We start from the raw sequence: 45,146 nt of genomic DNA on the forward strand, positions 1-45,146 counted from the left end.
TACATACTTTCGATTTTATCCTTCACCTGCAGGACTTTATCTGCGTAATTCGGATCGGTCGCGTAACCCGCACTGTGGATACCGCGAATAAACAACTCTGAATTCCCGCGTTTCTGCAATGCTGTCTCGTAACGTGGGTTGTCATTCAAAAATCGTACAAAGTCATTAAAGCTGTCTTCGTAACTTGAGTAGGAGCGAAACTCTGCCGTCTCTTTCACTGGCGTGTTATCGTGGAACTCTAAAGTTTGAGTCGTCACTTTGTCACCCTGCCAGCTTCGATCTGCTTTGATATTAAATAAGTTGTTGCTGCTGCCACGCGCGTTCTTCACGACCTTTTGTCCCCACCCCGTTTCCAAAGCGGCTTGCGCAAGTAGCAGAGATGGCTCGACTCCTAGGGCTTTCGCAGCTTTCTCCGCGTATGGCTTCATCGAGTTAACAAAGGATTCTGGTGAATCGAATCGAGTGGGTTCATTGCTTGGTCGAGATAGTTGACCAGATTCAATCAAGCGCTGTTCAATCTCGCGCGCTTTTTTCGGGTCAACACGACGATATTCCGCAGCATTGTTTGCCGCATCACGCATAGCCGTTTCTTTTTTGTCGTTCCCTTGCCCAGCCGTTAATTGCTTAACAATCATATCGGCCAGTCCCATTGAACCAGACGAACTCAATTCACTCGCCATCTGTTCATCCAACATTTGTCGGTAGAACTTCTCGTTTTGGCTGTTCATCATGTTGGACTCAAAGCCCTCATTGGCTTCACGCATGGATTTCAACATCATCGAGGTGAAGATCGATTCGAACTGACGAGCAGCCGCATGCAATGCTTCTTGCTCGCCATCTTTTCCCTCTTTCACTGCTTTTTGACGCAGAGTATCCAGAGAACTGATGTCATGGATAAAACCAATGTCGTTAGGATTGTTCATTATACCTACCTCCTAACCATTAAATGATGATCAACTGGCCTTCAATGGCACCAGCTTGTTTCAATGCTTGTAGAATTGCCATCAAGTCCGAAGGCGCAGCTCCGACTTGGTTCACGGCACGGACCAAATCATCCAACGTTAAGCCTGGTTCGAACTTAAACATTTTGCCTTGTTCTTCGCTGACTTCGATATCCGAGTCTGGTACGACAACGGTTTGCCCACCAGAAAAGCCGTTAGGTTGGCTAACATTCAGGTTTTCTTTGATCGCAACCGTCATGCCGCCATGCGTTACTGCTGCAGGTTTAAGACGTACATGCTTACCAACTACGATGGTGCCCGTTCGTGAGTTAACGATGATTTTGGCTGCACCATCTGCTGGGTCGAACTCTAGGTTTTCGATTGCCGATAAGAACGCAACACGCTGGCTGACGTCACGAGGAGCACGCACGCGCACTGATGTCGCGTCAACAGCGCTCGCCATTTGTGGGCCAAGGAAGTTGTTTACAGCATCCGCCATACGTTGAGCCGTTGTGAAGTCTGACTCAAGCAAGTTGAACGTGATGTAATCACCACGACCAAATGGGTTTGGAATTTCTCGCTCTACTGTCGCACCACTAGAGATAAGACCAACGGTTGGATTGTTACCTACGATTTTAGAACCGTCAGCGCCTTCAGCACTGAAGCCGCTCACCACTAAGTTACCTTGAGCAACCGCGTAAACTTGACCGTCGAGACCTTTGAGGAACGTTTGTAGTAGCGTACCACCACGCAAACTTTTAGCACTTCCGATGGAAGAGACTGTCACGTCCACTTGCTGACCCGGTTTAGAGAAAGGCGGCAATTCTGCCGTAACCATGACTGCGGCAACGTTTTTAATTTTTGGCTTTGTGCCCGGCGGCATCTGAATGCCGAAGTTTTGCAGCATGGCGGCGAAACTTTGCTCTGTAAACGGGTTCGCTTCACCCGTACCAGGTAAGCCTGAAACCAAACCATAACCCACGAGTTGGTTGCTTCGTACACCTGCCACTTGCGCGACGTCTTTGATACGTGCGGCTTGGGCTACGGTAGAAAACAGAGCAACGCTCATCAGTACTAAAAGGAGTTTTTTCATGCTTACTTATCTCTTGCAGTCAAATTGCCGTCAGCAGGGCGTGTTATAGCGCTACATTAAAGAATCGTGCCAAGAAGCCTGGCTCTTGCATATCTTGTTGCAAACCAGTGCCAGAGTACTGAATTCTTGCGTTAGAAACTCGATTTGATGCAATGGTGTTGTCGAAATTAATATCATCCGGACGAATAGTGCCACTTAAACGTATGTACTCATCACCCGTATTTAGCGTCATCCACTTCTCACCGCGGATCACGAGGTTGCCGTTTGCCAGTACTTCGATCACCTCAACAGTGATGTAACCACTGATGCTGTTGCTCTGCTTTGCAGAAGAGTCACCTGCAAATGAGTTGGAGTTGTTTAGGTCATAAGAGAAATTATATTTTCCGCCAATTTGCAGCTCTTCTCCGCCCACTTGAAGCGGGTCCATTTGCGCTTCATTGGTTTTCGATAAATCGGCATTTGCGCTTTTCGTCGCACTGGTTGTCTCATCCAGTGTTACGGTAATAATATCGCCAATACCACGTGGTTTAGAATCGTCGTAGAGATCGGTAATGTGCTCGGCGCTAAACAACGAACCTGTTGCAGCAGCGTAATGCTCAGGCTTGTTTTTCGGATGAATTGGAGCCCACGCAGGGTCGCCAGCAACCGGATCACTTCTACCACGTAAAGTATCTACAATACCGCTGCTCTCTTCTTTCGATTTATCGCCTTCTACTGCGTCGACCACAGTGGTTGCTTGTGTCACTTCATCCGTTTCAATCGGTTCCAACATGGCACAGCCCGACATCGTAGCAATCAAAGCGAGTAGGCAAATACGTTTCATCGTGAGCTCCTCAAATCTTGCTCTTAATCGTTACAATTGCTGGTTAACGAAGCTCATCATCTTATCGACTGACGAGATCACTTTTGAGTTCATTTCGTAAACGCGCTGGGCTTCGATCATGTTGACCAACTCTTCTGTTACATTCACGTTGGACGCTTCCAGCATGGATTGACGAATTTCCCCCAAACCGTCCAAACCAGGAACACCCTCTTGTGGATCGCCACTGGCACCCGTTGGTAAGTAAAGGTTCTGACCAATTGGCTCTAGGCCACCCGGGTTAACAAAGTCTGTAATGGTTAGCTGACCAACGACTTGGTTGTCTTGCTGACCTCGGACGCGAACCGACACTTCACCATCCGTACCGACAGTAATAGAAATCGCATCTTCTGGAATCACAATTTCAGGCTCTACAGGGTAGCCAGAACCCGACGTGACTAACGTGCCTTCACCATTTAGCGTGAACTGACCGTTACGGGTATAACCGATGTTGCCGTCCGGCAATGTCACTTGGAAAAAACCGTCGCCTTCCACCATCATGTCCAGTGCGTTGGTCGTTGTCTGTGCATTGCCGTGCGTGTGCACTTTTTGCGTCGCAACCACTTTAGAACCCGCACCTAACATCAAGCCACTTGGCAGTTCCGTGTTCTGAGATGACTGGCCGCCAGGCTGGTTGATGTTCTGATAGAACAAATCTTCGAATACTGCACGGCTCTTTTTGTAGCCGACAGTAGAAGCGTTCGCCAAGTTGTTCGAAATCGTGGCAATGTTGGTTTGTTGGGCGTCTAGACCTGTTTTACTTACCCATAGTGCTGGATGCATAGTGAACCTCTAACTCTGTTAACTCATACGAAGCAGTGAATCTGAAGATTTATCCATTTCTTCAGCTGTGCTCATCATCTTGACTTGCATTTCAAACTGACGTTGTAAGTCAATCAATGCGGTCATTTCACCTACGGCATTCACGTTACTGCCTTCTATCGCTCCCGTCTGGAGACTAACAGTCGCGTCTGCTTCGTAAGGTTGGTTTGGAGTTTTATGGCGAAATAAGCCATTGGTGTCTTTAAACAAGCTTTGATCATTAGGCTTAACGAGCTTAATGCGATCAACCGCTTGGAATTCTTCTGCCGGGGCACCTTGAGGAAGTACAGAGATGGTGCCATCCCGACCGATTTCAATTTTGGAGAGAGGGATAGGCAAAGTAATCGGCGCGTCGTTTTCACCCAGCACCAAATGACCACTTGCGTTGGTAAGCATGCCATTTTGATCGACTTTTAGGTTGCCGTTACGGGTCAACCCTTCTTTCCCTGTATGATCGAGTACCGATATCCAACCGCTGCCTTCAATCGTCACATCCAGATCACGCCCTGTTGTAATCACGCTACCTTGAGCAAAGTTATGCCCTGGACGCTCTGTCATGCTGAATACACGTGAAGGATGGCCTTCACCATAAGCCTGCATTGAGCGAGCCTGTGCTAAATCAGCCCGAAATCCGGTCGTGCTTACGTTAGCCAAGTTATTAGCGCGCAATTGTAGTGCCTGCATATTTTGCTTGGCGCCACTCATTGCGAGAAACAGTGCGCGATCCATAAATTACTCCAAAAAATCTCTCTGTACACGGAGTAGAAAGCAATAGTTATGCCAAAACAAAAATAGACTTATTAATCAATACTTTGAATTAAAAATCAACAATGAAAAGAGGTCAATAGAGGCAGAAAACTGTAACGAGAGGCAAGGTTTTGATCCATACGGCGGCAACAGCGGCAAATCGTAGATCAAAGCATGCTTAGCCTGAGTGAGGTGTATTCAGGCTAAGCATCAGATGAATGTCATGATGAAAATGAACAAAGCGGTAATTACTAAGAAGCAATCACACGCCATTGCTTACTCAAGCAGAGTATCGAATGACCCAGCTAGTGCTCTAGCGGATCTGTAAGATATTCTGTTGTAGTTGGTTGTGTACTTCTAGCGAACGTGAGTTTGCTTGGAAGTTACGCTGAGCAGAGATCAGGTCCACCAACTCCTGCGTCATATCAATGTTTGACTGTTCCAGCATACCGTTATTGATGGTGCCGAAAGAGCCTTTATTTGATTCACCCCAGATCTTGTCACCAGAGAACTGCGTTGAATCCCATTGAGTGCCGCCTTTCTTATCCAGACCTTGCTCGTTTGGAACACGTACGAGAGCAACACGACCCAATGTAACGTTTTCACCGTTTGAGTAAGTTCCCAATACGCTGCCGTTTTCATCGAAGTCAACTTTGGTTAGGAAGCCCGTCGTTGCACCGTCTTCGTCAAACTTAGTCAGTTCGAACGGAGCCGCAAACTGTGTTGCTGAGCCTAAGCCGAAGTTAAGCGTCTGCGCAGGATCGGCACCATTCATATCGACTGGTGTCGTGTTCGTCGCCGGATCGCCCAGAGCCACAGAAGTGATTGGCTGACCATTGTTCAAGCTCGCCAACGTACCATCGTTGTTGAACTTCATGGTATGCCCCACATGACCTGTTGGCGTTTGCGCATCACCAGCCGCAACATTTAAAGGCTTTTCACCTTCTTTATCTGTCACGGTGTAGTAAGTGTTCCATGTATTTGGCTGAGTCTGATCTTTCAAGTAATACGTCGTTAGCTTGTAAGACTGACCCATCGAGTCATAAATTGTCGAAGAGGTTGAACGGTTGTATGTATCTGGGTCTGAAAAATCAAACTGCGTTGGATCTTTCAAATCGCCGTTCGCTGGCAAGTTCACACCCACTTCAATGTTTGCTGTTTGTTTTGGCTTACCAAATTCAGCAGGAATATTGATGGGTTGTGGCTCGTATGAAGAAACCTCACCAGAGCTTGGGTCCACTTGGTAACCTAATAAGAACTCATCGTTCGCGGTCACCATGTAGTTTTCTTTATTTAAGTGAAATGCACCATTACGTGTCAGTTCATTCTGTTGTGGAGTTAGACGCTCTTTCGCTACAGCGAAAAAACCTGTCCCCGAAACACGCAAATCCATTGGGTTGTTGGTGTAAATGCTAGAGCCTTCATGGAACTGCTGTGCCACTTGGCTTGCTTGCGCACCACCACCCGGTGTGGTTTTTGCGTTAGTAAATAAAGAGTTAGAGTAGACATCAGCAAACTCAGCACGGGACTCTTTAAAGCCGTAAGTGTTGGCGTTCGCAATGTTGTTACTGGTGGTGTTCAAATCCAGTTGGGCGGCGGACAAACCGCTTAAAGATACATATGACATTCCAAAATCTCCTAATCTAGCGAGCTATGACTACGCTTTGCCGACTTCCAATACTTCTGCAAGTCGAACTGGCGATTCAAAACCAGCCAGATTGAGTAATACGTTTCCGTCACCTTTGCCAAGCAATACGCTGTTTACGTTGGCGTATGTCGATACTGGGAACTCTTGCGACTCCCCTTCAACTAAGCCAGACGCTTTCACTTTGTATTTGCCAGCTGGCAGTGGATTTCCGCTTTCATCTTTACCGTCCCAAAGCACACGCGTGTCGCCGGCTGGTTTCGCCCCTACCTCAAAGGTACGAACCAGTTGGCCAGCTTCATCCTCTACACGAACAAACAGATTATCGATAGATTGTGAAAGCTTAACCATTGCCGCCATTGGTGCGTCGTCCTGCTTCACACCTGCTGCTCCTGGGACCAATACGTCACGCCCTACCAAAGAGGAAGCTTGTAACGCTTGATTTGATGTCATTGACGAATTCAAACTCTCAAACTGAGTGTTCATCTTGCCAATGCCATCAACGGTCGCAAATGAAGCCATTTGCGCAATCATCTGGTCATTACTTACCGGCTTAAAAGGGTCTTGCTGAGACAGTTGCTTCGTGAGCAATGATAAGAAGTCTTCCTGTTTTAGGTCCTGCTTACCCGTGCTCTCTTCCGCTTTCTTGTTACTCTCTTGTAGACTTTTAAGCTGGTCGATATAGGACAAGCCGCTTTGACCAACGTTGTTAATTCCGGCCATACGCTACCCCCTTATCCTTATTGACCCATCTGCAGCGTACGCAGCAGCATTTGTTTACTAGAATCAGCGACCTGTACATTAGTTTGGTATGCACGAGAAGCTGAAATCATGTTTGCCATTTCTTCCATTACATTGACGTTAGGCTTGTAAATGTAGCCTTCTTCGTTTGCAAGGGGATGGTCTGGGTTGTACTCCGCACTCAGCGGTTTATCACTTTCTACAATACCCATCACTTTCACTGGCACCGTATCACCGCCACGCATGGCGTTACTTAACTCTGCACCAAACACTGCATGACGCGCTTTGTAAGTGTCTTTCGCAGAGCTGCTGACACTGTCGGCGTTCGCCAAGTTGCTTGAGGTAGTATTCAGACGAACGGATTCAGCGCTCATTGCGGAACCTGTCACATTGAAAACGTTAAATAAGCTCATCTAAATTATTCCCCTTTGATTGCTTTGGTTAAGTTCTTGAATTTGCTGCCTAGAAAGTCGAGTGATGCTTGGTGTCTGATTTGGTTTTGCATAAACAAGTTACGCTCTAAATCCAAGTCTACCGTGTTGCCATCTCCCGTATCTGGTTGCGTAGGAAGACGATATAACTTGTCCCCAACCAACGTTGTAGTGGCAGGAATATGCCGACCATCTGTGCGACTAAGACCAATGCTTGCCCCAGATGTTGCCGCTTGCAATTCCTTCGCAAAGTCTAAACCTCTTGCTTTGTAACCAGGCGTGTTTGCTTGTGCGATGTTGGTGGAAATCACCTCTGCATTGCGCTCACGTACGCCCACCGTGTGCTGGTGGATGCCTAGTGCATTGTCAAAAGATATAGCCATGTTTGCCTCTACAATTAAGAACTGACCGTGATTGATAACCAAAAAGCAATTAGCATGCCAAAACCTAAAGCATTACACCAACCTAGTGGTTACCGTGAATTGAAATAGCAATAAGTGAGCCAAAGTAACTGGAATGTCATGTCGTATCACTTTGTTCACTTAATAAAGATACACCGTGTTGAGGGCACAAGGCAAAAACGCGCTTCAACTAATTGAGTGATACATGAAGCGCTCGGCGCAGAAAGGTAACAAACAAAAAAGCCTGACACGAAGTCAGGCTTTTCTATCAATGAAGAGATACCGCTATTTAAGCTTGTAAATGATGCCCGGATTACAGCGCACCATTTCAAATTTATCAGTCAGACCAGTTAGCGACTCTGATGCCCCTAACAGCAAGTAGCCACCAGGGTTTAAACTGCTCGCCATTTGGTTAAGCACTTTAGATTTCATTTCTGGAGAAAAGTAAATCAATACGTTACGACAGAAAATGATGTCGAACTTACCCATCAGTGCGTAACTGTCCATCAAGTTTTGTGGACGAAAGTTCACCAAACGCTTGACGTTATCTTTGACTTTCATGCGACCACCGTCCGCATTTTCAAAGAAGGTGCGACGACGTTCTGGTGAAAGCCCGCGACCCAAAGCCAAGTTGTCGTACACCCCTGCACGACACATCTCGAGCATACTTGCCGAAATATCTGTGGCTGTAATGGACACGTTTGGTAACAAGCCCGGCTTGCGCTGTTGCGTTTCCAGGATCGTCATTGCAATAGAATACGGTTCTTGGCCCGATGAACTGGCAGCAGACCAGATCTTAATTGGGCGCTTGCTTGCCGCTACTTCTGGCAATAATTTGTCAGCTAAAACCGTGAACGGATAAGTATCTCGAAACCACAAGGTTTCGTTAGTCGTCATCGCATCCACAGCGGCGACTCGTAATTCTCGATTACGCCCTGTAACAACATCACGTAGCAAATCTGATAACGATGCGAGCTTAAACTTCGTCACTAAAGGACTCAGTCGGCTACGCACGAGGTATTGCTTGCTATCACCTAACACGATGCCACATTGCGATTCTAGAAAACGGCTAAAGTCACGATACTCTTGATCACTGATTGTAATAGCAGTCATTAATGTCTCTTTTATTGTGTTAATGCAGATTTAACCGCGTTACCCAACTCATCTGGGTTAAATTTCGCAATGAAGGTGTTGGCACCTACACGCTCAACCATAGCTTGGTTGAATACACCACTTAATGAAGAATGGAGGATAACATAAAGGTCTTTCAAATCGGCATGTCTGCGAATTTCAGCCGTTAAGGTATAGCCGTCCATTTCTGGCATTTCAATATCGGAAATAACCAACGAAATTTGATCGTAGATATTGCCTTCTTGAGCCATTTCAATCAACTTATTGTACGCTTCTTTGCCGTCTTTGACAGATACGACCTCAAAACCGATGGATGTAATCGCACGCTCTACCTGTTTACGCGCGACCGTCGAGTCATCAGCAATCAGTATGCGGCGTACAATAGGCTTTTCTTGTTCTGCTTGTGCGATTTCTTCGCCAATAGCGGAATCCATCGTTTCATCAACTGGCGCAATTTCTGCCAGGATTTTTTCAACGTCAAGGATTTCAACCAGCTCATTATCAATATTTGTCACGGCAGTCAAGTAGTGCGCTTTACCTGCACCGTCTGGCGGTGGCAAAATCGCTTCCCAATGCATATTGATAATACGCTCAACCGATGATACCAAAAATGCTTGGATCGTACGGTTAAATTCTGCAATAACAACAAAACATTTATCTAAATCAGTGGTTGGGCGGCCACCAATTGCCAGGCTCAAATCAATAACGGACACGGTATGGCCGCGGATATGAGCGATACCTTTAACCAGAGGGTGTAGATTTGGCATTGAAGTCAGCTTAGGGCACTGTAGTACTTCTTTCACTTTGAATACGTTAATGCCGTAGCGCTGTCGGCCCATCAGTCGAAAGGTCAATAATTCCAATCGGTTCTGACCGACGAGTTGCGTACGCTGATTCACCGAGTCAAGAATCCCCGTCATATGCTCATCTCCATCTCAAACTTTTTGTTTTTAAATGATACTCTACCACTGGCAAGCACGATACCAGGGAGACAGTATGGCGTATTTCACTTTCACTTCGACACCATTGACTATGACAATATGTAGAGCGCTAATTACAAAGTACGCTAAGTCTATCGGCATTTTGCTCAGTATGTTTAGCTTTTTTGTTCATTCAGCTTCAGATAATCAGATCGAGCAAATAAAAACAGCAGCAGAACAACATATTCTTGCTACGGTTGATCAGCCTGATGGTGGCGAGCTATCTGTTAATGCGGCAGAGATCGACTCGAGAATAAAAGCAACGGATTGCCCTGTTCCATTAGATACATCTGCCTCTTCCACCAGCAGCACGAGAAGTAACATCAATGTGTTAGTGGAATGCCAACCGGATGACTGGAAAGTCTATGTCCCTGTGAGGATCTCGGTATCAGTACCAATGATCGTCGCGACACGAACATTAGGGAGAGGAGAAATCGTCAGCGCATCGGATGTTACCACTTCCATGATCGAGCTACAGCGCTTTCGTAAAGATGGATTTTCTAGCTACGATCAAGTGGTTGGGGCAAAGCTAAAGCGTAATGTTCGTTTAGGCGATGTCGTAGAGAGAAATGATGTTTGTGTGGTATGCCGAAATGAAAAGGTCATTATCAAAGCGGTGAATTCTGGCATGACGATCACAACGCAAGGCACAGCATTGCAGGATGGTTCAGCTGGCGATCAAGTAAGAGTGAAAAATGATAAGTCACAACGTATAATAGAAGGCATAGTGACTGACATTGCGGAAATCACTGTTAATTTTTAATACCCACTGGTAGCGTGTTTAAACTGATCAATAAAAATGCAAAAAATGACTAAAGTTATTTTTGCGCTGGTCGATAGTCTGGATACCAGTATTACGATACAAGGCAAAGGTTAAACATGGCAGGTATAGATAATATACGTTCAGGGCAAATGATGACGACAACAAGTCGTGCTCCTACACGTAACGATTCCAATGCTACCAGCACGACAGAATCAAAAAAGGCGCCAGCGCAACAAGACGCAGTATCACTCAGCCAGCAAAGTAAAGCCGTCAGTAAACTCCAGAAGGATATGGCAGCTTCTCCGGCATATGACAGCGCCAAAGTTGCAGCAATCAAAGAAGCTATCACAAACGGTTCATACAAAGTCGATCCTGAAAAATTGGCTGACAACATGATTAAGTTTGAAAACGAATTGCAAGGCAAAAGCTAACTGGCTTAGGCCGAAGGTAAGTGTTTTATGGCAGCATTAGTCGATCTCGTTAATTTCCAGCTAGAAAATGCTAAGGCACTTTCCGCTGTTTTACGCCAAGAAACACAAGCAATCACGGCGCGTGTCTCTACCGAGATTGAGAACATTGCCAAACAGAAGATGACGCTCATTGATCAGCTCAGAACAACTGATCAGCGAATCGCCTCTCACCCGCACGTCAATCAACTTACTGAAGATGAGCACCTAAGTCAGGTTGTTGCTCAGATCCAATCGATCGTCCTCGACTGTCAACAAGTTAACCAAGTAAATGGCGAATCGCTTAGTCGCGCACAGCTGAGCTTCAATAAACTCAACAACATGCTTCAGCGAACTCATGGCAAAGTTGGCATGACCTACAATGCGGGCGGAAAAACCCACACCATCTCGACGCTTGGCACCAATATAAAAGCTTAAACGTCACTCTTACCCTCAATTCCCGCGCTCACGTAGATATAAAAAAGCGACTCATTGTTACCAATCAGCCGCTCAAAAAGATTATCTGTCTAGTGAAATGGTTTAAAACAAGGTTTGCTGACGCTTCTCAGGCACCTGCTGAACTTCTCCATAATCACGTAGCTTATCCATCTTACGGATATCCAGGCGCAGCTCAGTCACATAACTGTCTTCAACAAGATAACTACGCACAACTTCTGCACCACGAATTACACCATCGACGGCACCAGTGGTGCTTTCAATACCCAAACGCTGGTCTTGCAGCTCTGCACGTCCACTAACACGCATGCCATAAACTTGCTCTGCTAGCTCACGATAAGCATCAATTTTTGATGCGCGCATTGCTCGTACACGCTTTTCTTCAACTGTGCGGCCTGTTTGCTCACTGACGCTGGCATAACCCACCGCCACTAAGATTTCATCTTGACGCATCTGTTGTAATGGCTGACACCCAACCAATATCAGTGTGGCAACAATAAATAATAACTTCTTCATGCTTCTATCCTATGGACGGAGAATCACAGTGTACGGCTGACGAATAGTAGGGTCAGAACGAATCAACACACCATCTTGTGTGCGGATGCTATTTAACGTATCTAAGTCACGCCCAATACGGTCAGCCGGAAGGAAACCTTGCGCTGTCGCTACAACTACACGGCTTTGCATGCCAACCACGCGTGCATTGACAAGCACTCCGCCCTCTTGGCGCAGCATTGTTCCGGTCAGTACATACTGAATTTGCTGCTCTTGAGCTAAATCTTGCCAATCACGACTTAAAGCAAAATCGCCCTGCTGCGTCACTTGAATAGAGCCCGTAGTTTTGAAATCAACCACTTTAAACCCTCGGCGCTGAAACTGATGGATAAAACCTTCAGAGACCGAGTTACCTAACCAGTTTGTTGCATCCATATTTTGTAGATCAACAAACGAGGTAATCGCAATCGGTGTCCGCGCTGATACTGCCACATTAGAAACCATCAGGTCTTCTGTCATGCTCTCAATGAAAAAGTCCATCGTATGACGCGGACTATCCATCAGCATGAACTGGCTTCCCGAGTACGGTTCTTTACCATTGTAAATCGGTGAGTACGCGCACGATGTCAGAAGCGTCATCATCGATGCGGCGACAAGCCACTTTTTCATGGTTTGATTCTCCAGATAATCTTAGGTGATACCGTTCTTTATTAATTCCTTTCCAAGAAAGTGAATATTGGAACAGTCTTTGCTTTTCTTTGTTTGCCTAACGAAGAAAAACCCACCAAACTTCACTGAATTTGTTAAAGCAATATTTATACCCGAACGGTTGTAACCAATGAAAAAAATATTAAACAGTCTGTTTTCAATCACTTTAGTGATGCTTGTGCCTTTTAAGGTAATGGCATCTTGGTATGAAGTCACAGGCGTTGCCACCATCGTTTCTTCAGAAGAGACGGCAAGGCTCCATGCGTTGGAAGACGCGCTGTTCAAAGCCGTCAATTTTTCGGGCGCAGATATTGGCAGTATTAGCAACTTGATGCCGCTGTTAGAAGAAAGCCGCAACGAATACCAGTTTACCAATCATGAAGTCCGTTACATTTTGGTCGAATCTGAACGCAAACGTCGCGGTAAAGTCGAGGTAAAAATCCGCGTTGATATTTATCCATCGGCAACGGGTTGCCACACCGATCAATACAAAAAGACAATGCTGGTCGGCAATATTGAGGTCGCATCACCACAACAAGCAGTGATGGGACAAATTTATCAAGTTGGTGACGATTTTAGCCACGTAGTGAACCGTCAACTTGATCAAACCTCACGCAGCTTTGTGTCTGTTGGTACAACGGACTACTCAATAAGCAGCAACTATCCTGCTCGCACTCAAATGATCGCGCAAGACAATGGCGCACAATACATCATTGGAGGGGTCATCACCGATCTCACTGCAACGGTCGAATCTCAACTATTGCAAGATGACATCATCAATCGTCAGTTTGCGTTAGAAATGAAAGTATTTGATGGTAAAACTGGCCATGAAATCTTCAACAAAGCCTACCGTGAGGTCGCGCGTTGGCCATTTGCTAAGACGAGTCAAGTGGACACTCGTAGTGCACGTTTTTGGGCATCGACCTATGGCGAGATGATGCTTCGCGTTAGTCGCAATATTATGTTGGATCTGGAGTCGGAGCTATCTTGCAAAATTACACTGCCAGAGGTTGTGGCAGTCTTCGGTAATACCGTAACGATGGATCTCGGCCGTATGCACGGCGTAAAAGAGGGAGACAAATTGCAGCTTTGGCACACCGCGTCGTTTATCGACCAAAATGGATTGCCAAGAAACAAAGTCTCGCAAAGCGAAATTACATTAACGGTATCACGCATATACGAACACGAAGCGGAACTGACGATTGATCAGCCAAATTTAGCATCTAGCGTTCAAATTGGCGACGTAATGAACAAGATCCTATAAAAGCAAACATTAAGTCTTGAGATATGCTCACTTTTGAATATCATAGGCAGCGCATCTTATTTGATTATACCAATGACCGTAGCGAATCGTTCAACGTGATGCTGATACAGATCTGGTAGATTGCTAGATTTGAACTCAGTAAAACAGTGCAATGAACTGCAACTATTGGTATTACGCCCCCATGGCACAGCTGGATAGCGCAGTCCCCTCCTAAGGGACAGGTCGTAGGTTCGAATCCTACTGGGGGCGCCATATCATAGCCTTAGCTCCCACTTGAGCTAAGGCTTTTTTGTATCTTCAATTTCAAGCCTCGCACTGCTCCCCCTAGTACACCGTGTTAGATAATCTTCCCAGTAATCAATATGATCGGATCGGGTGTTTCGGTTACGGGATAAACCCTTCTACTGATCTGACTTCTTCCCCTTGAAATCATTTCAACAAGCCCTATTTACAGTTTTGTATTTTATTACTTTAATTATCTATGAGTTTTGCTTACCCTTTTAGCTATTAATAAAATTATTAGTTAGCACTATGTCTAAGAGCAATTTAATAACTAACACTGGACACCGCTTTATTTCTAAAGGCAAGACAGCCTTTAAGATACATATCCATACCCCCGAGGATACGGTACTACACCGCTCGGTAGGATTTGTTCGTATTGGAGAAAAGAAAGGCTTACAAAAAGCCATTAAGCTGAGAAACGAGTTAGGCCGGCAAATGTGGGGCAAATTCTGGCGACGTCTTTTGAAAGACCCTTACCTAATGACTAGGCTTCCACATAGCGTTGAGCCTAAAATCGTTCACAAGCCTAACCCTACTCTTGAAAACCCTGACAACCGAGATACGTGTTACATCGCCAAGTGGCGAGAGTTCAATGATGACGGCGAGTATAAATATAAAACGGTGGTTCGCTCTATTAGTAAGTACGGCAAACTTGCCGCCTACATGCAAACCAAAAAAGCGTTGTTAGAAGCACATAAAGATAACTTGGAGATCCTGACATTTATGGGGCGTTTAAACAGCATTGATCTTAAGTAATACCTGGCCACTTTGAACATTTCAGTCAGTTTTTTTGAAGAGAAATAAAAAGCCCCAAAGAGCGAACTCTTTGGGGCTTTCAGCTTCAGTCTTCTATACTACGGTCGAATAGGAGCTTATTGCTGAACTTGGTATTCAAATTCTGGAACAACGACTTCTACGCGACGGTTTTGTTGACGACCTTCACGAGTGTCGTTTGAAGCGATTGGGTTGTTTTCACCTTCGCCACGAGCTTGGATACGTGATGAATCAATACCTTTTTCAACGAGTGCGTTAGCAACAGACTCAGCACGTTTTTCAGAAACTTTTAGGTTGTAAGCTGCTGGACCAGACGTATCTGTGTAACCTACAACTTCAACGTTCGCTTGTGGGTGCTCGTTTAGGAAAGCAACTAGGTTATCAAGTTTTGCAGCGCTCTCTGGTTTTAGAGTTGTGCTGTTTAGATCGAAGCTACCTGTACCAATTGTTTGAGTTTCGAATGTTTTCGTAACTACAACTGGCTCTTCTACCACTTCTTCTACAACCACTTCTTCAACAACAACTGGCTCTTCTACGATTACTGGCTCATCGTTGCCGCCGAATTTGAAAGAAACACCTAGTGTTGCAGTGTTACCTGTCGCACGAGTTACATCGTTGCTGATGTCAGTTAGTGTTTGGTATTCCGCACGAGCTGTTACGTTTTGGCTTAGGTTGAATTCAAGACCAGCCGCGCCTAGGTAAGAGTAATCATCTTTGCCATCAAACATTACGTAAGCGCCACCCACTTTACCGTAAAGTGCGATGTCTTCAGTGATTGGTAGGCTAAATTTAGGAGCAAGAGTGATCGCTTCTACGTGGCCACCGAAAGAAGTTTGGTTAAAATCACCGATGTTGTCGAAACCCGCTTCTACTGCGAAGTATTTATTCATTTCGTAACCAACAAAAGCGCCAAGAGTAGAATCGTCTTTGTCACAAGCCTGGCCCGCTACACACGCGTCTTCCATCCATGACTTACCCATCTTACCACCAACGTATACTTCTGCTTGTGCTGCTGAAGCCATAAGTAGAGACGCTGAAATTACCGCTGCTAATTTTTTCATTATTGATTCCTCTAAAGAAGTTCTTTTGTTAGATGCCGAAATGCGCCGTCTGACTGACGTTGTATTTCAATTCTTTTTATTCATTCCTTGAGTGAGATACTTAGTCAGCTTCTTTTTATGCACATGCATTTTTTTTATGGAAGCAACTTACGTATATTTCCTGTTCAGTGATACATATCGCCATCTCGGTATCGCTGACGGGATGAACTATAACGCTAAGAAATCGCGAGAAAAATCCCAATTCTGTCAATTTATTGTCATCAAAAATCTCGACAACATGTGATCTTAAGCAAAAAAATCCCCACGCAATCACGACGCAAACGTTTGCTTTATTTTTTGAAACAACATAGCTAAAGCAAAGGTTTTTCTTAAAAATGAGACAAACAAAATGGAACTTTAAGGAACATGGATAAAAATTAATCAGATATTTGATATATAATCGCTCGTTTTTTATTCATGCCAACGATATTTGGATTAAAAAATCTTATCCATATTGAGGTAAATTACAGGTGAAACCATCTCTTCATTCACCAATATGAGAGAAAGTTTCTCGTTATCTAAATTGAAGATACAAAAAAGCCGCGGTTGCTCACCGCGGCTTTGTGACTATTTATTCAAAAGAACGTTCAGTTCAAAGCAATTATGCGTTTGCTTCACGCTCAGCAATGAACTCAAGCGCCATCTTAATGCGAGCAATACAACGCTCTTTTCCAACCAGCTCCATTACTGCATCGACAGAAGGAGACTGACCGCCTCCTGTTACAGCAACACGTAATGGCATACCGATTTTGCCCATGCCGATTTCCAACTCTTCACATACTGCTGCGATAACGCCATCTTTGATGTTCGCTGTCGTCCACTCAGTTAGTGCTTCCACTTTCGCTAATGCAAGTTCTAGAGGCTCTTTAGCCACGCCACGTAGGTGTTTCTTCGCTGCGCCCGCTTCAAACTCAGAGAAATCTTCATAGAAGTAACGGATTTGCTCAGCTAGCTCAACTAGTGTGTTGCAACGCTCACCCACTAGCTTGATCACGTCAGTGATAGCAGGACCATTCGTTACGTCTAGTTTTTGTTGATCTAGATGCCATTGTAGATGCTCAGCAACGTACGCAGGATCTGAGTTCTTGATGTAGTGGTTGTTCAACCATTGCAGTTTGTCAGTGTTAAAAGCAGACGCTGACTTAGATACTGCGTTTAGGCTAAATAGATTGATCATCTCTTCTTGAGAGAAGATTTCTTGGTCCCCATGAGACCAACCAAGGCGCACTAGGTAGTTGTTTAGTGCCGCAGGCAGGTAGCCCATATCGCGGTATTGCATGACTGATACAGCGCCGTGACGTTTAGACAGTTTCGCGCCGTCATCACCCAGGATCATTGCACAGTGTGCAAATGTAGGTACTGGCGCACCTAGTGCTTCGTAGATGTTGATTTGACGAGGCGTGTTGTTGATGTGGTCTTCGCCACGAACAACGTGAGTGATACCCATGTCCCAGTCATCCACTACTACACAGAAGTTGTAAGTAGGTGAACCGTCTGTACGACGAATGATTAGGTCATCCATTTGATCGTTGCGGATTTCAATGCGACCACGGATTTGATCATCAAATACTACGCTGCCTTCTTTCGGGTTACGGAAACGGATAACACATGGATCGCCATCTTTTGCCGCTTCGTTTGCTGCTTTGATTTTTGGATGGTTAGCATCGTAGCGAGGCATTTCTTTATTTGCTTCTTGCTCTGCACGGATTTCATCTAGCAGCTCTTTAGACGCGTAACATTTGTAAGCTTTGTCTTCAGCAAGAAGCTTATCAACCATTTCGTTGTAACGGTCAAAACGTTGAGTTTGGTAGTAAGGACCTTCATCCCACTCCAAGCCTAGCCATTCCATGCCTTCAAGAATTGCATCAACCGCTTCCTGAGAGTTACGCTCAAGGTCTGTATCTTCGATACGTAGAACGAATTCACCACCTTGGTTTTTAGCGTATAGCCAAGAGTAAAGTGCAGTACGCGCACCACCAACGTGTAGATAGCCAGTTGGGCTAGGAGCAAAACGAGTTTTAACCGTCATTTGAGTTCCTTAGGGGTAATGAGCAACGAGAGATCTCTCGTTGTAATGTCAAGGATAAAAGTGGCGACATTTTACCACCGTAAGTCAATTCTACAATCGGTTTGACAACAGAAATAAAAACAGGGCAGAACCAAAAAGGCACAGCCCTACTATTTACTGTTAAAGCACAAGACAAAATTACTTCAGGTTACGCATTGCCCATTGCATAAATTCTTGCTGCTCTTCACGGCTCAATTCATTAAACGATGCTTTGATTGTTTTGGTTTCCGCTGGAGAAGACGCAATGCTTGCCTTAGTCGATTCTTTATTCATTGCGTTATTATAGTCGGCAACTTCTCGTTCATAATCACGAAAACCTTGCAAACCACCTTTACGAAGTTGAACCATAGAGAATGCCACTTCTTTTCCGTTTTTGTCTTTCAATACCACTTTAGGATCGAGTTCGAAGGCTCTCGCCTCTTCAATAGTACGGAATGTTTGATAAGTCAGAGAAAGCTCGGTGTCTTTTTCTGCATCAAACTCTAATACCAGCGGCTGCGAATCGAATTTACGGCGCTTTCCATCTTCAAATACGATTTGTCCAACCGTTACCGCCAATTGGTTTTCCCCATCCTTTAACTCGATGCTGTTGTTCTTGGATATCCACTCAGGGTAGACGAACTCGCCGTTGAGAACGCGAGGAACTAATTCAGATTGCAGAGTGAGTTGAGCAGCAAAAGCTGGCGCCGAAAGCATTGCGCAAAGTCCGAGAAGTGTCGTTGTTTTTTTCATCATGGTTTCTCACTTTATACCAATTTAGATAAGCCTCTAAAATTTACAGGCCAGTCATTTCAAAGGCTTATTTGAATAAGTATCAAGATAAAAAGGGCGTTTCCGCCCTTTTAGCTGCTTCTTTAGTTAGAAGTAGTATTCAACACCTACAGAGAACTCGTCGTAGTCAGCAGACTTCCAACGTGCTTCTGTTGGTTTATCTAATTGAGACGCACCGTCGCCAAAGTCTAGAGTACGAGCACGTACGTACAGCACTGCCGATGGGTCTACGAAATACATAACTTGTGCTGATAACACATCATCCGCTGTATCGTTAATTTTCTTACCATCACGCTCTAGATCAAAGTTAGCGGCGTAAGCCAGTTTGTATTGCCAATCACCCGTGGTGTACATGATAGCGGCAGACATTGCATCTTGCTTTTCACTCACACCATTGCTTGCGTCCGCCTCCATGTATTTGTATTGCGCGAAGAAAGAGATTCCGTTATCAAACCAGCCTTGTGCCCCTACCAAGTACGTGTTGTTTTCCCACGTTTGGCTTTCCATCTTGATATTACGGTTACCTTCATATGCCGCATCTAACTGGATAGGACCAATTTTGTAGTGTGCAGCGATACCACCCCAGTAGTCATCCCCTTCACCTAGACCTGCTTTATCACCTGCACCAGCTGCGATATCTAGGGAGAATTTGTCAGCAAACATTGGAGAGTCCCAGCGGATAGTGTTTGATTGACGGTCTTGGTACTTGGCGCCACCAATAGCACCACCCCAGTCGTATACATCGCCCAGGCCAGGGTTAGATGCTGGCCAGTCAACCAATTCGTACATAGGTGTCAAAACGCGACCCAGGCGAATTTGCCCCCAAGATGCACTTTCAAAACCGACGAATGTGTCACGTTCACCAAGACCTGCGCCCTCGCCACCAAAGCTAGGGTCTACATAACCGCCTTCGATTTGCCAAATAAAAGTAGGGTCGAAGTTAGCAAATTGTTTCTTACCACGGAAACCGATACGAGATTCGTTGTTTAGCTGCATGCCACCCAAGTCATCGTCCGTTGCTTTGCTGCCAGAATCGTAATCGCGGTACGCGGCCTGCATCGCGATGATCCCGTAAACTTCATAAGAAAATGAATCTTTGGTTAGAAACTCTTTTGCTGCGTCACTGTTTGCACCATCAGCAAATGCAACACCACTGAACATCATGCCGGTAATTGCCGTGGCAAGTAGGCTTTTCTTTAGGTAAGACATTATAAACCCCTATATTTTTAGTTTTTTCCATTTTCAAATTCACTAACTAGGACATGGCAGGAACTTGAAACAGTGTTTGGACGGGGCAAATATGACAAACTTTTTTCGCACTAAAAAACTTTCCCTACAGCAATCTGAGCGACTTCAAAATGAGAAGATCAAAAATAAAATAAATCAATAAAAAACAATTAGTTAACATCAAATATAAAAAATAAAAAACGTTAAAAGTACGTTTTGACACTGAACTGACATTGAGAGCATCTAAAAAACGTGAGCGACTTCATTCATCTTTTAGGTGTTTTAACGGAACTTTATATTCAAAGAGAAAAAACCTTGAGATCACTCGCAAGTAAAATGACCGTGCACTTGTGGGATTCGAGAGATTTTGACGAAATTGTTGTGAGTAGCAAATGGGTATTGACCTTACCCTTGCAGGAAGGTTTAAGCTCATAGCATCACTACTATTGAGGTGCAGATTATGTATCAGTTAGTTATACCTTTATCAGGGCTCAACTGCATGGGCTGTGCGAGAAAAGTTGAGAATGCTTTACATGCGAATCACGATGTGGAGATCCTCAATTTGTCCCCGACGCAAGTAGAGGTCAAAACCGAGTCTTCTCTTAAAGAGCTCGTCTCGTCGATTGAATCTCTTGGTTACCAAGCAGGAAATCACTACGAACTAAACCTTTCAGGCTTAAGCTGTGGCGGTTGCGTCAAAAAACTTTCATCTTTATTAGAATCTAATCAAGACGTTATTTCTTTTGAGGCTTCAACAACGCACTTAGAGATTCGTACCCTCCTCTCCGAGCAACAAGTGATCGACTTAATAGCAACACTCGGCTATACCGCCAACCTTGATTCTGTTGAAGTAGAGAACGAAAGCTTACCAGAGACCGAGCCGGTAGAAAAGCAAAGCAATATTAAAGATACGCAGGTGCCACCAGCGAGTATTCAATTGCAAATGCTGATTCAAGGCATGACGTGTGCGAGTTGCGTATCTTCAGTAGAGAAAGCACTTACTAACGTAGAAGGCGTTGAGAAAGCACAGGTCAACCTTGCAGAACAAAGCGCACTAGTATTCGCAAGCCAAGACTCTGATGACCTCCTTAACGCAATTGTTGAATCGGTAAAACAAGCCGGTTACCAAGCAGAGATCCTACAAGACGCCGCAACCCAGCAAGAAAAGCAAGCACAGCAACAACGTCAGCAACAAAAACGCTTTAAACTGGATGCTATTGCTGGCCTTGTCGTCGGTGCCCCTTTAATGATTTGGGGCGTAGCTGGCGGCAATATGATGATTCGCAACACCAACGACCAATTAGCTTGGGGCGCGATCGGTATCGTATGTTTACTCCTTCTTGCCACAGCAGGGAAACACTTCTTCAGTAACGCTTGGTTAGCAGCTACTCACAAGCGCGCCACCATGGACACGTTAGTCGCGCTCGGTACTGGCGCAGCGTGGTTCTATTCGATGCTTGTGGTGATTTTCCCAGACTGGTTCCCTCTTGCTTCACGCCACGTGTACTTTGAAGCGAGTGCAATGATCATCGGCTTAATTTCTCTTGGGCACTATATAGAAGCAAAAGCCAAAGCAAACACAACACGTTCCTTACAAGCGTTGATTAACCTGCAACCTCAGCAAGCTACGGTAATTACGGAACAAGGCGACCAACAAATCGCGGTTGAGCAAATCACGTTAGGCATGAAACTGCGTATCAAACCAGGCGAGAAAGTGCCTGTTGATGGTGTTGTGATTCAAGGTGAATCATACATTGATGAGTCGATGCTCACTGGTGAACCAGTACCAGTATTAAAAGCGCAAGAGGCTCAAGTGTCTGCCGGGACATTAAACACCGATGGTGGATTAGTCATTGAGGCAACGGGCATTGGCGCAAATACCATGCTGGCTCGTATCATCCGCATGGTGCGCACAGCGCAAAGCAGTAAGCCAGCCATCGCGAAACTGGCAGACCAGATTTCATCGGTGTTTGTCCCTGTCGTTGTTGGTATAGCAATACTGGCCGCGCTCGTTTGGTTTGCCGTTGGCCCAGAGCCAAAAGCGAGTTATATGCTGGTGGTCACCACAACCGTCCTGATCATCGCCTGCCCTTGCGCCCTAGGCTTAGCAACCCCACTTTCTGTCACGGTGGGAGTGGGTAAAGCCGCAGAGCTCGGCATTCTGATCAAAGACGCCGACGCCCTGCAATTGGCAAGCAAAGTCGACACGGTTGTGTTCGACAAAACTGGCACACTTACCCAAGGTAAACCTAGCGTTCAGCAAGTGTTTACTCACGCCACCAGCCAAGAAGATCTATTGGCTTTAGCGTATGCGGCAGAGCGTCAGTCTGAGCACCCACTGGCAAAAGCGGTATGTGATTACGCCAAACGACACGACGCAAAAGACGTCTCATTAGACAAGTTTGAGAACGTTCGCGGACGCGGCATTTTGGCGACGTATCAAGATAAACCGCTGCTCATTGGTTCGCTTCAATTTATGCAAGCAGAGAACGTCGAGACCAGCGCACTAAAACCTGCCATCGATGAATGCGCAAAAAATGCGTGGACTCCGGTAGCTGTGGCATTGAACGGCGAACTGATCGGTCTGATCGCCATTGCCGACCCGATCAAATCAGATGCGAAGCAAGCGCTCTCTGCATTAAAATCGCAAGGCATCAAAACGGTAATGCTGACGGGCGATAACCAACACGTTGCCAATGCTATCGGCCAAGAACTTGGTATTGATGAAGTGATTGCCCAAGTAATGCCAGATGAGAAAGCTCAGCACATTGAGCAACTTCAATCTCAAGGACATGTCGTGGCAATGGTGGGGGATGGCATTAACGACGCCCCTGCTCTCGCGTTATCCAACCTAGGTATTGCCATGGGTAGCGGCAGTGATGTCGCCATTGAAAGTTCGCAAATGACCATCCTGAACACGTCACCAATGGCGGTAGTACATGCGATTGAACTCTCTCGCGCTACACTTAAAAACATGAAGCAAAACCTATTTGGTGCCTTTGTTTACAACTCGTTGGGTATTCCAGTTGCCGCTGGCGTGCTTTACCCAGCGTTTGGATTTTTGCTCAGTCCTGTTGTCGCAGGAGCGGCAATGGCACTGTCTTCAATTACTGTCGTTAGTAATGCAAATCGACTACGACTGTTTTCAGTAAAATAACCACTTCTTTTTGAGGGTATTATGAAGTTGAAACTATTGACCTTTGCAATGCTTGCGACCGTGTCCGCCAACGTATTGGCAGCCGATGTCATTAACCATAAATCGCCATACTGTGGCTGTTGTGGAGAATGGACAAAACACATGGAAGAGAACGGCTTTACGGTCGAAGAAAAATTGCACGATGACATGAACGCCATCAAACGCGATCTAGGCATCAAGAATGAACAGCTTTACTCTTGCCACACGGCAGAGATCAACGGCTATCTGTTTGAAGGTCACATTCCAGCCGAAGACATTAAAGCGTTTTTGAAAAATCCACCACGTAACGCAAAAGGCTTATCAGTACCGGGCATGCCAATGGGCTCCCCTGGTATGGAATATGGCGACAAAAAAGACAGCTACACCGTTTACGCCTTTAACGAAAAAGGCCAAGTGTTCGAATATAGCCACCACGAAGGCAACGACCAATAAAAACAAAGCCCAGCGAGATAAACCGCTGGGCTTTTTCTTAATGGACAGTTAAGACAAATATAAAATTAGAAGCCGTAAGAGGCACCAAATACAAAAGCGTTATTCACTAGGCTGTCACCACTCGCGTTTTCTGCACCGTGTGCTTGACTACGGAACTCAAAGTAAGGTTGAACACCTTTACGAGTCCACGTTGCACGAAGCTCGTGGTCCATGGTTTCCGCTTCAATCATGTAGACGTTGTTGTAGCTTAGCGTCACATCCTCATTCATCACGTAACCGATGCGGTTGTCCATGCGGTAATCTGTATCCGCATCTGCGTCTGTCGCATCAATGTGCGCACGAGTACGGTTACTTAAGGAGATGCCGTTATCGAAGTTGTAACCGATCTTAACCAATGGACGGTACTGTACATTCTCGCCAGCAGAGAACAGGTGTTGGTAACCCGCGGCAACCCATAAATGATCGGTAATATTAAATGACTGCTCACCACCCACAGTGATTGCTGGTGTTGTGTTACCTGCGCCACCGTTTTCTGTTTCCAGTTTACCCAACTGAATACCATCAAATTCGGTGTAAACCGTAAAGCCGCCGAATTGGTTATCAAAAGTATGACCAGCTTCCAGTGTAGACGTAACGTCCGAACCATGAATTCGACCATCATCGTGGAATTGAACATTACCTGTTACGTAAGAAGAACCAGCAAAAGCGCTAGAAGCGAAAGCGAGAGAAAGAGCACTCAGTGCAAAAATGTTTTTCATAATTACTGCCTTTATTTATTCACGTTATGCGATAGTTTTAGAGGGCATCTCTTCCCTTTTATCGCAAACTTTGGAATGTGCCTCCTTGGCGTTCGCAATATTGTTTCAATTAATTCGCGATGAAAAATAAAACATTTTAAAAAGTGATCTTGTTCAAACCGAAGCTCAACAACCCTGATAAAAACATGGGAAATACAGGCACTTATCGTATTTTTATAAAATTATTCAAAAAATAGAAGTGTGATCGTAAACAGATAATTTATTGATATTTAGCAGATTAAGTCGATCCAGTTCACAATAACCTTGACCATTACAACCAAAAACTTATTTATCAATGAAAAATAATTAGACATCGATCACGCTTAATTTCCTCAAAAAATAAAGAAAGCCCCAACATGAGGTTGAGGCTTTGCCAAAAAATTAACTTACAAGAATTGAGTTATTTCACGCTGGTCACTCGACTTGCTTTCTCACCGGTTGCTGACACAGAACGGATAAACACTTCACCTTTCACATTTGGACGAGCATTATCTGCGTAAGTTAGCCAGTTCTTGCCGTCTAGAGAGTATTGAAGCTTCACCCCTGGGAACTGAACGTTCATTGCTAGCTTGCCATCTTCTACTTTCGCACCTGGTACAGGCAGGCGGTAGTCGATACCTGATTTTTCTAGCTTAGCCAGTTCACGTTGGCCAAGTACGTTCGCAAAGCGGTTGTAGTCTTGGTTTAGCGCAGCTTTGTCTACTAGGTTAGAGTTTTGCGAGTATTCAACACCCACTTTGTAGTCGTTTTCCCAATCAGCACGGTGCCATGCACGCTCAGCGGCTGCTAGTACGCGAGGGAATACCATGTACTCGTATTGCTCGTCGTTACGTACTGTCTCAGACCACAGCTGTGCTGATAGACCATAGAAAGGTTTCGCTTCGATTTCACCTTTACCAGTGAAGCCGTTACCATCGCGGTCTACAGAGGTTTCTGCGTTCTGAGGCATGTTCTCTGGTGCAAAACCAAACATCTTACGAGTATCTGTTGCACGCGTCGCCCAGTAGTAACCACGCTCTTTCGGGTCAACTTCGTACGGCATGTCCATGTATACGTAGTCTGGGTTAGAAACGATAACGTCGTAACCTTTCTTAGACCATTCGTACACTGATGATGTGCCACCCCAGTAAAGAACGTCCCAGAAGTTAACACGTGTGTTTTCTGTTGCGAACGCTTTCTCACCTTCACTGTGCTTAAGGCCATCTTGCCAAGCTTGGAAGTTTGGAATGCCTTTCTCTGCCACCATCTTCGACACTTCTTCTGCAAAGTGGCTTGGTAGATGAGCAAAATCGCTTACCGTACCGTCTGCAATTAGCGTCTGACATTGTGGTGACTGTGCGAATGGCTTGTCTTGCTTAGACAAATCAATGTTACCCTTCCAGCTTACTTTGTCTTCTGCGTTGATGTCTTGCAGACCAGCGCCTAGCTTGATGTTCTTCGCTTCGTCACCACCAAAGTGCCATGTTGTTAGCGGCGTGCCCGCTTCTTGGTGCATTGCTGCTACTTCTGAAATCACTTTATCAACAAAGCGAGTTGAAGATTCCATACATGGGTTGATGAAGCTTTGCTTGTTGTAGAACTGAACCGTCGTTACGTTCGATGTATCTTGAGGGTCCATCAGGCGGTACTCGTTCGCTTCGGCTTCTTTGCCTTCTTCCATCAGACGGTCGTAACGTGCTTCCATTGATATCACTGCTGCACGTGCGTGCGCTGGCATATCGATTTCAGGAATCACTTCGATGTTACGCGCTTTCGCGTACTTCAAGATGTCCACGTAGTCTGCTTTGCTGAAGAAGCCAGAGCCAAAGTTGTCTGTCGTTGCGCCTGAGCCAAGCTGAGGCAGTAAACAGCTTTTCTCTTCCAAATCGAAACAACGGTTAGCACCCACTTCAGTCAGCTCAGGCAGACCCGGGATTTCTAAACGCCAGCCTTCATCATCCGTTAGGTGAAGGTGTAGTTTGTTCATCTTGTACGCGGCCATTTGGTCAAGCGTTGCAAGAATTGCGTCTTTAGAGTGGAAGTTACGAGCCACGTCCACCATCACACCACGGTAATCAAAACGCGGCGCATCTTTAATAGACAGTTGTGGTAGAGAATCAGCATTTTGGCTATCTACCAGGCCAAAGATAGATTGTACTGCGTAGAAAGCACCTGCTTGGTCAAACGCTTTAATCGCAATACCGTCGCCTTTGATGCTCATTTCGTAAGCACCAGATTTTGCCAATTCACCGGTGAAGTCTGCAGGAACAACAGTGATGCTTACAGGAAGATCACCACGAACATCCACACCTACCACTTCTGCACGACCTTGAATTGCTGCGTATTGAGCCGCATCGAATGCGTCTTTAGGCAGCGCAATACCCGCCGCGATATCTACCGTACCTTTACCTGCTTCAACAGACATTGGCGTTGGTAGTAACGTGGTTGATACGTCTTGTTTTGCTAGATCTTCGTTCTTCTCGAAACGAGACACAGCGCTCGCAAATACGTTGTTGTCATCTGGCGTACGTTTTAGGTTGTTACCCTCAAGGCCAGTCACGAAAGATGCAACGTCTTCTGTGTTAAGAGAAGCGATCATCTTAGGCTCTGCATTTGGTGCAGCAACGAAAGCGCCTGGCATGAAGTCAGTTTCAAATAGCTGCCAGTATTCAGCAACAAGAGGAAGCACAACCTCTTCACCCGCAGCAAAACCATCAAACTTATCTGTTGGTTCTAGTTTGTGTAGATCACCCGTTACGCGAGAGATTTTAAACTGTTCGTTTTCAACATCCAGAATCAGACGAATGCTATGGAAGTAAATAGCCCAATCTTTTGAGTCAACCGCTTCACCTTGGTTAACCAGCGTCATGTTTACCTTGTTACAAGACGCCCACTCAGCCCCTAAGTCCTGACAAGCAAGACCTTCGTTTGCACCGTGGTTAGTCAACACTTGGTATTGAATATCAAGATTATTAGCCAACGAATTTACAACTTGTTGTTCAGAGCTTTGCAGCGCAGAGCAACCTGCTAATGTAGTGATAACAGAAACAGCAATCAGACTAGGTTTAAACATCTTACTTCCCCAAAAAAGTCAGTGGTTCAAAACGACAATGATAAAAATCTCGGCCCCTCAAATGCGAGGTGCCTAACCGTTACATTCAACATACAACCTGTTATTTCTAAGCGTAAAATAAATAGAAATAGGAAGTGATCCAGTTCAAAAAATGACACTCAGAAAAAATAATAAAAACCTAATTTTCATGGAGTTACAATACACGTCAAAATCGAACAACTTGTTTTGACGAGTTTGCTGCGATCTAGGTCACTTATATTCATGAGTTACGACTGATTTTGTAAGATTTGGATCACGCCTAATTATTTTGTGAGCCATTAGTAAGCGAATTACCTATTTACCTTTCGTGAAGTGACTCTCATTTATTCGTCGTCAAAACTCGTCAATATTTTTAGAAATGACGATTTTGTCGAATACCCCACTGGAGAAATTGCACTTAACCTCACGCTATTTTGCGTATAAAGTTTAAAGGTATCTTATCTGAGGACCATTCTATGTTTCGTCTCTTGACGCTCATATCATCTCTACTTGTTACTTTGACTCCTTTTTCATCTTATGCAGAGCCACAGCATTGGTTAGCAAAAAAAGGGGAAACCGAACTTATGATTATTGGCTCGGTACATGTGGGGGATAAAACGATGTACCCACTCCCTAGAACGGTCATCCAGCATTTAAGCCAAAGCGCAGGGTTGATTATTGAAGCAGACGTCAGGAATTCTGAAGGCTTGGTTTACCCACAAACAACCATTCTTTCTAAAGATGTTTTAGACAGAGCTCAACGTCGCCACTTAATTGAAATTGCCCAAGATTTAGGTTTGCCAGAAACTCAACTCCTAAATTCCCCACCTTGGATGGCCGCATTCACCATCCAACTCGCTTTAGTCAACAAACTGGGGTATGTCTCTGATAAAGGGGTCGACATGCACTTAATAGGACTCGCTGATAAAAAGCAAATCCCGGTCATTCCACTGGAGTCCGTGCAATTCCAAATCGATTTAATCGCAGGTCAATCAGAAGGCGGTAAAGAGATACTTCTCTCATCAATTGAAGAATATGATGGCGGAGAAGAGTTAGTTCAATGCTTGATAGAGAGTTGGAAGAGTGGTGATGGTAGCATGTTGGTCGAAGCCTCTTTGACCGATCATACAACAGAAGAGTTTAACCAAGCCTTTTTATACGAGCGTAATCGAGATTGGGCTAAAAAACTCGACACTGGCAGTGTTTTACCTCAACAATCGGGTCGCTACACCGTTGTTGTTGGTGGCTTGCATTTAGTAGGTAAAGATAACCTGATTGAACTACTTAAAAATCGGGGATTTAACATCAAACCACTGGGTAAGACGCGCCAAGCAAATTGTGATATCTAGTGATTGTTTGAAAAATGCCATTTAAATATAATTATTTAAATACAACCATTTAAAATTCATTCAAACTTTCTTATAAAACGCCGTTAAGCTAAGTGGATACAAAACAACTCATATGAAATTTAAATATTTATTCCTATACACGATTGGAATTATGCTCACTTCTTCGTTGTCTTATGCTAAACCGCCATGCAACGTAGAATCTTTTCAAGCTATTGATATAACTCCGGAAGTAAAAGGCGGTGTTTTAGATAAAGAGAGTGGTCAATTTCTTATTACCGAAAAACCAATGATGCGTTGCGCGAACATCACGTTTTCAACAGCCCACACTCGAAATCGCGTTGCACATATGATGAACCAAGGCTTTGAAGCGGTTTACTATGATGGAAATACAAGCAAATCTCACTCAGTAACGTTTGATGAAGACGATTTAAAAGCGGGTTACGTCAAGATTGGGCCAAATCACCCAAAGACCGCTTATGTCTGTTTCACTACTTCTGAAACTCCTATCAATACTATCTCGTGTGACATCAAGTAATAAATTTACTCGCTCTAAAAAATGAAAAGGCCCTACATTTCTGTAGAGCCTTCCTCTCAATACGTATCGGTGAAGAGCCATGTTCTAACTTCAAGCGAACCCCATTTGGTTCGATACTATTGAAGTCTAAAATTACTAGCACTAAAAACGACGAAAGCCTGCTCATTGAGCAGGATTTCTAAAAGTGGTCGGTGAAGTAGGGATTCGACGCGACTGGGCTTCCAGAGGACTGGCATTCCAGACCCCGATCCTCTGGTTCCAAATAAATATCACCAAATACGAAAAAGGCTCTACATTTCTGTAGAGCCTTTTTCTCAATATGTGTCGATGAAGAGCCATATTCTAACTTCAGGCGAACCCCATTTGGTTCGCTACTATCAAAGTCAAATTTGCTGCCGCTAAAACGACGAAAGCCTGCTCATTGAGCAGGATTTCTGAAAGTGGTCGGTGAAGAGGGATTCGAACCCCCGACCCTCTGGTCCCAAACCAGATGCGCTACCAAGCTGCGCTATTCACCGAGATGTTTAACTGAGGAATTGTCCCCGTCAACGAATGCGTATATTACGGATTCTGAACTGTGGCGCAAGTGCTTTTTACAAAAAAACCTTAGGTCTTAATTCGTTTGATGAATAACTGAACACTAGCACGTAAAATGTGACTGATAACTCACAACAAAATACAGTTTATTAACCTTAGCAACATAATTGATCCAGATCAGTGTGCAACAAGACACCGCCATTTAGTTTATTCCTGTCGGGAACATCTTGGAGGAAACGTATGGACTTTTGGCTTGATCTCCTATTTGGTAATGCAGTGGGTCTATCGTCAATGATAGTAATTTTTGGGGCAATTGGTCTGATGTTATTTTACGGCGGTTTCTTCATATACAAGATCATGAACGACAAATCTCCTCACTAGATCTCGCTTAGCTCTAGAAACGCTTTGCACCGGAGTCGGTTACTTGCCTACTCCGGTTTTTTATTTGATCTCAATGCACCACTCATTGATATAATCCTATTATTCTTCCCTGTTCTTAATGAGATTACTGCTATGTCTCACGACGACGATTTTGATCTATTTCAACAGATGATGGGCGATGTAAAGCCAATCACTCAAGACACCACCGAACACAAAAAAGTACACCAAGTAACAGAAGCACAGCTCGCAAAACGCGAAGCAGCAATCTGGTTAACGGAAGATGACCCAGAATACCTATCACTTGATCACGCTGAAATGCTCAAGCCAGAGGACTTTGTTGAGTTCAAACGTGATGGTGTACAGGACGGGGTTTACCGCAAACTTCGCCTTGGTAAGTATCCAATCCAAGCTCGCTTGGATTTGCACCGTAAAACATTGAAAGAAGCACGTGATGAAGTCGTGACGTTTTTAAAGCAATGCCTATCAATGGACATTAGAACCGTCGTTATCGTCCATGGTCGAGGAGAACGCTCAAATCCACCTGCAATGATGAAAAGCTTTGTTAGCAGTTGGCTACGACAAATAAAGGAAGTCCAATGCGTCCATAGTGCGCAACGCTTTCACGGTGGAACTGGAGCCGTTTACGTCCTACTTAGAAAAAGTGCGGAAAAGAAATTAGAAACCCGCGAACGTCACCAAAAACGGTTAGGCTAAATTTCACCCTAATGCTAGAATGCCCGCCCTTATTCTTCCTTCCCCTTAGAGGAAGGGAGCTTCATTCGCCGTTGTGAAACGTTAGGAGACAAAAATGTCACAAGACAACGCTAAACGATTAAATAAATTCATCAGTGAAACGGGGTTTTGCTCACGCCGTGAAGCAGACAGACTGATTGAGCAAGGCCGTGTCACCATTAATGGCAACAAACCTGAAATGGGGACAAAAGTGCTACCTGGTGATGATGTTTGTGTGGATGGTAAGCCAGTGGCAGCAAAAGAGAAGCCGATTTATATCGCTCTCAATAAACCAACAGGCATCACCTGTACAACTGAGAGAGACGTCCCTGGAAACATCGTTGATTTCATCGGCCACCAAAAACGTATCTTTCCGATCGGCCGCTTAGACAAACCCTCTGATGGTCTGATCTTTTTGACCAACGATGGCGACATCGTGAACAAAATCCTTCGCGCAGGCAACAGCCACGAAAAAGAGTACGTCGTACGCGTGGACAAGCCAATTACAGGCGAGTTTCTCAAACAGATGTCGAGTGGCGTTAAGATTCTCGACACAGTCACCCTACCTTGTAAGGTAACGAAAGAAACTAAATTCTCTTTCCGTATTGTGCTCACTCAAGGACTTAACCGTCAGATCCGTCGCATGTGTGAAGCGCTGGGCTATGAAGTATTCAAGCTGCGTCGCGTACGCATCATGAATATCTCTCTTGATGGTATTCCCAATGGGAAATGGCGTTATCTAAGTGACGAAGAAGTGGCAGAGATCCTAGCAATGTGTGAAGGCTCGGTAGGTACAGAAGAAGCATCAAAAACAGACTCTAGAGGTCGCAACATTCGTAAAGCGACCGACGCGAAGCTGTTTGATAGCCGTGAAGAAAACCAAGATTCTACTGCTCGTCGTAACCAGAAGACACGAACTTTCCGTGGTAACAATGCTGATGAATTCCGTCATGCACCAAACTCGAAAAAAGGTCAACAAAAGCGTCGTCAGTGTGATGATGAAGGCGGACGTCCAGCTAAAGAACATTACAAAGCGAAACCACAAGGTGAACGCAGCAGACCGCAAGGCGAGCATGGTAAATCACACCGTAAACCAGATGCATCAAGCAATACGCATTCAGTAAACAAGCCTCAATCACCGAGTAAGCCCAAGCAGCATTACATGAACCCAAATGCCGCGAAACCAAGTAAACCAGCTAAACGCACTGGTGGTACATTGAGTCTGAAGAAGTAACGCTTCACTGACAGGCAAGATCAAAAAAGGACGCTCATGAGCGTCCTTTTTATTTGTCATGAGTTTACAAACAAAGAGGTGCAAACTGACCGCGAGTTAAGCTCAGCAAATCTCTCGGGGCTAACTCAATTTCTAAACCACGTTTACCAGCACTCACACAGATTGTGTCTTGCTCTGCTGCGCTTTCGTGCAAAAAAGTAGGTAAGGCTTTCTTCTGCCCTAGTGGGCTAATTCCACCAACGACATAACCTGTGGTCTTTTGGGCGATTTCCGGATCAGCCATATCGGCCTTTTTGCCCTTCGCTGCTTTCGCCGCCAGTTTTAGGTTCAGCTTTTGATCAACAGGGATAATCGCAACCGCAAGGTTCTTTGGCTCCCCGTTCAAGCAGAACAGCAAGGTTTTAAATACTGTTTTCGGATCCTGCCCCAGTACTTCAGCAGCCTCCAAGCCATAACTATCGGCTCTAGGGTCATGCTCAAACTGATGAATCGTGTGTGGAATTTTTTTCTTTTTCGCAAGATTAATGGCCGGAGTCATCAAGATTCTCCTCATAAAAACAAAAAGCGCAGATTGAATTGGATCTGCGCTTTTAGTTAATGATATCAGCGAGTTTGAGTCAATCGCTTTTTATCTGTTGGGTTACTGATCAATCGCCGTATCAACTAAATACGTGATTTCACCTGAAGGGGCATACTCATTAACATCAATAGGGCTATGTGTTTCTAAATAATCCTTCAAAACCTCAGCATCGGTAAAACCTGTATTTACATACCCTGGATGATCGTCGATTTTAGGGTAACCATCTCCACCAGCAGCATTATAGCTTGGTACGGTAAAGCGGTAATTACCATCTAAGCGAAGTTGCTTATTACCAATGAACACATTGGTTACCTCACCATTATTGATACTCATCGCAATGCCGGCAAACTGCGCGTAAGCTCCAGAGTCGACAGGTTTAGTTGCAACGACATTTAGGTAATCCAATACTTCTTTGCCCGTCATATCAACGTAAGAGACCATATTGCCAAATGGCTGAACAGTCAGCACATCTTTGTAGGTAATCTCACCTGCTGCAATCGAATCGCGAACGCCGCCAGAATTCATTACGGCGAAATCTGCTTTCGCACGTTCCATGTGAGCCGTTGCAATTAATCGACCTAAGTTTGTTTGCTGGTAACGAACCACATTGCGGTCACCCTCAAGCTTACCGTTAGATTCTGCAATCTTCACGTTTAGTTTGCCCTGACCTTTTTCTTGATAAGGACGAAGAAACTCAAGCATCATTTCGTCTTGTTTAATCTCATCTTGGATCAAGACTCGTTGCGACTGACCATCAACTTTAACTTTCTTTTTCAAGTTTACAGGGATTAGATCGTAGCTCACCATCGAGAGTTCGCCATTACGAAACTCGTAATCGGCGCGTCCCACATATTTCCCCCACTCATGTGCCTGAACAATAAAGGTACCATTTTGTTTATCGGGCTGACATTCATCACCTGGTTTAAAGTTCTTTTTGATAACGTTTGGACCTTCCATGCACACAGGTTCTTGTGAGTGTCCTCCAACGATCATGTCGAGATCGCCGTCATTCAAATAACGAGCTAACGCCACATCGCCAGGAGCATTGATGCCTCTATTACCATTTTCATAGTGTCCCATATGCGTGACAGCAAAAATCAGATCTGGATACTCTGTTTCTTTCAGTTCTGCAATCAGCTTCTTGGCTTCTTCTTTTGGGTCACGGAAGTCAATTTGTTCAATGAATTCAGGGTTGCCAAGTTTCGCTGTGTCTTCGGTTGTAAGGCCAATGACCGCAATTTTAATGCCCTGCTTTTTAAACATCGCATATGGTTGGAATAAACGCTTGCCAGTATTTTTATCGTAAATATTGGCAGACAACATCGGAAAGTTTGCCCACTCTTGCTGCTTGAATAGCACGTCCAATGGATTATCAAACTCATGATTACCTAGAGCCATCGCATCGTAACCAATTTTGCTCATGCCTTTAAAATCCGGCTCGGCATCTTGTAAATCAGACTCAGGTACTCCTGTGTTGATGTCACCACCAGAAAGCAGTAACACGCTGCCCCCCTCAGCCTGTATTTCTTCGCGCAAATCATCGATTAACGTTTTACGCGCCGCCATGCCATATTCACCGTATCGATTTTGCCAAAAGCGACCATGATGATCGTTAGTGTGCAACACGGTCAATTTATAGGTTGTATCGGCATTCCATTCTGGTGCAGGTTGCGTAGCACACCCAGCTAACGAGGCCAAGATAGCGGCACTCAAAACAGTTTTGATCATCAGACGCTGATTCATTTATTTACCTTTTTCTTATTGGGATTACTGAAGCACATTTTAAGCATTCGATCTATTTGAAAACCACGTGCACCCTAACACATTGATTTAATAATTATGATGCATTGTTTAGCAATAACAAATTCATCAGTAACAAGTTTGAGAATTCACGGCTTTTCAGATAAAAAAATAGCCAACACTCGGTTGGCTATAGTATTTGTTACCACCAGTCATCTGGCGTTTACTTGATATCTATATCTGCAAAGCTCTTGATCAGATCATCAAGCGATTTCATTTGTGCTAAGAATGGCTCTAACTTGTCTAGAGGCAGTGCAGATGGGCCATCACAACGCGCTTGGTCTGGGTTTGGGTGCGCTTCGATAAATAGACCTGCGATGCCTGTCGCTAGACCCGCTTTTGCAAGCTCAACCGTCTGCTCACGACGGCCGCCAGATGCTGCGCCTGATGGGTCACGCATTTGTAGTGAGTGCGTTACGTCAAAGATGATTGGGCTACCTTTCGAAGCATTTTTCATCACACCAAAACCAAGCATGTCTACAACTAGGTTATCGTAACCGTGGCAAGAACCGCGCTCACATAGGATGATCTTGTCGTTACCGCACTCTGCGAACTTCTCAACGATGTTTCCCACTTGACCAGGGCTCATAAATTGAGGTTTCTTCACGTTGATAACCGCACCTGTTTTGGCCATAGCTTCAACAAGGTCAGTTTGGCGAGCTAGGAATGCAGGAAGCTGAATAACGTCTACCACGTCAGCGACAGGTTGAGCTTGCGCTTCAGTGTGAACGTCCGTGATGATCTTTACACCAAAAGTGTCTTTCAGCTCCTGAAAGATTTTCATACCTTCTTCCAGACCTGGACCGCGGTATGAATGAACAGAACTGCGGTTTGCTTTGTCAAACGACGCCTTAAATACGTAAGGAATACCAAGTTTTTCCGTTACTTTTACGTAGTGCTCACAGATCTGCATCGCAAGATCACGAGACTCAAGAACGTTCATACCTGCAAATAGGGTGAATGGCTTGTCGTTAGCAACCTGAATGTCGCCGATATTAACGATTTTCTGTTCCATTTTGATTCTCTTTTTCTGTCCACGATACGCCACAGTTCGGCACATCGATAAAATTAGTGAAGTGTGACGTGCGTTTCACTCATCACATTAACTTGTGATTTTAGTAGCTCGGAAGCCGGATCGTCAGGGCATTGGTCAATAAAGTACTGAAAATCTGATACCGCTACTTGAGGGCACTCTAGCTGTTGGAAAATAAAACCACGGTCACGAATTTCGTATGGGTCATCTGGCACAAACGTTAGAGCAAGATTTGTACAACGTAATGCCAGCGTATAATGCTCTTCACGCAACATCGCACTTTTAATCAATGCCAACCAGCGACCAATAATTGTTGGGTTGTCAGCTTCCTCAAAATGTTCAGCCTTTAGCTGAGCTAGCGGTCCTTCCTGGCCAATAAGCCAAGCTTGAAGAATCCTTTCACCTACATACTCACCATTAAATGGGTTGATGTAGTCTGGCTTCTTATGCATCCAGTCGACTTTTAACAGGAACTGAGTAGGGAAAGTAACTCCCTTCAACGGGAACCCCAGCTTTTTGCCTAGGTATAACAAAATCGAACCTAAGCTCACAGGAATACCTTTTCTGCGCTCCAACACTTTATCGATGAAGCTGTTGTCCGAAATAAAGTATTCCTGCTCGTCGCCTTTGAATCCCCACTCGTGGAAAAACAGTCGTAGGAATGCATCAAATCGTTGCTCTTCATCGGTTTCATGAACAAGCGTGGCTTCTGCATCTTTGTAAAGACGCTCTAACTCTTGTTTCGCCCAATGTACTTTGGTTTCTGGGTTAATCGCTTTGTTTAGCTCAAGCGCACCTTCCACCAACGGTATATTGTCAAAATCTTCGTCAAAAAACTCTAACATGACGTCTATCCAAATAACGTAGGGCTCTTAGACACAGCAATGTTTGCAGCCATGACCAACCAACCTAATGCGCCGAAAAAGCCAAATATCTTCAGTAGGTTGTTTTTCGCAAGTTTCAATGAGAAGAATCCAAGCGCAATGTACGCCAGTACGCAGGTGATTTTGTTTGTTAACCACGGTGCGGCATCGGTAAACGGGATGAAACCAGTAATGAAAATAAGCGCGATACCTGACACTAGCAATGCAGTATCAACGATGTGGGGAAACACTTTCAAAAAGCGATTATTTCGCTTCGGTGAGTTCATCATCATTAACACGAATCGGATCGATAGTAGCGTTGCGCTGAGAGCGATCGTCACTAAGTGTATGTGTTTTAGAGCTACGTACATTTTTCTTCTCTTTTTAGTTAGTGTTTGCTGACTTCCATGATTAACTGGCCAGACAACCAAGTGTTACTCGATCGTTACCGCCATAATCTTTTTCCGTAGCGACCTGTTGGTAACCAAAGCCACGCATTATCTCACGCACCGCCTCACCTTGATCATAACCATGCTCAAATGCCAGCCAACCGCCCACTTCAAGATACTGACGAGCAAGATCCGAGATATGACGAATATCAGCTAAGCCATTCTCTTTAGCAACTAATGCAGATTTTGGCTCAAAGCGCACATCACCTTGGGATAAATGTGGATCTTTTTCATCAATATATGGCGGGTTGGAGACAATTAAAGCAAACTTCGTACCTTCTGTAATAGGCTCAAACCAACTGCCTTGAGCAAAGGTCACATTTTTGATGTTTAGCTGCTCAGCATTGTACTCTGCAAGTGCTTTCGCTTCTTGTTTGAGATCTACGCCCATTACTTGACGTTTTGGCATTTCAGATGCGAGTGCGATAGCAATTGCCCCCGTCCCCGTTCCAAGATCTAAAATAGGCCCAGTCTGCTCGTAGGTCTTATCGAGTGCAACTTCGACCAAACGTTCTGTATCCGGTCTTGGGATCAAGGTAGAGGGAGAAACTTTGAACGGTAAAGACCAAAACTCTCGCTCACCAATAATATAAGCGACGGGTTCACCAGTTAAACGTCGTTCAAGTAGAGCGTCGAATTTTGCTTGTTGCTCTGCTTCTAATGCTTTTTCTGGCCAGGTCAGTAGATAAGTTCGTGGTTTGCCAAGGACATGGCAAAGGAGTACAGCTGCATCGAGAGAAGGCGACTCTTTGCCGCCTTCTGCCAGTTTCGCCGTCGCACTTTTCAGTGCTTGCTCAATCGATTGAACTTGGCTCATCGATTAGCCGTTCTCTGCGAGCGCCGCAAGTTGGTCTGCTTGGTGCTCTTGAATCACAGGATCAATCAAGCTCTGCAGGTCACCTTCCATCACTTCGTTCAAACGATAGATGGTTAGGTTGATACGGTGATCAGACACACGACCTTGTGGGTAGTTGTATGTACGAATACGGTCACTACGGTCACCAGAACCTAGAAGGTTACGACGTGTATCAGACACTTCTGCGGCACGACGCTCTTCTTCCGCTTGAACGATACGAGCAGCAAGAACAGCCATTGCTTTCGCTTTGTTCTTGTGCTGTGAACGCTCATCCTGACACTCTACTACCGTACCCGTTGGTAAGTGGGTAATACGAATTGCAGAATCCGTGGTGTTAACGTGCTGACCACCCGCGCCAGATGCACGGAACGTATCGATTTTCAGGTCTGCTGCTTTGATTTCAGGCAGATCCGCTTCAGGGATTTCCGCCATTACTGCTACTGTACAAGCAGAAGTATGCACACGGCCTTGAGATTCAGTTGCAGGAACACGCTGTACACGGTGACCGCCTGACTCAAATTTCAACACGCCGTATGCACCGTCGCCGCTCACTTTTGCGATCATCTCTTTGTAACCACCGTGCTCAGCCTCGTTTGAAGACATGACTTCGATGCGCCAGCCACGCTTTTCTGCGTACTTGCTGTACATACGGAATAGATCACCCGCGAAAATGCCCGCTTCATCGCCACCCGCACCTGCACGAATTTCTAGGAAACAGTTACGATCATCGTTCGGATCTTTTGGCAGAAGAAGAATCTGTAACTCATCAGTAAGACGCTCAATCGTCGCTTTCGCTTCTTTGATTTCTTCTTGCGCCATTTCACGCATCTCTTCGTCGTCTTCGTTTGCCATCTCTTCAGCGGCGACAAGATCTTCTTGTGCTTGTTGATAAGCTTGGAAGCACTTGGTTACTTCTTCTAGCTGAGAGTACTCTCTTGATAGAGCACGGAATTTGTCCTGATTTCCAATTACATCAGGATCACCAAGAAGATGTTGAACTTCTTCGTAACGTTCTACTAGCGTTTCTAGCTTAGTCAGAATAGAGGCTTTCATAGTGTCGTTTTCTTAATAAAAAGCGTGAGTTATAGATCATCCAAGCCAAGTGTTTGGCGGATAATCGTTAATTTTGCTGGTTCGCCTTGCTCTGCTGCACTTTGCAATGCGCGAGTTGGAGCGTGAATCAGTTTGTTGGTGAGTTTATTACTCAGCTCGCGCAGCACTTTCTCCGGATCTGCGCCTGCCGCTAAAGATTGCAAACTTTTGCTCAGTAACTCTTCACGAATTTCGTTGGCTGATTTGCGATAGTCGCGAATACTATCGACGGCTTGCAGTGAACGCAACCATGTCATAAACGCAGCGCTTTCTTCACTAACAATCGCTTCAGCTTGAATCGCTTCGACTTTACGCTGCTCAATGTTGCTGTCGATGATAGATTGCAAGTCATCAACAGAATACAGATATGCGTCGTTCAGTTCACCGACTTCCGACTCTACATCTCGCGGCACCGCAATATCGACTAACAAGATAGGTTGATGTCGGCGCTGCTTTAGAGCCGTTTCGACCATACCTTTGCCAATAATAGGCAATGGGCTCGCCGTTGAGCTAATCACAATATCCGCTTTCGCCAAATGTTCAGGAATTTCGTTCAAACTGATCACTTCTGCGCCAAATTGGTCCGCTAAGCCTTGCGCGCGCTCTTTAGTGCGGTTCGCGACAATCATTTTTGTGCAACCGTTGGACGCTAAATGCTTCGCGACCAATTCAATCGTCTCACCCGCACCAACTAAAAGCACGGTTGAATCTGATAACGACTCAAAAATATGTTTTGCCAGTGTACATGCCGCATAAGCCACGGACACGGCATTACCACCAATATCTGTCTCTGTTCTCACCCGTTTGGCGACTGAGAACGTCTTTTGAAACAGTTTATCAATCGAGGCATCGACAGCTTGATGATCTCGCGAGTCAGAAAATGCTTGCTTTACCTGCCCCAAAATTTGAGGCTCACCCAACACCAGAGAGTCAAGACCGCACGATACGCGCATCAAATGCTTTATTGCAGCTTGTTCTTCATGAACATACAAACTCGGCATTAAATCTTCGCGGCTCACTTGATGAAATTGAGCAAGCCACTCGATCAACTTGTTTCGCGCTCCTTGCTTAACATCGCAGTACAACTCAGTTCGGTTACAGGTTGAAACAATCACACTGCCGTTAACTGCTTCGTGCTCTCTAAGTTGCTCGAGTGCAGGGCCGAGTTTATCCGGACCAAACGCCACCTTCTCTCGCAAGTCGACAGACGCTGTATTGTGATTAATTCCAATAGCAAGCAAGGACATCTAACGTGGTATCTCTGGGATAGGTTATAAAATAGGTCCAGAATTTTACTGTAAGCACGCATTTATTGAAAGGGTAAGCCGGATTTGTTTTCCTAAGTGCGACTTTTCAATGCTATAGTTGTGAGCGATTCCCGATGAAACTGATTAATAAGCCATCAAACATGACGTTACGCTCCTTTATTCTTTTTTTCTTGTCGAGCTTACTGCTCGCTGGTTGTTCGTCCGTTCCTGAAAGTGTTACCAGCGTTGAATGGCAAGCTCATGAGCAGCGACTCGAAACCATCCAAGATTTTCAAGCAACGGGGAAACTTGGTTATATTGGCCCAGACCAAAGACAAAATTTAAACTTCTACTGGAAACATTCTTCAGCACTAAGCCAGTTGCGTTTAACAACGATTCTCGGACAAACGGCATTAAAGCTCACCATCACCCCACAAGGCGCCACAGTAGAAACTTACGACGATCAGGTCCTTTCTTCTCGCAGTGCTAACCAGCTGATTTACCGTCTTACAGGGTTGATGATGCCCGTCGATCACATGCCTGACTGGCTATTAGGTCTACCGACCGATGCCGACAAATTCCAACTGTCTCCAACCAATACACTGCAAGCGTTAAACAAACAAATTGGTTTAAATGATTGGAGTATTGCATATCAAAGATATGGCGACGTTCAATGGCATGAACAGTCTCTCCCTCTGCCAAATAAGCTGAAACTCACCACAGCTGATGTCAAAATAAATCTAGTGATCACAAAATGGAACATCACCCAATGATTGAACTTTCAACACGCTGGCCATCACCAGCGAAATTGAATCTCTTTCTATATATCAACGGCCGTACAGAAAATGGCTACCACGAGTTACAAACCTTATTCCAATTCGTCGATCACGGCGATGAGCTCACTATTCAAGCGAACTATTCTGGTGATATTACGATTTCTCCAGAGATAGAAGGTGTGCCTCTTCAAGACAATTTAATTTGGAAAGCAGCAACCGCGCTTCAAGCTTACTCAAACTGCCCTTTTGGCGCGCATATTGAGCTACAGAAAGTGCTGCCTATGGGTGGAGGCATTGGCGGAGGCTCATCGAACGCAGCTACAGCATTAGTGGCACTGAATTACTTATGGCAACTGAATCTAACTGACGACGAACTGGCTGAAATAGGTTTAAAACTAGGCGCAGACGTGCCCGTATTTGTGCGCGGATTTGCAGCTTTTGCTGAAGGTGTTGGTGAAAAACTCTCTCCTGCTTATCCCGAAGAAAAATGGTATTTAGTCGTCAGACCGAATGTATCTATTGCAACCGTCGACGTTTTTTGTCATCCAGATCTAACGCGAAACACCCCAAAACGAGATCTAGAAACACTTTTAAATACGCCAAGCGTAAACGATTGCGAAAAAATTGTACGAATGCTCTACCCAGAGGTTGATAAGCAACTTTCTTGGCTGCTACAATACGCGCCGTCAAGATTGACGGGGACAGGATCTTGCGTTTTTGCTGAATTTTCGAGCAAATCTGAAGCAGAAACTATCCTTGCACAACTCTCTGATAAAGTCTCGGCATTTGTCGCTCAAGGGCGCAATATTTCGCCATTAAAAGAGACTTTGGCTGAATACCAATCAGCCTCACACCGACCTATTTAAACTGGACGCAAACCCGAGGTTTCCACCGTGCCTGATATGAAGCTATTTGCTGGTAACGCAACACCTGAACTAGCCCAACGTATTGCTGATCGTCTTTACATCTCTCTTGGTGATGCATCTGTTTCTCGCTTTTCTGATGGCGAAGTTGCAGTTCAAATCAATGAGAATGTTCGTGGTAGCGATGTTTTCATCATTCAATCCACTTGTGCACCGACTAACGACAACCTAATGGAATTGGTTGTTATGATTGATGCAATGCGCCGTGCTTCAGCAGGCCGTATCACTGCAGTTATCCCTTACTTCGGCTACGCTCGCCAAGACCGTCGTGTACGTTCTGCGCGTGTGCCAATTACTGCAAAAGTTGTTGCTGATTTCCTATCTAACGTTGGTGTTGACCGCGTTCTAACTATCGACCTACACGCAGAGCAAATTCAAGGCTTCTTCGATGTACCTGTAGACAACATCTTCGGCACGCCAGTGCTACTTGAAGATATGCAGGCTCGCGGTCTAGATAACCCTGTAGTGGTATCTCCTGACCTAGGTGGCGTTGTTCGTGCTCGTGCAACAGCAAAAGCACTAGGCGACATCGACATCGCAATCGTAGATAAGCGTCGTCCACGTGCAAACGTTTCTGAAGTAATGAACCTAATCGGTGATGTTGAAGGTCGTGACTGTGTGATCGTTGATGACATGATCGACACAGGTGGCACACTATGTAAAGCAGCTGAAGCACTAAAAGAGCGCGGTGCTAAGCGTGTATTCGCTTACGCTACTCACGCAGTATTCTCAGGCAACGCTGCGGATAACATCAAGAACTCAGTTCTTGACCAAGTTATAGTAACTGACTCTATCTCTCTGTCTAAAGAGATGGCTGCAACAGGTAAAGTGACAACACTAAGCCTATCTCGCATGCTGGCTGAAGCGATTCGTCGTATCAGCAATGAAGAGTCAATCTCTGCAATGTTCAACTAATACGAACATTTCAGTTACACTGATTTAAAAAGCACCCCTCTTTGGGGTGTTTTTTTATTTGTACTGATAACTAGAAAATCCCTTGGTCGCCCACCGCGAGTTTTCTGTGCTATCATACTGCGCTTTTTGAGATTCCAGAGAGATCCTAACCTTGAGTCAACAAATCAAACTTCTTGTTGGTCTTGCTAACCCAGGACCAGAATACGCCAGAACTCGTCACAATGCGGGCGCTTGGGTTGTAGAAGAATTAGCACGCGTTCACAACGTTACACTGAAGAACGAACCAAAGTTTTTTGGTCTAACAGGACGCATTATGGTCAATGGCCAGGATCTCCGTTTGCTTATCCCAACCACCTTCATGAATCTATCAGGTAAATCGATCGCAGCGCTTGCGAAATTTTATCAAATTAAACCTGAAGAGATCATGGTCGCTCATGACGAGCTAGACTTACCGCCAGGTGTCGCTAAGTTTAAAAAAGGTGGGGGGCACGGTGGACACAACGGTCTGCGTGACACCATTAGCAAACTGGGCAATAACAAAGATTTTTATCGTCTTCGTATTGGCATTGGTCATCCGGGACACAAAGATAAAGTGGCGGGTTTTGTATTAGGTAAAGCGCCAGCTAAAGAGCAAGAGCTTTTAGATGCAGCAGCTGATGAGGCTGTTCGTTGTCTAGATATCCTGATTAAGGATGGCCTATCTAAAGCACAAAATCGCCTCCACACGTTCAAAGCTGAATAAGGTTACTATCATGGGTTTTAAATGTGGCATCGTTGGTCTACCTAACGTAGGTAAATCAACTCTGTTCAACGCACTAACTAAAGCGGGTATCGAAGCAGCAAACTTCCCGTTCTGTACCATTGAACCAAACACTGGTGTGGTTCCTGTGCCAGATCTACGTCTAGACGCACTAGCTAAGATCGTTAACCCACAGAGAGTTCTTCCAACGACGATGGAGTTCGTGGACATCGCTGGTCTTGTTGCTGGTGCATCACGTGGTGAAGGTTTAGGTAACAAATTCCTAGCTAACATCCGTGAAACAGACGCGATTGGCCACGTTGTACGTTGTTTTGAAAACGAAAACATTGTTCATGTTTCAGGTAAAGTTTCACCTATCGAAGATATCGAAGTGATCAACCTTGAACTTGCGATGGCTGATCTAGATTCTTGTGAGCGAGCGATTCAACGTAACGCGAAGAAGGCAAAAGGCGGCGATAAAGACGCAAAATTTGAACTAACCGTACTAGAAAAACTGTTACCAGTACTTACTGAAGGCGGCATGGCACGCACAGTTGAGCTATCTAAAGAAGAGTTAGCAGCAATCGGCTACCTAAACTTCCTAACACTGAAGCCAACTATGTACATTGCAAACGTAAACGAAGATGGCTTCGAAAATAACCCATATCTAGATGCGGTTCGTGAGTTCGCAGAAAAAGAAAACAATGTCGTTGTACCTGTATGTGCAGCTATCGAATCTGAACTATCTGAACTAGAAGATGAAGATCGCGAAGAATTCCTAGCAGATATGGGGATCGAAGAGCCGGGCCTGAACCGTGTAATTCGCTCTGGTTACGAACTACTGACTCTACACACCTACTTCACAGCAGGTGTTAAAGAAGTACGTGCTTGGACAATCCCTGTTGGTGCAACTGCGCCTCAGGCGGCAGGTAAGATCCACACTGACTTCGAGAAAGGCTTTATTCGTGCAGAAGTAGTCGGTTACGACGATTTCATCCAATTCAATGGTGAAAATGGCGCAAAAGACGCAGGTAAATGGCGTCTAGAAGGTAAAGACTACATCGTAAAAGATGGTGATGTTGTACACTTCCGCTTCAATGTTTAATTAAATGAATGAATTCTAAACACTTCATTTACACTAAAAGCCAGCTGTTAAGCTGGCTTTTTTAATACCTTAAGTAAATGAACAAAAATAAATTACGCAACTGCAAGCTAATTTATTTCCAGTTTTAGATCATAAACACGCCTCTTTGTTTAAAAAGGAAGCGAACGAGGTTTTTTCCGAAATTTATTAAAAAAAACTGTTGACGGATCTCACTCAACTTCGCATAATGCGCGCCGTTCCCAACGACAAGGCAACAAAGCGTTGAGAACAAAAAATATGGTTTTGGCTACGTAGCTCAGCTGGTTAGAGCACATCACTCATAATGATGGGGTCACAGGTTCGAATCCCGTCGTAGCCACC

General features: G+C 45.0%; 44 protein-coding genes and 3 tRNA genes (1 of these 47 running past the window's edge). 19 read left to right on the forward strand and 28 right to left on the reverse strand.

Annotated features, from left to right (window positions below):
- From flgJ to R7Q11_RS16120, 11 genes are all read right to left on the reverse strand, one after another.
- Positions 1-926: the 5' portion of a flagellar assembly peptidoglycan hydrolase FlgJ gene (gene flgJ / locus R7Q11_RS16070; protein WP_225466579.1), read on the reverse strand. 1 nt of this gene lie to the left of the window's left edge; 926 of the gene's 927 nt are visible here — the first part of the coding sequence; the start codon lies at positions 924-926; its stop codon straddles the left edge of the window (only 2 of its three bases are visible, at positions 1-2).
- A 16-nt stretch (positions 927-942) separates the two neighbouring features.
- A complete protein-coding gene (locus R7Q11_RS16075) occupies positions 943-2,034 on the reverse strand; it encodes a flagellar basal body P-ring protein FlgI (RefSeq protein ID WP_005393118.1) in 1,092 nt (363 codons plus the stop codon).
- 43 nt (positions 2,035-2,077) lie between these two features.
- Complete coding sequence (flgH, locus tag R7Q11_RS16080) at positions 2,078-2,857, reverse strand: flagellar basal body L-ring protein FlgH (protein ID WP_005382033.1); 780 nt, start codon at positions 2,855-2,857, stop codon at positions 2,078-2,080.
- 30 nt (positions 2,858-2,887) lie between these two features.
- Positions 2,888-3,676 carry a flagellar basal-body rod protein FlgG gene (gene flgG, locus R7Q11_RS16085; RefSeq protein WP_005382032.1) on the reverse strand — a complete coding sequence of 263 codons (789 nt, stop codon included), beginning with the start codon at positions 3,674-3,676 and terminating at the stop codon, positions 2,888-2,890.
- Positions 3,677-3,694: 18 nt separating this feature from the next.
- On the reverse strand, positions 3,695-4,444 hold the full coding sequence (gene flgF / locus R7Q11_RS16090) for a flagellar basal-body rod protein FlgF (protein ID WP_005382031.1): 750 nt from the start codon (positions 4,442-4,444) through the stop codon (positions 3,695-3,697).
- Positions 4,445-4,775: 331 nt separating this feature from the next.
- Positions 4,776-6,089 carry a flagellar hook protein FlgE gene (gene flgE, locus R7Q11_RS16095; RefSeq protein ID WP_005382030.1) on the reverse strand — a complete coding sequence of 438 codons (1,314 nt, stop codon included), beginning with the start codon at positions 6,087-6,089 and terminating at the stop codon, positions 4,776-4,778.
- Between the two features lie 30 nt (positions 6,090-6,119).
- Complete coding sequence (flgD, locus tag R7Q11_RS16100; RefSeq protein WP_005382029.1) at positions 6,120-6,830, reverse strand: flagellar hook assembly protein FlgD; 711 nt, start codon at positions 6,828-6,830, stop codon at positions 6,120-6,122.
- 17 nt (positions 6,831-6,847) lie between these two features.
- On the reverse strand, positions 6,848-7,261 hold the full coding sequence (gene flgC, locus R7Q11_RS16105) for a flagellar basal body rod protein FlgC (protein ID WP_005393132.1): 414 nt from the start codon (positions 7,259-7,261) through the stop codon (positions 6,848-6,850).
- Between the two features lie 5 nt (positions 7,262-7,266).
- Positions 7,267-7,662: a flagellar basal body rod protein FlgB gene (gene flgB / locus R7Q11_RS16110; protein ID WP_005382026.1), complete on the reverse strand. Its 396-nt coding sequence runs from the start codon at positions 7,660-7,662 to the stop codon at positions 7,267-7,269.
- Positions 7,663-7,965: 303 nt separating this feature from the next.
- A complete protein-coding gene (locus tag R7Q11_RS16115) occupies positions 7,966-8,793 on the reverse strand; it encodes a CheR family methyltransferase (protein ID WP_005382024.1) in 828 nt (275 codons plus the stop codon).
- An 11-nt stretch (positions 8,794-8,804) separates the two neighbouring features.
- A complete protein-coding gene (locus tag R7Q11_RS16120; protein WP_005382022.1) occupies positions 8,805-9,731 on the reverse strand; it encodes a chemotaxis protein CheV in 927 nt (308 codons plus the stop codon).
- A gap of 76 nt (positions 9,732-9,807) precedes the next feature.
- Between R7Q11_RS16120 and flgA the strand changes: the two genes are divergently transcribed.
- The 3 genes from flgA to R7Q11_RS16135 all read left to right on the forward strand — a co-directional run bounded on the left by flgA (position 9,808) and on the right by R7Q11_RS16135 (position 11,438).
- Positions 9,808-10,554: a flagellar basal body P-ring formation chaperone FlgA gene (flgA, locus tag R7Q11_RS16125; protein WP_005382020.1), complete on the forward strand. Its 747-nt coding sequence runs from the start codon at positions 9,808-9,810 to the stop codon at positions 10,552-10,554.
- Positions 10,555-10,670: 116 nt separating this feature from the next.
- Complete coding sequence (gene flgM / locus R7Q11_RS16130) at positions 10,671-10,985, forward strand: flagellar biosynthesis anti-sigma factor FlgM (protein ID WP_017819976.1); 315 nt, start codon at positions 10,671-10,673, stop codon at positions 10,983-10,985.
- 27 nt (positions 10,986-11,012) lie between these two features.
- Complete coding sequence (locus R7Q11_RS16135) at positions 11,013-11,438, forward strand: flagella synthesis protein FlgN (RefSeq protein ID WP_005382015.1); 426 nt, start codon at positions 11,013-11,015, stop codon at positions 11,436-11,438.
- Positions 11,439-11,540: 102 nt separating this feature from the next.
- Here the strand turns inward: R7Q11_RS16135 and flgP are convergent, their stop codons facing one another.
- A complete protein-coding gene (flgP, locus tag R7Q11_RS16140; protein ID WP_005382014.1) occupies positions 11,541-11,972 on the reverse strand; it encodes a flagellar assembly lipoprotein FlgP in 432 nt (143 codons plus the stop codon).
- 9 nt (positions 11,973-11,981) lie between these two features.
- On the reverse strand, positions 11,982-12,620 hold the full coding sequence (locus R7Q11_RS16145) for a FlgO family outer membrane protein (protein ID WP_005382013.1): 639 nt from the start codon (positions 12,618-12,620) through the stop codon (positions 11,982-11,984).
- Between the two features lie 169 nt (positions 12,621-12,789).
- Between R7Q11_RS16145 and R7Q11_RS16150 the strand changes: the two genes are divergently transcribed.
- From R7Q11_RS16150 to R7Q11_RS16160, 3 genes are all read left to right on the forward strand, one after another.
- Complete coding sequence (locus R7Q11_RS16150; RefSeq protein ID WP_005382012.1) at positions 12,790-13,923, forward strand: flagellar assembly protein FlgT; 1,134 nt, start codon at positions 12,790-12,792, stop codon at positions 13,921-13,923.
- Positions 13,924-14,098: 175 nt separating this feature from the next.
- Positions 14,099-14,175 (forward strand) — tRNA-Arg (locus R7Q11_RS16155).
- 279 nt (positions 14,176-14,454) lie between these two features.
- Positions 14,455-14,961 (forward strand): hypothetical protein, encoded by a 507-nt coding sequence (locus R7Q11_RS16160; RefSeq protein ID WP_005382011.1) that lies wholly within the window; start codon positions 14,455-14,457, stop codon positions 14,959-14,961.
- A 116-nt stretch (positions 14,962-15,077) separates the two neighbouring features.
- Here R7Q11_RS16160 and R7Q11_RS16165 read toward each other — a convergent pair whose 3' ends face one another.
- The 4 genes from R7Q11_RS16165 to chiP all read right to left on the reverse strand — a co-directional run bounded on the left by R7Q11_RS16165 (position 15,078) and on the right by chiP (position 20,127).
- Positions 15,078-16,040 (reverse strand): OmpA family protein, encoded by a 963-nt coding sequence (locus R7Q11_RS16165; RefSeq protein WP_005382010.1) that lies wholly within the window; start codon positions 16,038-16,040, stop codon positions 15,078-15,080.
- Between the two features lie 640 nt (positions 16,041-16,680).
- Positions 16,681-18,108, reverse strand: coding sequence for a glutamate--tRNA ligase (gltX, locus tag R7Q11_RS16170; RefSeq protein ID WP_005384075.1), 1,428 nt, complete (start codon positions 18,106-18,108; stop codon positions 16,681-16,683).
- A 177-nt stretch (positions 18,109-18,285) separates the two neighbouring features.
- Positions 18,286-18,882: a DUF2057 domain-containing protein gene (locus R7Q11_RS16175; RefSeq protein WP_005382008.1), complete on the reverse strand. Its 597-nt coding sequence runs from the start codon at positions 18,880-18,882 to the stop codon at positions 18,286-18,288.
- 123 nt (positions 18,883-19,005) lie between these two features.
- Positions 19,006-20,127, reverse strand: coding sequence for a chitoporin (gene chiP / locus R7Q11_RS16180; protein WP_017819978.1), 1,122 nt, complete (start codon positions 20,125-20,127; stop codon positions 19,006-19,008).
- Positions 20,128-20,605: 478 nt separating this feature from the next.
- On the opposite strand from chiP, the gene R7Q11_RS16185 reads away from it, so the two are divergent.
- Complete coding sequence (locus tag R7Q11_RS16185) at positions 20,606-23,302, forward strand: heavy metal translocating P-type ATPase (protein ID WP_225466574.1); 2,697 nt, start codon at positions 20,606-20,608, stop codon at positions 23,300-23,302.
- A gap of 21 nt (positions 23,303-23,323) precedes the next feature.
- A complete protein-coding gene (locus R7Q11_RS16190; RefSeq protein ID WP_005382005.1) occupies positions 23,324-23,773 on the forward strand; it encodes a DUF411 domain-containing protein in 450 nt (149 codons plus the stop codon).
- A 65-nt stretch (positions 23,774-23,838) separates the two neighbouring features.
- Here R7Q11_RS16190 and R7Q11_RS16195 read toward each other — a convergent pair whose 3' ends face one another.
- Both R7Q11_RS16195 and R7Q11_RS16200 read right to left on the reverse strand, forming a co-directional pair.
- On the reverse strand, positions 23,839-24,531 hold the full coding sequence (locus R7Q11_RS16195; protein ID WP_005382004.1) for an oligogalacturonate-specific porin KdgM family protein: 693 nt from the start codon (positions 24,529-24,531) through the stop codon (positions 23,839-23,841).
- 439 nt (positions 24,532-24,970) lie between these two features.
- Positions 24,971-27,622, reverse strand: a complete 2,652-nt coding sequence (locus tag R7Q11_RS16200) for a beta-N-acetylhexosaminidase (RefSeq protein WP_054575473.1) — start codon at positions 27,620-27,622, stop codon at positions 24,971-24,973.
- 494 nt (positions 27,623-28,116) lie between these two features.
- Here R7Q11_RS16200 and R7Q11_RS16205 point away from each other — a divergent pair, with 494 nt between their 5' ends.
- Together R7Q11_RS16205 and R7Q11_RS16210 are read left to right on the forward strand one after the other, a co-directional pair.
- The gene (locus R7Q11_RS16205) at positions 28,117-28,989 is read left to right on the forward strand and encodes a TraB/GumN family protein (protein ID WP_005382001.1); all 873 of its coding nucleotides are present in this window, start codon (positions 28,117-28,119) and stop codon (positions 28,987-28,989) included.
- A 151-nt stretch (positions 28,990-29,140) separates the two neighbouring features.
- Positions 29,141-29,524, forward strand: a complete 384-nt coding sequence (locus tag R7Q11_RS16210; RefSeq protein WP_372009610.1) for a hypothetical protein — start codon at positions 29,141-29,143, stop codon at positions 29,522-29,524.
- Between the two features lie 441 nt (positions 29,525-29,965).
- On the opposite strand, the gene R7Q11_RS16215 is transcribed toward R7Q11_RS16210, so the two are convergent.
- A tRNA-Pro gene (locus R7Q11_RS16215) sits at positions 29,966-30,042 on the reverse strand.
- A 259-nt stretch (positions 30,043-30,301) separates the two neighbouring features.
- On the opposite strand from R7Q11_RS16215, the gene R7Q11_RS16220 reads away from it, so the two are divergent.
- The 3 genes from R7Q11_RS16220 to rluF all read left to right on the forward strand — a co-directional run bounded on the left by R7Q11_RS16220 (position 30,302) and on the right by rluF (position 32,408).
- Entirely contained in the window at positions 30,302-30,442 is a 141-nt protein-coding gene (locus tag R7Q11_RS16220) for a DUF3149 domain-containing protein (protein ID WP_005382236.1), read from the forward strand.
- Positions 30,443-30,574: 132 nt separating this feature from the next.
- Positions 30,575-31,156, forward strand: coding sequence for a DNA endonuclease SmrA (smrA, locus tag R7Q11_RS16225; protein ID WP_005382233.1), 582 nt, complete (start codon positions 30,575-30,577; stop codon positions 31,154-31,156).
- 94 nt (positions 31,157-31,250) lie between these two features.
- Positions 31,251-32,408 (forward strand): 23S rRNA pseudouridine(2604) synthase RluF, encoded by a 1,158-nt coding sequence (rluF, locus tag R7Q11_RS16230; protein WP_213908009.1) that lies wholly within the window; start codon positions 31,251-31,253, stop codon positions 32,406-32,408.
- A gap of 64 nt (positions 32,409-32,472) precedes the next feature.
- On the opposite strand, the gene ybaK is transcribed toward rluF, so the two are convergent.
- The 8 genes from ybaK to hemA all read right to left on the reverse strand — a co-directional run bounded on the left by ybaK (position 32,473) and on the right by hemA (position 40,328).
- The gene (ybaK, locus tag R7Q11_RS16235; RefSeq protein WP_225466575.1) at positions 32,473-32,946 is read right to left on the reverse strand and encodes a Cys-tRNA(Pro) deacylase; all 474 of its coding nucleotides are present in this window, start codon (positions 32,944-32,946) and stop codon (positions 32,473-32,475) included.
- 102 nt (positions 32,947-33,048) lie between these two features.
- Positions 33,049-34,731 carry a bifunctional UDP-sugar hydrolase/5'-nucleotidase UshA gene (ushA, locus tag R7Q11_RS16240; protein WP_005382230.1) on the reverse strand — a complete coding sequence of 561 codons (1,683 nt, stop codon included), beginning with the start codon at positions 34,729-34,731 and terminating at the stop codon, positions 33,049-33,051.
- 220 nt (positions 34,732-34,951) lie between these two features.
- On the reverse strand, positions 34,952-35,803 hold the full coding sequence (gene kdsA, locus R7Q11_RS16245; protein WP_005384095.1) for a 3-deoxy-8-phosphooctulonate synthase: 852 nt from the start codon (positions 35,801-35,803) through the stop codon (positions 34,952-34,954).
- Between the two features lie 53 nt (positions 35,804-35,856).
- Positions 35,857-36,666 (reverse strand): SirB1 family protein, encoded by an 810-nt coding sequence (locus R7Q11_RS16250; protein ID WP_042524122.1) that lies wholly within the window; start codon positions 36,664-36,666, stop codon positions 35,857-35,859.
- Positions 36,667-36,671: 5 nt separating this feature from the next.
- Positions 36,672-37,055, reverse strand: a complete 384-nt coding sequence (locus R7Q11_RS16255; RefSeq protein ID WP_005382225.1) for a SirB2 family protein — start codon at positions 37,053-37,055, stop codon at positions 36,672-36,674.
- A 40-nt stretch (positions 37,056-37,095) separates the two neighbouring features.
- Positions 37,096-37,950, reverse strand: coding sequence for a peptide chain release factor N(5)-glutamine methyltransferase (gene prmC, locus R7Q11_RS16260; RefSeq protein WP_042524123.1), 855 nt, complete (start codon positions 37,948-37,950; stop codon positions 37,096-37,098).
- A gap of 3 nt (positions 37,951-37,953) precedes the next feature.
- The gene (prfA, locus tag R7Q11_RS16265) at positions 37,954-39,042 is read right to left on the reverse strand and encodes a peptide chain release factor 1 (RefSeq protein ID WP_005382222.1); all 1,089 of its coding nucleotides are present in this window, start codon (positions 39,040-39,042) and stop codon (positions 37,954-37,956) included.
- Between the two features lie 29 nt (positions 39,043-39,071).
- Positions 39,072-40,328 carry a glutamyl-tRNA reductase gene (gene hemA / locus R7Q11_RS16270; protein ID WP_225466576.1) on the reverse strand — a complete coding sequence of 419 codons (1,257 nt, stop codon included), beginning with the start codon at positions 40,326-40,328 and terminating at the stop codon, positions 39,072-39,074.
- A gap of 134 nt (positions 40,329-40,462) precedes the next feature.
- Here hemA and lolB point away from each other — a divergent pair, with 134 nt between their 5' ends.
- From lolB to R7Q11_RS16300, 6 genes are all read left to right on the forward strand, one after another.
- A complete protein-coding gene (lolB, locus tag R7Q11_RS16275) occupies positions 40,463-41,101 on the forward strand; it encodes a lipoprotein insertase outer membrane protein LolB (RefSeq protein ID WP_017634843.1) in 639 nt (212 codons plus the stop codon).
- The gene (gene ispE, locus R7Q11_RS16280; protein ID WP_225466577.1) at positions 41,098-41,970 is read left to right on the forward strand and encodes a 4-(cytidine 5'-diphospho)-2-C-methyl-D-erythritol kinase; all 873 of its coding nucleotides are present in this window, start codon (positions 41,098-41,100) and stop codon (positions 41,968-41,970) included. The genes lolB and ispE overlap by 4 nt, the downstream gene beginning before the upstream one ends.
- Positions 41,971-41,997: 27 nt before the next feature.
- Positions 41,998-42,942: a ribose-phosphate pyrophosphokinase gene (locus R7Q11_RS16285; protein ID WP_005393176.1), complete on the forward strand. Its 945-nt coding sequence runs from the start codon at positions 41,998-42,000 to the stop codon at positions 42,940-42,942.
- A gap of 151 nt (positions 42,943-43,093) precedes the next feature.
- A complete protein-coding gene (gene pth, locus R7Q11_RS16290; RefSeq protein ID WP_005384112.1) occupies positions 43,094-43,684 on the forward strand; it encodes an aminoacyl-tRNA hydrolase in 591 nt (196 codons plus the stop codon).
- Positions 43,685-43,694: 10 nt separating this feature from the next.
- A complete protein-coding gene (gene ychF / locus R7Q11_RS16295; RefSeq protein ID WP_005393178.1) occupies positions 43,695-44,786 on the forward strand; it encodes a redox-regulated ATPase YchF in 1,092 nt (363 codons plus the stop codon).
- A gap of 284 nt (positions 44,787-45,070) precedes the next feature.
- Positions 45,071-45,144, forward strand: a tRNA-Met gene (locus R7Q11_RS16300).
- The last annotated feature ends 2 nt before the right edge of the window (positions 45,145-45,146 follow it).

It is taken from the genome of Vibrio sp. 970 (assembly GCF_033339075.1).

Bases quoted from the DNA above. Each gene is read 5' to 3' on its own strand.
- R7Q11_RS16075 (WP_005393118.1), bottom strand. From the start codon at position 2,034: ATGAAAAAACTCCTTTTAGTACTGATGAGCGTTGCTCTGTTTTCTACC.
- flgH (WP_005382033.1), bottom strand. From the start codon at position 2,857: ATGAAACGTATTTGCCTACTCGCTTTGATTGCTACGATGTCGGGCTGT.
- flgG (WP_005382032.1), bottom strand. From the start codon at position 3,676: ATGCATCCAGCACTATGGGTAAGTAAAACAGGTCTAGACGCCCAACAA.
- flgF (WP_005382031.1), bottom strand. From the start codon at position 4,444: ATGGATCGCGCACTGTTTCTCGCAATGAGTGGCGCCAAGCAAAATATG.
- flgE (WP_005382030.1), bottom strand. From the start codon at position 6,089: ATGTCATATGTATCTTTAAGCGGTTTGTCCGCCGCCCAACTGGATTTG.
- flgD (WP_005382029.1), bottom strand. From the start codon at position 6,830: ATGGCCGGAATTAACAACGTTGGTCAAAGCGGCTTGTCCTATATCGAC.
- flgC (WP_005393132.1), bottom strand. From the start codon at position 7,261: ATGAGCTTATTTAACGTTTTCAATGTGACAGGTTCCGCAATGAGCGCT.
- flgB (WP_005382026.1), bottom strand. From the start codon at position 7,662: ATGGCTATATCTTTTGACAATGCACTAGGCATCCACCAGCACACGGTG.
- R7Q11_RS16115 (WP_005382024.1), bottom strand. From the start codon at position 8,793: ATGACTGCTATTACAATCAGTGATCAAGAGTATCGTGACTTTAGCCGT.
- R7Q11_RS16120 (WP_005382022.1), bottom strand. From the start codon at position 9,731: ATGACGGGGATTCTTGACTCGGTGAATCAGCGTACGCAACTCGTCGGT.
- flgA (WP_005382020.1), top strand. From the start codon at position 9,808: ATGGCGTATTTCACTTTCACTTCGACACCATTGACTATGACAATATGT.
- flgM (WP_017819976.1), top strand. From the start codon at position 10,671: ATGGCAGGTATAGATAATATACGTTCAGGGCAAATGATGACGACAACA.
- R7Q11_RS16135 (WP_005382015.1), top strand. From the start codon at position 11,013: ATGGCAGCATTAGTCGATCTCGTTAATTTCCAGCTAGAAAATGCTAAG.
- flgP (WP_005382014.1), bottom strand. From the start codon at position 11,972: ATGAAGAAGTTATTATTTATTGTTGCCACACTGATATTGGTTGGGTGT.
- R7Q11_RS16145 (WP_005382013.1), bottom strand. From the start codon at position 12,620: ATGAAAAAGTGGCTTGTCGCCGCATCGATGATGACGCTTCTGACATCG.
- R7Q11_RS16150 (WP_005382012.1), top strand. From the start codon at position 12,790: ATGAAAAAAATATTAAACAGTCTGTTTTCAATCACTTTAGTGATGCTT.
- R7Q11_RS16160 (WP_005382011.1), top strand. From the start codon at position 14,455: ATGTCTAAGAGCAATTTAATAACTAACACTGGACACCGCTTTATTTCT.
- R7Q11_RS16165 (WP_005382010.1), bottom strand. From the start codon at position 16,040: ATGAAAAAATTAGCAGCGGTAATTTCAGCGTCTCTACTTATGGCTTCA.
- gltX (WP_005384075.1), bottom strand. From the start codon at position 18,108: ATGACGGTTAAAACTCGTTTTGCTCCTAGCCCAACTGGCTATCTACAC.
- R7Q11_RS16175 (WP_005382008.1), bottom strand. From the start codon at position 18,882: ATGATGAAAAAAACAACGACACTTCTCGGACTTTGCGCAATGCTTTCG.
- chiP (WP_017819978.1), bottom strand. From the start codon at position 20,127: ATGTCTTACCTAAAGAAAAGCCTACTTGCCACGGCAATTACCGGCATG.
- R7Q11_RS16185 (WP_225466574.1), top strand. From the start codon at position 20,606: ATGTATCAGTTAGTTATACCTTTATCAGGGCTCAACTGCATGGGCTGT.
- R7Q11_RS16190 (WP_005382005.1), top strand. From the start codon at position 23,324: ATGAAGTTGAAACTATTGACCTTTGCAATGCTTGCGACCGTGTCCGCC.
- R7Q11_RS16195 (WP_005382004.1), bottom strand. From the start codon at position 24,531: ATGAAAAACATTTTTGCACTGAGTGCTCTTTCTCTCGCTTTCGCTTCT.
- R7Q11_RS16200 (WP_054575473.1), bottom strand. From the start codon at position 27,622: ATGTTTAAACCTAGTCTGATTGCTGTTTCTGTTATCACTACATTAGCA.
- R7Q11_RS16205 (WP_005382001.1), top strand. From the start codon at position 28,117: ATGTTTCGTCTCTTGACGCTCATATCATCTCTACTTGTTACTTTGACT.
- R7Q11_RS16210 (WP_372009610.1), top strand. From the start codon at position 29,141: ATGCTCACTTCTTCGTTGTCTTATGCTAAACCGCCATGCAACGTAGAA.
- R7Q11_RS16220 (WP_005382236.1), top strand. From the start codon at position 30,302: ATGGACTTTTGGCTTGATCTCCTATTTGGTAATGCAGTGGGTCTATCG.
- smrA (WP_005382233.1), top strand. From the start codon at position 30,575: ATGTCTCACGACGACGATTTTGATCTATTTCAACAGATGATGGGCGAT.
- rluF (WP_213908009.1), top strand. From the start codon at position 31,251: ATGTCACAAGACAACGCTAAACGATTAAATAAATTCATCAGTGAAACG.
- ybaK (WP_225466575.1), bottom strand. From the start codon at position 32,946: ATGACTCCGGCCATTAATCTTGCGAAAAAGAAAAAAATTCCACACACG.
- ushA (WP_005382230.1), bottom strand. From the start codon at position 34,731: ATGAATCAGCGTCTGATGATCAAAACTGTTTTGAGTGCCGCTATCTTG.
- kdsA (WP_005384095.1), bottom strand. From the start codon at position 35,803: ATGGAACAGAAAATCGTTAATATCGGCGACATTCAGGTTGCTAACGAC.
- R7Q11_RS16250 (WP_042524122.1), bottom strand. From the start codon at position 36,666: ATGTTAGAGTTTTTTGACGAAGATTTTGACAATATACCGTTGGTGGAA.
- R7Q11_RS16255 (WP_005382225.1), bottom strand. From the start codon at position 37,055: ATGTACGTAGCTCTAAAACACATACACTTAGTGACGATCGCTCTCAGC.
- prmC (WP_042524123.1), bottom strand. From the start codon at position 37,950: ATGAGCCAAGTTCAATCGATTGAGCAAGCACTGAAAAGTGCGACGGCG.
- prfA (WP_005382222.1), bottom strand. From the start codon at position 39,042: ATGAAAGCCTCTATTCTGACTAAGCTAGAAACGCTAGTAGAACGTTAC.
- hemA (WP_225466576.1), bottom strand. From the start codon at position 40,328: ATGTCCTTGCTTGCTATTGGAATTAATCACAATACAGCGTCTGTCGAC.
- lolB (WP_017634843.1), top strand. From the start codon at position 40,463: ATGAAACTGATTAATAAGCCATCAAACATGACGTTACGCTCCTTTATT.
- ispE (WP_225466577.1), top strand. From the start codon at position 41,098: ATGATTGAACTTTCAACACGCTGGCCATCACCAGCGAAATTGAATCTC.
- ychF (WP_005393178.1), top strand. From the start codon at position 43,695: ATGGGTTTTAAATGTGGCATCGTTGGTCTACCTAACGTAGGTAAATCA.